A 57,109-nucleotide genomic window follows, 5' to 3' on the forward strand; every position below is an offset into this window, starting at 1 on the left:
GAGGTCCACCCGGCCGGACGCGCCGGCGCCGAGCTGCCGGACCGGCCGGTAGCCGGACACCTGCCAACCCGTCACGGCGCCCCCTCCCGCACCGGGCGGCCGCCGTGGCCGCCACGGTCGCCATTGTGGTCGCCGCCGGCGCCGGGGCCATCGGCGCAACGGACGCTTCCCGGCTCCGGACGTCCGCCTCGGCACGGCAGGGTGATGACATGGTCGGTAACGGACACCCGCCACAGGTGGCACCGGCCGGCAAGCGGCGCGGCTGACCAGCGACGTGGAGACCGTGCGGCGGGCGGTGGTGGACGCGTGGGAGCGCAGCCAGCACCACCGGGACGCCCTGGAGCGGCAGGCTGCCGAGCTGCGCCGCTCCACCGCGGACCGGTGACGGACACCCCGGACGGCTGGCGCTTCGCCGTCGAGCACAACGGCATCGGCATCGACCCCCGGTACGCCGAGAAGATCCTCGTGATCTTTCAGCGGCTGCATCCCCGGGGCGCCCACCCGGGCACCGGCATCGGGCTGGCGGTGTGCAAGAAGATCGTCGAGTACCACGGCGGGACGCTGACCCTGGACGAGGGTCACCGGGACGGGGCGTGGTTCGTGTTCACGGTGCCGCGCGCGAACGAGGCGGTCGTACCGGAGCAGCCGGGTCAACCGGCGGCGGAGTCGGCGCCGGCGCGTTGAGGCCGGCCGGCGCGGCGCCTGTCGCGGGTGGGCGGGCGGCGGGGCGGGTCAGGCCGGCGGGCGGCGGTGACCGTCGCCGGACACGGCGGGCGACGGCGCGGGCCGCTCCGCCTCGGGGACCCGCGCCTCCTGCGCCCCGGTGTCCCGGTTGAACTTGTCGAAGAAGCGCAGCAGCTCCACCGGGAACGGCATCACCAGGGTGCTGTTCTTCTCCGCCGCCACGTCCACGACGGTCTGCAGCAGCCGCAACTGGTACGCCCCGGGCGTGGCCGCCATGGCCCGGGACGCGTCGGCGAGCCGGCGGGACGCCTGGTACTCGCCGTCGGCGGCGATCACCCGGGCGCGGCGCTCGCGTTCCGCCTCGGCCTGGCGGGACATCGACCGCTTCATCCCCTCGGGCAGCGCGACGTCCTTGACCTCGACCCGCTCGATGAGCAGTCCCCACGGCTCCTCCGTGGGGGCGTCGATGACCGCCTTCAGTTCGGCGTTGACCCGGTCCCGGTCGCCCAGCACGGTGTCCAGGTCCGCCTTGCCGATCACCGACCGCAGGGCGGTCTGCGCCACCTGGAGCACGGCCGACGGGTAGTCCCGGACGTTGACCAGCGCCTTCACCGGGTCGACGACCCGGTAGTAGACCACCGCGTCGACGGTGAGGGTGACGTTGTCCCGGGTGATCGCCCCCTGCGGGGGCACGCCGATCACGGTCGTCTGCATGCTGACCCGGACCATCCGGTCGGCGACCGGGACGATCAGGCGCAGGCCGGGCTGCCGCACCGGCGTCAGCACCCGGCCGAAGCGGAAGACGACGCCGCGCTGGTACTGCTGCACCAGCCGCACGCTCAGCGCGCCGACCAGTGCCAGGGCCGCGATCACGATCACCACGCCGATCACGACGGCTTCCACGGCGCCTCCCTTCCGAGACGGCTTCCCGGGCGGCCCCTTTCCCGCCACACCGCGGGTTAGTCCCACGGCCGCGCCTCGGCTCGCCGCTGGGGCGTCCGGGTGGCTCCGACCGACCGCGCCCGCCGGCCGGAACCGCGCCTGCCGGGCAAATCGGTGGTTGCCGGACGCCGGGCCGGGTTTCCTGACTACCGTTACCTCGAGCGGGCCGGCGGAAGCCGCACCGGCCGTGGGCCGGGTGGCCCTCGGCGGGGGGCCGGCCGAGGAAGGCCGATCGCTGGAGGCGATGCCGGTGACCATGGAAGCAGAGCGCACACTCCGCGCCGACGAGACCACCGAGCTGGGCGAGCTCGCCGCGCAGCTGCGGGTGGACGCGATCCGGTGCAGCACCCGGGCCGGATCCGGTCACCCGACCTCCAGCCTGTCCGCCGCCGACCTGCTCGCCGTGCTGGTCTCCCGGCACCTGCGCTACGACTGGGCGAACCCGCGCGACCGCGCCAACGATCATCTGATCTTCTCCAAGGGCCACGCCTCGCCGCTGCTGTACGCGGTCTTCAAGGCGGTCGGCGTGATCGACGACGAGGAACTGGTGGAGACGTACCGCCGCTTCGGCTCGCGGCTGCAGGGGCACCCCACCCCGGCGCTGCCGTGGGTCGACGTGGCCACCGGCGCGCTCGGCCAGGGGCTGCCCGTCGGCGTCGGCATCGCGTTGGCCGGCCGTTACCTGGACCGGCTGCCGTTCCACGTGTGGGTGCTGTGCGGGGACAGCGAGACCGCCGAGGGCTCGGTCTGGGAGGCGCTGGACAAGGCCGGCCACTACGGGCTGGGCAACCTGACGGCGATCGTGGACGTCAACCGGTTCGGGCAGCGGGGGCCGACGGAGCTGGAGTGGGACCTGGACACCTACCGGCGTCGGGTGGAGGCGTTCGGCTGCCAGGCGCTCGTCGTCGACGGCCACGACCTCGCCGCCGTCGACGAGGCGCTCGGTCGGGCCCGGCGGGCGACGGGGCCGACCGTGCTGCTCGCCCGCACCGTCAAGGGCAAGGGGGTGCCCGAGGTCGAGAACGAGCCGGGCTGGCACGGCAAGCCCTTCAAGCCCGACCTGGCCGAGCGCGCCGTCGAGGCGCTCGGCGGCGTACGCCGGATCCGCGTCGCCGGGCCCCGGCCGGAGCCCGCGCCGCCGCCCGTCACGCCCGCCGGTGCCCCGCCGGCCCGGCCGCGGTACGAGGTGGGGGCGAGGGTGGCCACCCGGAACGCCTACGGCGACGCGCTGCGCGCCCTCGGGGCCCGACCGGACGTGGTGGCGCTGGACGGCGAGGTCAGCGACTCGACCCGCGCCGACCGGTTCGCCGAGGCGTATCCCGACCGGTTCTTCGAGATGTTCATCGCCGAGCAGCAACTGGTCGCGGCGGCGGTCGGGTTTCAGGTGCGCGGATACCGCCCCTTCGCGTCGACCTTCGCGGCCTTCTTCTCCCGCGCCTACGACTTCATCCGCATGGCCGCCATCTCCGGGGCCGACATCGCCCTGTCCGGCTCGCACGCCGGCGTGGAGGTCGGCGCGGACGGCCCCTCCCAGATGGGGTTGGAGGACCTGGCGGCGATGCGCGCCGTCCACGGCTCCACCGTCCTCTACCCGAGCGACGCCGTGTCCTGCGCGGCCCTCGTCGAGCGGATGGTCGACCTGGCGGGCGTCACCTACCTGCGGACGACCCGTGGGGCGTATCCCGTCCTGTACGGCGACGGCGAGGAGTTCCCGGTGGGCGGCAGCAAGCTGCTGCGCGGCGGCGACGACGACCGCGTCGCGCTGATCGGCGCGGGGGTGACGGTGCACAACTGCCTCGCCGCCGCCGAGCGGCTGGCGGACGAGGGCGTCCGGGCCCGGGTGATCGACCTGTACTCGGTGAAGCCGCTGGACCGGCAGCGGCTGCTCGACGCCGTCCGGGTCACCGGCGGCCGGCTGGTGGTGGTGGAGGACCACTACCCGGAGGGCGGCCTCGGCTCGGCCGTGCTGGAGGCGCTGGCCGATCTCGCCGAGCCGGTGCGGGTGACGCACCTGGCCGTACGCGGACTGCCGACCTCCGGCACGGCGAGCGAGCTGATGGACCAGGCGGGCATCGGGGTGGCGGCGATCGTCGCGGCGTCGCGCGCCGCGCTGTCCGGGACGTGACCAACCGAGGCGGTGCGCGACGAGTTGCGCGACTGCGCCTCCTGGCTGCGCCTGACCGCGACCGCGCCGGCGGGCGGCATCGAAGAGCGTCCCGCTCGCGGTGACGACGACCAGGGCAGGCGGCGTCTCACCGAGGGGCGGTGGGCTGCCTGTCCGGGTCGTCCGCCGGGGTGATGGTGACGTCGAAGACGTCGAGGAGGCCGAGCAGTCCCGCGAGGGCGACGGCCTCGTCGCGTCGCAACGTGATGCTGCGGGTGGCGTCGGGGTCGTCGCCGTCGTGGTAGACCAGCTCACGCCGGCCGCCCGCGTAGTGGGTCACCACGCCGACGCGGCACCCCGCGTCGGTGGTGAACATGCGGCGGAACCCGATGCCGGGCAGCGGTGTCAGTTCGACGTCCATCGTTACTCCAGGTGGTGCGGGGAATCGGCGGTGGGCACGGCACGGCCGGACGGGACGCCCGGCCGGTGGACGCGCCGACGACCGCGCGGCGCCGCCAGCGGGGCACCGCGCGGGGTCGGCGGGCGGGTCAGCCGGTGAGCAGCAGGCGCAGACCGGCCAGCGTGGCCAGGTGGGGATCGGCGGGCATCGTGACGGTGCGACCGGTCAGGGCGGCCAGCCTGGCCGCCAGCCCCGGGTGTGCCGCGCCGCCGCCGGTGATCAGCAGCCGACGTCGCCCCGGGCGGACGGGGTGGGCGCCCAGGCGCCGCACGGTGGCCGCGATCGACGGCACCTGGTCGACGGTGTTCGGCACGTCCACGCGCTCGGCCGCCACGACCGCGCGGTCGGCGATGCGGGCGATCTCGGTGCGGCCGTGCCCGATGTCGATGGCGACGACGTCGTCGCTGTCGAGGTCGGCCGGGCAGGCCAGGGCCGCCGCCAGCGGCTCCTCCACGGTGGCGACGCGCCCGCCGAGCGCCCGCCGAACGACCGCGACCAGGAGGTTCTTCTGTCGCAGTGTCGCGGTGGCCGGCACGCCGACCACGACCGGGGACAGGTCGTCGCCCGGCCTGCCGGTGGCCGCGGCCACGACCCGCAGCAGGTGCACGCAGGCGTGGAAGTCCTCGACGACGCCGTGCCGCACCGGCCACACCAGCTTCGCGTCGCCGCCGGCGCGCAGGTCGATCGCGGCGCGGCCGACGGCGTGACCGCCGGAGGGTATCCGCGCGACGACGGCGGGTTCGGCGACCACCGTGCCGTGCGGCGGGGTCCACACGCGCACCGTCGAGGTGCCGAGGTCGAGGGCGAGGGGGTGCCGCAGGCCGAGACGGGCGTACGCACCGGGGGCCAGCATGCTCACCACCCCCGCGGCGGGATGACGGCCGCCGGCCGGGTGACGGACGGGGGACGGGGGCGCGTGGCGGGACGCAGGCGCGTGGCGGGACGCAGGGCGGGCATGGTGCTCCAGGCCAGGGGCCGGCGCCGCGCGGCGCCGGAGGCGGACAGGCTTCAGACGGCGAACGTCAGCCTGGGCGGAGCGCGGTCCGCCGACCATGCCGGTACACAACCCGGGACGGCCCGACGCGTGGACCGGAACACGATGCACAGCCCGACCGCCCGCGCGGCGGCCAGCACCACGACCAGCACGGCGAGCATCAGCAGCGCCGGCAGCGGGATCCGCCTGCCGGCGCGGCGGACAGCCTGCCGTTCCTGCATGCCGCCACCATAGCCGGGTCGACCGCCGCCCGGCCATGCCGTCGCCTGCCCCGGCGCGGCGCCCGCCGCGGGGTGGCGTCCCGGGATCCGTCGCCCCGGGGTACCGGGCCGATCGGCCCTGCCGGCGGCGCTCACGCCGAGCCGACGATGGGGACGGACGTCGTCGTGATGCGGGGAGATGAGTGCTGATGTGCAACTACTGCGGCTGCCGGGAGTTCCCTCTGATCGGTCGGCTCTCCGCCGAACACGAGGCGATCGCGAACGCGGCCGGCCGGCTCCGCGCGGCGATAGGGGCCGGCGCCGCCGACGCGCCGGCGGCGTTGGACGCCCTGCTGACCCTCCTCGGCCCGCACACCGCCACCGAGGAGCGAGGGCTCTTCGAGGAACTGCGGGCCGAGGGCAGCCTGGCCGAGGCGGTGGAGAAGCTCTGCGCCGAGCACGACGACATCCACGGTGTGCTCGGCGGTGTCGACCGGTCGGCGCCGGACTGGCCGGCGGTGCTGGCCGCGCTGGATCGGCTGCACCGGCACATCGACAACGAGGAGCACGGGCTCTTCCCCGCCGCGGTGATCGCGCTGCCGATTCCGGCCTGGGACCGGATCACCCCGACCGGTGCCGCCCGACAGGTAGCCGGAACCGCCACCCCCGACGGGCACCGGCCGAGGTTGACCAATCCCTGACGATCTTCGGGACCTTCGGCCCGGTTCTCCGGCGCGGCGCCCCGACACGATGGCATCCGAGGCCCCGCTTCCGGTTGCGCCCCGGCGCACCCGCCACGAATGTGGGCAGAACGGCGATCTACCTGAGGGATGGAGCTTATGTCGCGAGCGACCGAAGGTGCCGGACGGGCGCTGCTGGCGGTGGGTGGTCTGGTCCGCCGCGCGGAGGTGTCCGCCGACGGCCGGACGCTGCACCAGATCGGCGGCCGGGAGGCGGACGCGTTCTACCGGGACCGCTGGTCCTACGACAAGGTGGTGCGCTCCACGCACGGCGTCAACTGCACCGGCTCGTGCTCCTGGAAGGTGTACGTCAAGGACGGCATCATCACCTGGGAGCAGCAGCAGACCGACTACCCCAGCGTCGGGCCGGACCGGCCGGAGTACGAGCCGCGCGGCTGTCCCCGGGGCGCCGCCTTCTCCTGGTACACCTACTCCCCCACCCGGGTGCGGTACCCGTACGCGCGGGGCGTGCTGGTGCAGATGTACCGGGAGGCCAAGGGCCGCCTCGGTGACCCGGTCGCCGCGTGGGCGGAGATCCAGGCCGATCCCGAGCGCCGTCGCCGCTACCAGAAGGCGCGCGGCAAGGGCGGCCTGGTGCGCATCGGCTGGGACGAGGCGCAGGAGATGATCGCCGCCGCGCACGTGCACACGATCGCCGAGTACGGACCGGACCGGGTCGCCGGCTTCTCTCCGATCCCGGCGATGTCGATGGTGTCGCACGCCGTCGGCGCCCGGTTCGTCTCCCTGCTCGGCGGGTCCATGCTCTCCTTCTACGACTGGTACGCGGACCTGCCGGTGGCCTCCCCGCAGGTCTTCGGCGACCAGACCGACGTGCCCGAGTCCGGCGACTGGTGGGACGCCTCCTACTTCGTCATGTGGGGCTCCAACGTGCCGGTGACCCGTACACCCGACGCGCACTGGATGGCCGAGGCGCGCTACCGGGGCCAGAAGGTCGTGGTGGTCAGCCCGGACTTCGCCGACAACGTGAAGTTCGCCGACGAGTGGATGCCCGCCCAGCCGGGCACCGACGGCGCCCTGGCGATGGCGATGGGGCACGTGGTCCTCAAGGAGTTCTTCGTCGACCGGCGCACCCCGCGCTTCGTCGACTACGTGCGCCGCTTCACCGACCTGCCGTTCCTGGTGACGCTGGAGCCCGGCGCGGACGGCGCGTACCGGCCGGGCAAGTTCCTCACCGCCGAGGACCTGGGCGAGAGTGGGAAGGAGGCGGCCTTCAAGACGGTGCTGTGGGACTCGGTCACCGACGCGCCCGCCGTGCCGCGCGGCAGCCTCGGGCACCGCTGGGGCGAGCGGGACGGGCAGTGGAACCTCGACCTGGGCGAGGTGGAGCCGGCACTGACCTGCCTGGCCGCCGGCGACGCGGTCGAGGTGGAGCTGCCCCGCTTCGACACCGACACCCCGCAGGTGCTGCGCCGGGGCGTGCCGACCCGGCGCGTCCGGCGGGCGGGCGCGAGCGGCGAGATCGTCGTGACCAGCGTGTTCGACCTGCTGCTGGCCCAGTACGGGGTGGCCCGCGACGGGCTGCCCGGGCAGTGGCCGGCGGGCTACGACGACGTCGCGTCGCCGTACACGCCGGCGTGGCAGGAGCCCATCACCGGGGTGCCGGCGGCGCAGGTCGCCCGGGTGGCGCGCGAGTTCGCCGACAACGCGGAACGCTCCGGCGGCCGGTCGATGATCCTGCTGGGCGCCGGCACCAACCACTGGTTCCACTCCGACGCCACCTACCGGGCGATCCTGGCGCTGGTGACCCTCACCGGGTGCCAGGGCGTCAACGGCGGCGGCTGGGCGCACTACGTCGGGCAGGAGAAGTGCCGCCCGGCGACCGGCTGGGCGCAGCTCGCGTTCGGCCTGGACTGGGTGCGCCCGCCGCGGCAGATGATCGGCACCGCCTTCTGGTACGTGCACACCGACCAGTGGCGCTACGACACGTACTCCGCCGACGTGGTGGCCTCGCCGACCGGCACGGGCGCCTTCGCCGGCAAGCACACCATGGACCTGCTGGCCCAGTCGGCGCGCTCGGGCTGGATGCCGTCGATGCCGACGTTCGACCGCAGCCCGCTCGACCTGGCCGACGAGGCCCTGGCCGCCCGCCCCGACGACCCGGGCGGCTGGGTGGCCGAGCAGCTCGGCGAAGGGCGGTTGCGCTTCGCCTGCACCGACCCGGACGCGCCGGAGAACTGGCCGCGCGTGCTCACCGTGTGGCGGGCCAACCTGCTCGGCTCGTCGGCGAAGGGCAACGAGTACTTCCTGCGGCACCTGCTCGGCACGGACGCCAACCTGCGCGCCGACGAGGCCCCGGAGGAGCTGCGGCCGAAGGACGTGACCTGGCGGGAGGAGGCGCCGGAGGGCAAGCTCGACCTGCTGCTGTCGCTGGACTTCCGGATGACCTCCACGACGCTCTTCTCCGACGTCGTGCTGCCGGCCGCCACCTGGTACGAGAAGCACGACCTGAGCAGCACCGACATGCATCCCTTCGTGCACGCGTTCACCCCGGCGATCAACCCGCCGTGGCAGACCCGCACCGACTTCGACGCCTTCCACGGCATCGCCCGCGCGTTCTCGACGCTGGCGGAGCGGCACCTCGGCGTACGCAGGGATCTCGTCGCGGCGCCGCTGCTGCACGACACCCCGGACGCGATGGCGACCCCGCACGGCCGGGTGCGCGACTGGGCGGCCGAGGGTGAGACGCCGGTGCCCGGCCGCACGATGCCGAAGCTGCTGGTGGTGGAGCGCGACTACGGCGCGGTCGCGGACAAGCTGGCCGCGCTGGGCCCGCTGATGGACACGCTCGGCACGTCCGGCAAGGGCGTGGCGGTCGACGTCACGCCGGAGGTCGCGTACCTGCGGCGCAAGAACGGCGAGGTGCGCGGCGGGGTGGCCGACGGGCGGCCGTCGCTGGCGACGGACGTGCACGCCTGCGAGGCGATCCTCGCCCTCTCCGGCACCACCAACGGCCGCGTCGCCACCGCCGGCTTCCGCGACGTGGAGAAGCGCACGGGCGTACGCCTGGCGGACCTGGCGGCCGAGCACGAGGGCAAGCAGATCACCTTCGCCGACACCCAGTCCCGCCCGGTGCCGGTGATCACGAGCCCGGAGTGGTCGGGCAGCGAGCACGGCGGTCGCCGCTACTCGCCGTTCACCATCAACACCGAGCGGCTCAAGCCGTGGCACACGCTCACCGGGCGGCAGCACTTCTTCCTCGACCACGACTGGATGCACGAGGCGGGCGAGGCACTGCCGATCTTCCGCCCGCCGCTGGACATGCACCGCCTCTTCGGCGAGCCGAGACTCGGCCGTAACGGCGAGTTGGAGATCACCGTCCGGTACCTCACGCCGCACTCGAAGTGGTCGATCCACTCGGAGTACCAGGACAACCTGCTGATGCTGACGCTGTCGCGCGGCGGGCCGACGATGTGGATGAGCGAGGCCGACGCCGCGAAGATCGGCGTACGGGACAACGAGTGGATCGAGGCGGTCAACCGCAACGGCGTCGTGGTCTGCCGGGCCGTGGTCACCCACAAGATGCCCGAGGGGACGGTCTACATGTACCACGCCCAGGAACGGGTGATCGACGTGCCGAAGGCGGAGGTCAACGGCCGGCGCGGCGGCATCCACAACTCGCTGACCCGGCTGCTGGTCAAGCCCACGCACCTCATCGGCGGGTACGCCCAGTTGTCGTTCGCGTTCAACTATCTCGGGCCCACCGGCAACCAGCGCGACGAGGTCACCGTGATCCGCCGCCGTTCGCAGGAGGTGCAGTACTGATGCGCGTGATGGCCCAGATGGCGATGGTGATGAACCTCGACAAGTGCATCGGCTGCCACACCTGCTCGGTGACGTGCAAGCAGGCGTGGACCAACCGGTCCGGCGTCGAGTACGTCTGGTTCAACAACGTGGAGACCCGGCCCGGCCAGGGCTACCCGCGCACGTACGAGGACCAGCAGCGGTGGCAGGGCGGCTGGGTGCGTACCCGCTCGGGGAAGCTCAAGCCCCGCTCGGGCGGCCGGTTGAAGAAGCTGTTCGGCATCTTCGCCAACCCGAAGCTGCCGTCCATGCGGGACTACTACGAGCCGTGGACGTACGACTACGAGCACCTGCTCACCGCGCCGGCCGGTGACGACACGCCCGTCGCCCGGCCGAAGTCCCTGCTCACCGGCCAGGACACGAAGATCACCTGGAGCGCCAACTGGGACGACTCGCTCGCCGGCGGCAACGAGATCGCCGCCGGCGACCCCGTGCTGGCGAAGGTCTCCGACCAGGTGAAGCAGGAGTTCGAGAAGACCTTCATGTTCTTCCTGCCGCGCATCTGCGAGCACTGCCTCAACCCGTCCTGCGCGGCGTCCTGCCCGTCGGGGGCGATCTACAAGCGGGCCGAGGACGGCATCGTGCTGGTCGACCAGGACCGCTGCCGGGGCTGGCGGATGTGCGTGACCGGCTGCCCGTACAAGAAGGTCTACTTCAACCACCGCACCGGCAAGGCCGAGAAGTGCACGTTCTGCTTCCCGCGCATCGAGATCGGCCAGCCGACCATCTGCTCCGAGACCTGCGTGGGACGCCTGCGCTACCTGGGGCTGATGCTCTACGACGTCGACCGGGTCGCCGAGGCCGCGGCCGTCAAGGACGAGGACGACCTCTACGCCGCGCAGCGTTCGGTCTTCCTCGATCCGCACGACCCGGCCGTGGTCGAGGCCGCGCGGGCCGCCGGCATCCCCGAGGACTGGATCGACGCCGCCCGACGCTCCCCGATCTGGGACCTGATCATGAAGTACGAGGTGGCGTTGCCGCTGCATCCGGAGTACCGGACCATGCCGATGGTCTGGTACATCCCGCCGCTGTCGCCGGTGGCCGACGTGCTGCGCGACACCGGCCACGACGCGGAGGACGCGGGCAACCTCTTCGGCGCGATCGACGCGCTGCGCATCCCGGTGGAGTACCTCGCCGAGCTGTTCAGCGCCGGCGACCCCGCCCCGGTGCGCGCCGTGCTCAACCGGCTCGCGGCGATGCGGTCGTACCAGCGCCGGATCAACCTGGGCGAGGCGCCCGACGAGTCGATCGCCGCCGCCGTCGGCATGACCGGCGAGCAGATGGACGAGATGTACCGGCTGCTGGCCATCGCCAAGTACGAGCAGCGCTACGTCATCCCGACCGCGCACGCCGAGGACGCGCACCGGCTGGAGAAGATCGCCACCGAGTGCAGCCTCGACTACGAGGGCGGCCCGGGCATGGGCGGCGGCGGCCCGTACGGGCAGGGTCCCTTCGGGGAGTCGTCGGGCACGCCGGTGCCGGTGCAGGTGGAGACCTTCCACATGCTGCGCGACCGGCAGACCGCCGACGCCTTCACCGACCCCGGCGACGGGCCACGCCGGGTCAACCTTCTCAACTGGGACGGCAAGGGCACCCCGAAGGGGCTCTTTCCGCCCCGCCCCCGCGATCCGGAGCAGGAGGAGGGCGCACGATGAGCGAGCCCACCTGGCGGGCGGTGGCGGCCCGGGCCGCCTCGCTGCTGCTGCGTTACCCCGACGACGAGGTCATGGCGGCGCTGCCGGTGCTGCGCGCCGCCCTCGACGAGCTGCCGGCGGCGGTCGCCGGGCCGCTGCGCGAGGTCGTCGCGCACCGCGAGCGCACCGAGCCCGGCCGGCTCCGGGCGGAGTACGTCGAGCTGTTCGACTTCCGCCGCCGCTGCTGCCTGCACCTGACCTACTACACCTGTGGCGACACCCGCAAGCGGGGCGAGGCCCTCGTCGGCTTCACCGCCGCCTACAAGCGGGCCGGCCTGGAGGTGGTCGACGGCGAGCTGCCCGACTTCCTGCCCGCGGTGCTCGACCTGTCCGCCGTGGACGACGGCGGGTGGCGGCTGCTGCGCGACAACCGGGTCGGCCTGGACCTGCTGGTGGCGGCGCTGGAGCGGGAGGAGTCCGGCTACCGGAACGCGGTGGCCGCCGTCCGGGAGACGCTGCCGCCCGCCGGGCCGGCCGACCTCGCCGCGGCCGCCCGGCTGGCCCGGACCGGCCCGCCGGTCGAGCAGGTCGGGCTGGAGCCGTTCGGCCTCGTGGACACCGCCACCACGGGAGGCCGCCGGTGAGCGCCCGGAGCACCGCCACCGCGAACGGAGGGCAAGACCGATGAACACGCTGCTGTGGGTCGTGTACCCGTACCTGTCCCTGGTGGTCCTGGCCGGTGGGCTGATCTGGCGCCACCGGTACGACAAGTTCGGCTGGACCACCCGGTCGTCGCAGCTCCACGAGAGCGCCATCCTGCGCTGGGGCAGCCCGATGTTCCACTTCGGGGTGCTCATGGTCCTCGTCGGACACGTGGGCGGCCTGCTGGTCCCGAAGGCGTGGACCGAGGCGGTCGGCGTCACCGAGCACACGTACCACCTGATGGCCGTGTTCATCGGCACGGTGGCCGGCTTCTGCACCCTGATCGGGCTGGGCATCCTCGTCGCCCGCCGGCGGCTCACCGGGCCGGTCTTCGCCGCCACCACCCGCAACGACAAGGCGATGTACGTGGTGCTCGCCGGCGTGATCGTGCTCGGCCTCTGGGCCACCGTGCGCGCCAACGTGTCGGGGCCCGGCTACGACTACCGGGAGACGATCTCCCCGTGGTTCCGGTCGCTGTTCTACCTCAGCCCGGACCCGGAGATCATGGCCGCCGTGCCGGTGGCCTTCCAGATCCACATCCTGGCGGCGTTCGCCCTCTTCGCGTTCTGGCCGTTCACCCGCCTGGTGCACGCGTTCAGCGCCCCGGTCGGCTACGTCACCCGCCCGTACGTCGTCTACCGCAGCCGCGACGACCGGCCCGGGCTGCGGCCGAGCCGGCCCGGCTGGGAGGGCCCGCCGACGCTGCCCACCCCGCGCGGCGACCGCAGCCGCTCGGGCCGGTGAGCGCCGTACCCGCACGATTCGACGGAGGCAGCCATGAGCATCGCGCGTGACGGAGAGTCGACCCGGACCATCCCGGCGGCGGACGCGTCCTCCGCCGCCGCCGCTGGGGCGCCGACGACGGGCAGGTCCGGCGCCGCGACCCAGCTCGTCCTGGCCACCCTCGGCTTCCTGGTCAACTTCTGGGGCTGGGCGCTGCTGGGCCCGCTCGGCCCGGGCATCAAGGAGCGCCTCGACCTCAGCTTCACCGCGCAGTCCCTGCTGGTGGCCGTGCCGGTGGTGGTCGGGTCGCTGGGCCGCGTCCCGGTGGGCGCGCTCACCGACCGCTACGGCGCTCGGGTGGTCTTCCCGCTGGTCACACTCGCCACGATCGTGCCGGTGCTGACCCTGAGCGTGGTGTCGTCCTATCCGGCGCTGCTCGTGACCGGCTTCTTCCTCGGCATCGGCGGCACCGCCTTCGCCGTCGGCGTTCCGCTGGTCTCCGGCTGGTATCCGCCCGCGCGGCGCGGCTTCGCGATCGGCGTGTTCGGCATCGGCATGGGCGGCACCGCGATCGCCAACTTCACCACCGTCCGGCTCGCCGACGCCTACGGCGACCGGGCCCCGTTCCTGCTCGTGGCCGCGATCCTCGCCGCCTACGCGGTCGTGTCGTTCCTGCTGCTGCGCGACGCCCCGGGCCGGGTCCGACCGACCGGCTCGGCCTGGCGACGCCTCGCCACGGTCGGCCGGCTGACCGTCACCTGGCAGCTCTGCTTCCTGTACGCGGTCGGCTTCGGCGGGTTCGTCGCCTTCAGCGTGTACCTGCCGGCCTACCTGCGCACCACCTACGACCTGAGCGCCGCGGACGGCGCGTTGCGTACGGCCGGCTTCGTGGTCCTCGCCGTCCTCGCCCGACCGGTGGGCGGCTGGCTCTCCGACCGGCTGCACCCGGTGCCGGTGCTGGTGTGGTGCTTCGGCGGGGTGGCCGCCTTCGCGGTGGTGCAGGCCTTCGAGCCCGTCCTGATGCCCGTGGCGACCGTCGCGCTGCTCGGCATGGCGGTGCTGCTCGGCGCGGCCAGCGGCGCCGTGTTCGCTCTCGTCGGCAAGGTCGCCCCCGCCGACCAGGTGGGCGCGGTCACCGGGCTGGTCGGTGCCGCCGGTGGCCTCGGCGGGTTCGTCCCGCCGCTGGTGATGGGCTGGGTGTACGGCGTGCAGGGCTCGTACGCCATCGGTCTGATGCTGCTCTCCGACGTCGCGCTGGCGGCGGCGGTGTTCACGGCGGTGAAGATGGGGGGCCTCGCCAGGCGCGACGTCTGACCGCACGACAGGCGCCGACCCGGTCGGCGTGCCCGGCCCGGCCGCTCGCGGCCGGGCCGGCCTCGTCGTGGGCCGGCCTCGTCGTGGGCCGGCACGGGACGTCCGGGGGCAGGCCCGCTCGCCGCGTGCGTTACGGAAACCGTCCCGGAACATCCGGCCGCCCGACGCCTCGCACCCTCCCCCGGCTACTCCGCCGGCGTTCGTGGCCTTGATCGAGCATTGTGGTGAGCTGGCTTTTCGCGCGCGGATCCCGACGCGACGCCCGACTTAGCTATCGTTAGTTTTCCGGAAATTGTTGCTCGCCGATGCGTGGCGCTGCCATACTCCACATCCATTGAGGTCGATGGCAACGGCCGGCGTCCCTCCGGGCACGTCCGGCCGGGCGGCTCGGCCCGGCACCCCCACCACACCGGCCCGCGCCCACCGCGGACGCGGACCGACCCCACAGGAGGAGCGACGATGATCGAGAGGCATCATCGGGACACCCGTCCGAGGCCGAGCCCACGAGCGCGCGGCGCCCTGGTCCTGACCGCCGTGGGCCTGCTCGCCGCGGCCGGCGCGATGGTCGTGCCCGGCTCGGCCAACGCCGGCACCACGCTCGGCGCGTCGGCGGCGGAGCGGGGGCGCTACTTCGGCGCCGCCGTGGCCGCCAACAAGCTCGGCGACAGCACCTACGTCACGATCCTGAACCGCGAGTTCAACTCCGTGACACCCGAGAACGAGATGAAGATCGACGCCACCGAGCCGCAGCAGGGGGTGTTCACCTTCGCCAACGCGGACCGGATCGTCAACCACGCCCGCAGCCGGGGCATGAGCGTGCGCGGGCACACCCTGGCCTGGCACTCCCAGCAGCCGGGCTGGATGCAGAACATGAGCGGCAGCGCGCTGCGCCAGGCGATGCTCAACCACGTCACCCAGGTGGCCGCCCACTACCGCGGTCAGGTCGTCGCGTGGGACGTGGTGAACGAGGCGTTCGCCGACGGCGGCAGCGGCGCCCGACGCGACTCCAACCTCCAGCGCACCGGCAACGACTGGATCGAGGCCGCGTTCCGGGCCGCCCGCGCCGCCGACCCCGGCGCGAAGCTCTGCTACAACGACTACAACACCGACGACTGGACGCACGCCAAGACCCAGGCCGTGTACGCCATGGTCCGCGACTTCAAGCAGCGTGGCGTGCCGATCGACTGCGTCGGCTTCCAGTCGCACTTCAACAGCGGCTCGCCGTACCCGGGCAACTACCGCACCACGCTGTCCAGCTTCGCCGCCCTCGGGGTCGACGTGCAGATCACCGAGCTGGACATCGCCGGGGCCTCGCCCACCACGTACCGCAACGTGGTCAACGACTGCCTGGCCGTCTCCCGGTGCACCGGCATCACCGTCTGGGGCATCCGCGACAGCGACTCGTGGCGCGCCTCCGACACGCCCCTGCTGTTCGACAACGGCGGCAACCGCAAGCCGGCGTACGACGCGGTCCTGGCCGCCCTCAACAACGGCACGCCGCCGCCGACCAGCACCCCGCCGCCGACCACCGGCCCGACGACCCCGCCGCCCGGGGGCAGCTGCACCGCCACCCTGCGCGACGGCACGCGCTGGGGCGACCGGTTCAACAGCGAGGTCGTGGTCAACGGGGCGACGAGCTGGACGGTCGTCGTGGCCGTGACGCCCCCGCAGAAGATCTCCGCCACCTGGAACGGCTCCCCGAGCTGGGACACCAGCGGAAACGTCATGACCATGCGGTCCAACGGCAGCGGCAACGTCTTCGGGTTCACCACGATGGCCAACGGCAACTGGACGCGCCCGCAGGTACGGTCCTGCACGGCCTCCTGACCAGCGAGCGGCCGGCCCCGGGGTGGCGGCGTCCCGTCGCCCCGGGGTCTCCGGCTCCCCGCCGTCCCGACGGCCCCGGTCGAGCGGTGGACCGCGGCGAGACCGGGCCGCTCCGCGAACCGCTGGCGCCGCCCTGTCCGCCGCCCTTCTGGAGGAACCAGCCATGAGAACGAAGATCAGACTGCTCGGCGCCGCCCTGGCGACCGCCGCGCTGACGGCGCTGGCGGCCATGACCGTCACCGCGCCGGCGTCGGCCGCGGCGCTGACCGAGGTCACCAACTTCGGCCCCAACCCGAGCAACCTGCGCATGTACCTGTACGTGCCGGACACCGTCGCGCCGCGCCCGGGCCTGCTGGTCGCCGTGCACTACTGCACCGGCACGGGCCCGGCCTTCCACTCGGGCACCCAGTTCGCGGCGTTGGCCGACCGGTACGGCTACATCGTGGTCTACCCGTCCGTGACCCGCAGCAGCCAGTGCTTCGACGTCTCGTCCCCGCAGGCGCTGCGCCGCGGCGGCGGCAGCGACCCGGTGGGCATCATGTCCATGGTCGACCACGTGCGGCAGCGGTATGCCGTCGACCCGGCCCGGATCTTCGCCACCGGCGTCTCGTCCGGAGCCATGATGACGAACGTCCTGCTGGGGCTCTATCCCGACGTGTTCAGTGCCGGCGCCGCCTTCGCCGGCGTGCCCTTCGGCTGCTTCGCCACCACGAACGGCTCGGAGTGGAACAGCGAGTGCGCCAACGGCCAGGTCACCAGGACCCCGCAGCAGTGGGGCGACCTGGTGCGCGGCGCGTACCCGGGCTACGTCGGCAGGCGACCACGGATGCAGCTCTGGCACGGCACGAACGACGAGGTCCTGCGCTATCCCAACTTCACCGAGGAGATCAAGCAGTGGACCGACCTGCACGGGCTGACCCAGACCCCGACCCGCACCGACAGCCCGCAGGCCGGTCACACCCGCACCCGCTACGGGGGCAGCGGCGGCACCGCGCCGGTCGAGGCGATCAGCATGCAGGGCGTCTCGCACAACCTGCCGGTCGACGCCGCCCAGGCGATCCGCTTCTTCGGCCTCGACGCGACCACGCCGCCGCCCAGCACGCCGCCGCCGAGCAGCCCGCCGCCCAGCGAGCCCCCGCCGCCCGCCGGTGCCTGCCGGGTGGCGTACGCGGTAAACGCCTGGAACACCGGCCTGACCGCGTCGGTGACCATCACGAACACCGGCGGCACCACGGTCGACGGCTGGCAGTTGGCCTTCACGCTGCCGGGGGGACAGCGCATCACCGGCGGCTGGAACGCCACCTACTCCCCGACCGGCGGGGCGGTGACGGCGCGCAACGTCGCGTACAACGCGACCATCGCGCCGAACGCGTCGGTGAACATCGGCTTCCAGGCCACCCATGCCGGTGACACCGGCGGGCCGACCTCGTTCGCGCTGAACGGCTCGACCTGCGCCGTCACCTGACCCGCCCGGGCGGCGGCGGGTGGCGACCGCAGGGGCACGCCCGCCGCCACCCGGCCCGACGGGGCGACCGCCGCCACGGCTCCGGCCCGACAGCCCGACATCCGCCCGGCTCCGGCCCGGCGGGCGACCGCCGCCACGGCCACGGCCCGCAGCCCGGTGCCCGACACGGCAGCGCGGTCGCCGCAGGGCAGCGCGGTCGCCGCAGGGCAGCGCGGTCGCCCTGGCGCGGTCGCCGTGGCGCGGCGGTCAACGCCGGTGCGGCGGGGACGACTCCTCGACCAGCGGATCGTCCGCCACGTCGCGCAGTTCGCGGATGCCGACGGCCTCGGCCGCCGTGAACGCGGTCAGCACGGCGGCGAGGACGGCCAGCCCCGCCAGCCGGGACACCACGGTGGTGACGACCATCAGGGCCAGCAGCGTCGCGATCATGGCCAGCCGGCGGCGACGGAAGCGGTGCCGGATGCGCCACCAGAAGGCCTTGTCGCCGACCAGGAACACGATCACGCCCCCGTAGAGGGTGAGGTGCGACATGCTCCACCCGGCGGCCGTGTCGATCCGCTCGATCTCCGCCACCGTCTTGCGCAGCCCGAGCGCGACCAGCACCACCCCGATGATCATCGCTAGGTGCGTGTACACGTACGCCTCGAGCGCCAGCCGGCTGCGGTCACCGTCCTGCAGGCTCTGCAGCCTGCGCTGCCCCGCCGTGGCATCGACGTCGAAGTACACCCACCACAGCATCGCGACCACCACCAGGCCGAGCACCGTGGCGCCGATCATGGGCGCGGAGACCGCCCGGTTGCTCACCGACGCGCCGGTCGAGACGATGGCACCGCCGAGCGCGACGAGGATGATCAGCCCGAACCGGTCGGCCCAGTGCTCGGCCGAGCGGATCGGCCAGTGCCGGGCGTTCAACAGGTAGCCGCTGCCGAGGTCGACGACGACTGCGGCCACCCAGAGGCCGGCCCGCAGGGCCGCGAACCTCCCCGGATCCTCCGGCGGCAGCGGCACGGAGGCGGCGTAGAGCAGCACCAGCGCCACCACCGCCGGAACCGCGAGCCGCACGACCTGGCCCCGGAACACCCGGTCCTTCCTGGCGAGCATCCAGAACGCGGCGATGTTGAGCGCCCGCGCGATGCCGTAGCACGTCACGAAGACCACCGGTCCGGGCAGGCCGCCGGACATGTCGTCGAAGATCACGGGCACCGCGACGGCGATCACGAGGATGCTCGCCGCGGCGCCGAGGAGCAGCAGTCGGACGAAGGCGCTCTCGGTGCGCAGCGCGCTGCCGAGCCAGGCGTAGCAGCACCACGCCCACCACACCAGCACGAGCAGCGCGATCCCCTCGGCCAGAGCGCGCCAACCAGTCCGCACGGTCATCAGCTGAGTGACCTGGAGAAAGGCGAAGACGAAGACCAGGTCGAGGAAGAGTTCCTTGGGCGTGACCCCGCTGAGGCGCTCGGTCACCGGTTCGATCCTGCGGTGCAGCGCCCGGTGCCGCAGCCGGAAGACCGTGCGGTCGAGCAGGACCAGGCTGACCACCGCGGCGGCCAGCAGCCCGAGTTCGACCACCACCGGCGTGTGCGCCGCCACCGGGGCGAGGGCCAGCACCAGGACGAGACCGACGATCGGCCCCCGACCCCAGATGCCCATCGTCCGGCGTTCGAAGACGATCAGGGCGAGCAGGTACAGCGCGACGCCGCCGTAGAGGGCGAACACGCTGAGCGGGGGCTCGGACCGGATCAACTCGAACGCCAGGTCCTCGAACGTGTGCTTGAGCCCGAGGGAGAGCAGGGTCAGCCCGACGATCATCGGCAGGTGCAGGTACGCGTACGCGTCCCGGGCGAGCCGCGCCCGGGCGGCACCGGACGTGTGCTCCAGCGCGTCCTCCGCCGCGAACCGGGCGATGTCGAAGTACGTCCACCACAGGACGCCCACGAGCAGCATGCTGAGCACGGCGCCGCCGACCACCCCCCAGGTGACCGGCGTGCCCGCCCCGACGCTCTGACCCCGACCGGCCGAGATGATGATCTCGCCGAACGCCACCAGGACGATCAGCTGGAATCGCTCGGTCCAGTGTTTGACGGAGCGGACGCGCCACCAGACGACGCCGACGATCCGCACGCCGACGTAGTCGACGACGATCGCGGCCAGCACCAACGCGAACCGGGTCCACTCGCGGGTCTGCTGCCCGTCGTCGCCGAACGCGTCGGTGGGCAGCAGGCCCGCGGCCAGCAGCAGCGGCGCGGAGGCGAGCGGGGGCCACCACGCCTGCAACCGCCGCCGGCGGACGGCGGGGTCCCGCCAGACGGCGACGGTCGCGACCAGGAGCGTGCCGCACCGGACGATCAGGTAACAGGACACGAGCAGCAGCGGCCCGTGCAGCCCGCCGGGCTTGTCGGCGAACGCCTCCTGCAGGGTCACGCCCACGATCAGCACCGCCGCCGCCAGGACGAAGACGACCACGGGCATGACGCCCCGGTCCACGCGCACGGCGTTGCCGAGCCAGGCGTACGACATCCAGCAGGACCAGAGCAGCGCCAGCAGGACCACGCCCTGCAGCAGGCTCTCGACGGTGAGGTCGGCCGCCACCAGGCTGGAGACGGTGATGAACCCGAAGACGAAGATCAGGTCGAGGAAGAGTTCGATCCGGCTGACCGCGCTGGACTCGCCGACCAGCTGGATGCGGCCGGCCGCCACCGTCGGCCCCTTCTCGGTCACGCCCTCACTCTGCCAAGGGCGGACGGGCCGGACAGCGGATCCGCGAAGCGCACCCGGCGGTCGGCAGGCGCCGCCGGGTGGCGGTGCGCCCGGAAGGATCGAGGACGTCACGGTGGCGCGCGGCCCCGCTCCCGGGTAGAAACGCGCCAGGCGAGGCGGGAAAGCGCTCTCACGGCCCGCACCCCCACCCTTCGGGAGGCGGGTCGAGGCCGGCACGACCCGGGTCGGCGCGCCGGTCCACCTCGCGCGGCACCCGGCGCCCTGAGAGACGTCGGCGCGGGTCGAGGCCGTCGGGCCGGGGCCCGCGCCAGCGCCGCCGGCAAGCCGAGGCCCGCGTCAGCGCCGCCGTCGTGCGGGCGCGGCCGGGATCAGCCGCTGCCGAGCGGGTACCGGTCGTCCCCGCCCGCCGGTGGGCGCCGGTCGTCCCCGCCGGCCGGCGCACGCCGGGCGGGGCGACCCACGCCGCCCCGCCCGGCGGCCCGGAGCCCGCCGGAGCTGTTGCGGTGGATCAGGGGGCGCAGTTGTAGTTGCGCACCGGCTGGGTCAGCTTCTCCTGGGTGCCGAACTTGGCGTAGATCCGCATGTAGCACGGGAACTCGAGGTCGCCGTAGTAGCTCTGGACCGCGTTGTCGTAGTGCGTCGTGCCGCTGTCGGCGACCTGCCAGGCTCCCCCTTCGCCCGACTGGATCTCCCAGTAGACGTCGCCGGAGCAGCCCTGCAGCCCCTGCGAGTAGGCGATCATGTTGGCGCCGTTGTAGATCTCGGACTGCACGAGGGTGCAGCTCGCCGCCTGGGCCGGGGCCGCCGTGGCGAACAGCCCCACGGCCAGCAGGGCTCCCGCTCCGACCGCTGACATCAGCTTGCGCATGACCAGTCTCCTCCATGATGGACGGTAGGTGGTCCACAGGAGCGTAGTCGGTTTGGAGATTAGTTCCAAGGGGATCTTCGATGGGGTCGAAAACTTTTATCTATGCCCCGGAGCGGTCGGCGCGGCGGCGAGCCGCCGGCCCGACCGTTCGCGCGGCCACCCGCGTCGGGTGGGTCACCGGGCCTCCCCGCCGACCGCCGGCCGGAAGACGAGGTCGAGGTGGGCGTCAAGCGCGGCCAGCGCCTGCCCGGTCGTGTAGTGACCGCCGAGCAGGTGGACGCCCAGACCTTCCAGCAGCGCCAGCACCCCGGCCGCGTGCTCGTCGCGGCGAGGGCCCGGAACGAGGCCGGCGACGAAGGCGCGCAGCTGCTCGGTGTCCTCGCGCATGCCGGCGGCGACGTCGGGCCGCACCGCCGCGTACGCGAGGAACGCCAGGGCGACCCGCCCGTCGGCGATCGACTCCTCGGACAGCGGCAGCAGCGCGGCGATCATCGCCCGCAGCAGCAGCCGGGGTTCGGGGTCGGCGCCGAGACCGGCGATCGCGTCGGTGACCCGCGCCTGGCTGCGCTCCCGCACGACCGTCATGGCGAAGGCCATCATCTCGTCCTTGGTGCGGAAGTAGTGCTGGACCATGCCGGGCGAGACGCCGGCCTCGGTCGCCACGTGGCGCAGGCTCACGGCCTCCAGGCCCTGACGCGCGGCGACGCGCATCAGGGCGGACGCGATCAGCGTGCGCCGTTCGTGGCGGTCGACCCTCTTCGGCATGGGCCCATGCTGTCACGGGCTGGTCGCGCCGCCGACCAGCGGCGGTTCCGTGGCCCGCGCGGGTGCGGGGTGGAGGGTCACCGTCCCCACGGCGGCGTCCACGGTGACGAGCTGACCGGTCCGGATCCGGGCGGTGGCGTCCGGGACGCAGATGACGGCGGGAATGCCGTACTCCCGGGCGACGGTCGGGCCGTGCGCCATCACCGCTCCCGTCTCGGTGACCAGCGCGGCGGCGGTGAGGAACAGCGGCGTCCACCCGGGGTCGGTGGTGGGCGCGACCAGGACGTCGCCGGGTTCGACGTGGGCGGTGGCCGGGTCGTGGACGACCCGGGCCGGGCCGGTGGCCCGCCCGGCCGCCGCGCCCACGCCCCGCAGCGCCCCGTCGGGGGTCGGCGCGGGTGGGAGGACGGCCTCGACGTCGGTGCCGTCGGAGAGCAGGGCCACCGGGACGGCCGGGCGGCGCAGCTCCCGGCGGTGGGTCGCGCGGCGCGCGGCCACCGTCGACCGGTGGTCGGCGCCGTCGTGCACGGCCGTGTGTGCCTCGTCGAGGGTCAGGAACATGATGTCGCCGGGGTCTGCCAGCAGGCCCCGCCCCGCCAGCTCGGCGCCGACGAGCAGCAGTTGCCGGCGCATCTCCCGCAGCCGGTAGAGTCCCGCGAACTTGCCGGCCTCCCGCAGGCCGGCAAGCATCCTGGCCCGGCGCAGGAGGAACCCGGCGATCCGGCCACGGACCGGCCGGCGCCGGCGGGCCCGGGCGACGAGCTGCGCGCAGGTCGCCTCGGCGGTCGCCGCGGCGCGGGCGAAGCGCCGGTCCGGGGCCTGCTCCGGATCCGTGACGCGCAGGTAGTTGGCGATCATGGCGAAGACCGGCGTGGGGTCCTCGTCCCAGCGCGGCACCCCGAGGTCGACCTCGGCGGCGGCGCGGTGCCCGTAGCGGTCCAGGAACGCGGCCAGGCCGACGTCGGGCAGCGTCCCCCGCGCGTACGCCGCCGCCAGCTCGCGCGGTGGGGTGGTCAGCAGCAGTTCCCGGTGCTCGCCGGCCTGCCTGCTCAGCCGCCACAGCGCCAGGTCCATCTCGATGGTGACGTTGTGCGGCATCCCGCCCAGCACCGTGTTGATCTCGTCGGGCTCGGCCACGCCCCGCAGCAGCGAGGCGGGCAGGGTGGCGGCGAGCATCCCGGCGACGATCGGCCAGACGATGTCGTCGGGGCCGGTCGACGGGTCCTCCTCCCGCACGTACCGCAGCCGGTCCGCCGCGGTGCGCAGGTCGGCCGGCGGCACCGAGTCGGCCCGGAGTCGTTCGACCTCGCGGAACAACCGGGCGCGGGCGGCCTCCGGGCGGGCCAGCGCCCGCACGACGCCGGTCGCGGCCCGGGCGGCGGTCCGCAGGGCCGGCCCGGTGGCCGTACGGTCGGGGCGGGCGCCCGGTAGCGGCGCGAAGCGCGGGTCGGCGAGCACGTGCTCCATCACCGCCTGGGCGCGCGGTCCGAAGTCCACCGCCATCAGCTTGACCAGGCGTTTGCGGGTCGAGGGATGGCGGGCGAGGTCGGTCAGGTCGCCGTAGAGGCGCCCGCCGATGTCGGTGATCTCCACCGTGAGGCCGAACGTCGCCAGCATGGCCGCCACCAGGGACTTGAGGCTGGACATGCCCATCGGGGTGGCGGGCTGCCGCATGCCCTGCACGTGGCCGAACTCCAGGTAGACCCGGGGCGCCGGCCGACCGGTCTCCGGTGGCGGCGGAAACAGCGTGGTGACCGGCCTCGACTGGAGCAGCCAGAGCCGGCCCTGCCGGTCGTACGCCCACTCGACGTCCTGCGGGCAGCCGAACCGTTCCTGGAGGCGGCGCCCGGCGTCCCGCAGTTCGTCGAGCCGGGCGGCGTCGAGCAGGCCGGTGGCGGTCGGCGGCGATCCGTCGAGGACGTACCGTTCGACGGCGGCACCGCCGTCCACGACGGCCGTGCCGGGCCCCGCGGCGGCCTCCACCAGCATCTCGGTGCGGCAGCCGGTGAGCGGGTTGGCGGTGAACAGCACGCCCGCGGCTGCCGGTTCGACCATGCGTTGCACGACGACGGCCATCCGCACCGACTCGTGGTCGATCCCGTGGGCTTCGCGGTAGGCGACGGCGCGGGCGCCGTGCAGCGAGCGCCAGCACTCCTCGATCGCCGATAGGACGCCGGCGGTCCCGGTGACGTCGAGGAAGGTGTCCTGCTGGCCGGCGAAGCTGGCGTCCGGAAGGTCCTCCGCGGTCGCGCTGGACCGCACGGCCACCGGCCCGCCGCCCAGCCGCTCGTACGCCCGCTCGACCTCGGCCCGCGGCACGACGCCCAGTTCGTGCGCGGCGGTGGTGACACAGAAGCCGTCCGGCACGCGCTCCCCCGAGCGCGCCATCTCCCCCAGCCGGGCCGCCTTTCCGCCCACCAGGTCGACCATGCTCCCGGTCACCTCGGACAACGTGATCACCTGCATGAACACCCCTTCGCAATACGACCGCATCGTGAACGACGGTACGCCGTTTGCAATGCGAGTGCAATGCAAAGACCGGCGAGATCGACACCGACGACCGGACCCCGCGACGGACGTCGAGGCCGTCGACGTCCGGCCGGATGCAGAAAACCTTCCTGCGATCCATTGACTTCGATGATTTACGCCACAACAATCGGCCTCCATATCGATGGATATCGTTGTTGATCGGTTTCGGAGAGGAGGCATTGTGGTTGCTCTGCGAGGCGAGGTGTCGTGGTTCTGCTGCGGCAACGCCTGGGGTCCCTGCGGCACGGCCGGCGGCGGCGCCTGCGGCACCTGTTCGTCCGGCAACTACCAGCACGCCTGGCCCAACACCTCGGACGCCTGCCTGGCCATCACCCGCCCGCACGCGTGCGGGATCAGCGGGATGAGCCGCCGCGGCTGCGGCTTCCGGCACTACACCACGAACCTCTGCAACGGCGCCCGGGTGGGCACCGCCATCGCCGACTGCGGGCCGCAGACCGACCTGTTCTGCGGCGAGCGCACCTGCTGCGGCTCGGCCTGCGGCAGCAACCGGATCATCGACCTGACCCCGGCGGCGTACAGCGCGATCGCCAGTCTCTCCACCGGGCTCCGCCCCTGCTCGGTCGACTCCGTCTGAACGGGAGGACCCCATGGACCAGACCCTGAGGCGCCGGCGACTGCTCGCCACCGCCGCGCTCGGCGGCGTGGTCGGCGCCACCGGGCTCGGCTCGCTCGCCCCCGAGGCGGCGTTCGCCGCCGAGGCCGCGGCCGTCGAGCCCGGCGCGCCCGACCCGAACTTCGCCGAGGGCCGGATCAGCGCGATCTCCGGCAACATGCTGCTGGTCACCGGCTCGGACACCGTGCTGCACTCGATCCGGATCACCGACGGCACGAGCATCTGGAAGCTGCACCCGACCACGTTCGACCGGGTCGCCGTCGGCGACGGGCTCTACGCCCGCGGCGTCCGCCTGCCCGACGGCACGCTCGCCGCGGACGCGGTCTGGGTCAACATCGTCAACCTGCACGGGCACCTCGCGGCGGTCGGCCGCAACGTGCTGCACCTCGACCACAAGGGCCGCCGGATCGTCGCGCACGTGGTGCCGGACCGGTCCGCCGCGGTCTACAACGGCACCCCGGCCGTCAGCGACCTGTCGCTGCTGCGCGTCGGCCGGCACGTGCAGGTGCTCGGCGCCTGGCATCCGGACACCAACGAGATCGACATCGCGACCGTCTACGCCGCCGCCTGACGGCGCTGCCCGGGGCGGCACGCAGGCGAACCGCCCCGGGGGCGCCTCCGGACCATCCGATGGAGAACCCATGATCGACATGATCGCGGCGCTGCAACCGCTGGTGGTCGGCGCGGTGCTGATCTGGTCCGCCCGCGTGAAGCTCTTCAGCCGGCACGCCGCCGCCGCGGCCGGCCGCACGGCGCTCGCCCGGCTGTTCGGGCAGCGCCGGGCGCTGCCCGCGTACCGGCTGCTCGGCGGCGCCGAGCTGGCCCTCGGCGCGCTGCTCGTGCTGCCGCCCGTCCGGCTGGCGGAGGCGGTCGCGGCGACGGCGCTGGCCGCCGGGTTCCTCGGCTATCTCGCGTACTCCCGCCGGGTCGCCCCCGCCTCCTCCTGCGGTTGCCTGAGCGCCCGGCCGACCCCCGTCTCCGGCCGCGGCCTGGCCCGGGCCGGGCTGCTGCTGGCGGCGGGCGGGCTGGCGGGGCTGGCCGACGGCGGCTGGGCGGGCGCGCTCGCCGGGCGGCCGGCGGCCGGCGCAGCCGTGCTGGCCGCCGAGCTGGCGGCGGTGGTGGCGCTCTCGCCGGAGCTGGACGCCGCCTGGCTGCTGCCGCTTCGCCGGCTGCGCGCCCGGCTGACCCGTCCGCTGCGCGGCGGCACCGGCGTGCCCCTGCTCGCCACCGTGCAGCAGCTCCAGCTCAGCGACGCCTACCGGCGGGTGGCCCCGCTGCTCCGCTCCGACGTGCGGGAGCACTGGGACGACGACGGCTGGCGCTTCGTGGGGCACGCCGCGCGCTTCCGGGGCCGGTCGGCCACCGTGGTGTTCGCCGTGCCGCTGGCCGACCGGCAGCCCGACACCGTACGGGTCGCCGTCGTCGACGACGCCACCGGGCAGACCCTGCTCGGCCTCGCCGCCCCGGCACCGCCCGCCGGCCCTCGGCTCACCGTCACCCCGGTGTGAGCCCGGGCCGGCGGCGGACGCAGTCACGCGGCGCCGAGCCGGCCGGACCCGGGCGACCCGGTCCGGCCGCCGCCCCGACGGCCCCCGCGCCCGGGTCCCGCTCAGTCGGCGCGCAGCCAGGCGCGGACATCCCCGCCGTGCTCGTCGAGCCCGGGCGGCGGCAGGTCGTACCGGGGCCGGGTGGCGGAGAGGCGGATCGGGTTGCGGATGCCGGGCACCCCGCCGACGGTGACCACCGGGTCGAGCCCGAGCTCGCGGGCCAGGGCGACGCCGTCGTCGACGGTGTTGATCGGGGCGCAGGGCACGCCCGCCGCCCGCAGGTCGCGGAACCACTCGTCCCGGGTCCGCCGGCGCAGCCGTTCGACCAGGATCGGGCGCAGCGCCTCCCGGTTGGCCGTGCGGTCCGGATTGTGCCGGAACCGGGGATCGTCGGGCAGCGCGGGCAGGTCCAGCACCTGGCACAGCCTGCGGAACTGGCCGTCGTTGCCGGCGATGACGACGAGTTCGCCGTCGGCGGCCGGCATCGGCTCGTACGGGAACAGGCTCGGGTGCGCGTTGCCCATCCGCCACGGCGACGCGCCGCCGGCGACGTGGCCGCTGGCGTGGTTGACCAGGCCGGACAGCGCCGAGGAGAGCAGGTCCACCTCGACGTGCTGGCCGGCACCGCCCTGGGCGCGGTGGTGCAGGGCGGCGAGGATGCCGAGCGCCGCGTGCAGCCCCGCCATCACGTCGATCACGGCGACGCCGGCCTTGTACGGCGGGCCGTCCGGCTCGCCGGTGAGGCTCATCAGGCCCGACGCGGCCTGGACCATGAGGTCGTAGCCGGGCAGGTCCGCGCCGGCGGCGGTGCCGAAGCCGCTGATCGAGGCGTAGACGATCCGTTCGTTGACGGCGGCGACGCTGTCGTAGTCGAGGCCGAAGCGCCGCAGGCCGCCCGGGCGGAAGTTCTGGATCATGACGTCGGCCCGGCGGACGAGTCGCCGCGCGAGGTCGAGGTCGGCGGGGTCGGCGAGGTCCAGCACCACCGAGCGCTTGTTGCGGTTGACGCCGAGGTAGTAGGTGGACGTTCCCTCCCGGACCGGCGGCATCCAGGTGCGGGTGTCGTCCCCGCCGGGCCCCTCCACCTTGATCACGTCGGCGCCGAGGTCGGCGAGCAGCATGGTCGCGTACGGCCCGGCCAGGATCCGCGAGAAGTCCGCGACGAGCACACCGCTCAGCGGCCCGGCTCCCTGCTCCCCCATCGTCCCTCCCCTGTCTCGCCGTTCCCGTCGGCTGCGGTGGCGCGCGCTCACGCGTCGCCGGGCGCGGCCCTCCCGTACCCGGTCGACCGCTCGCGGAACGACAACGATGGCACAGTCGGCGGAGCGGACGTCGGTCGCCCCGAGGTCCACTCCGGAGCGGAGCGCCTCGCCCGCCGAGCGGCGCAGGGGCAAGGCGGCGCGGCCGGGCGGCGCACCTGACCGACCGGGCTCGCGGCGCCTCCCGGCGGCCCGGGCCGGCTCAGGCGCGACGCCGGCGGGGCCAGCGGGTCGGGATTGGACCTCGCCCCCGGGCGGTCCGGCCTTCCTACGATGGCGTTCCACGCCCGCCACACCGCCGGGAGGACGTCATGCCGGAGCCTTTCGCCGACCTGTCCACGCCGCTGATCGCCGACGCCTGCGTGCGGCTCGGCGTGCCGCTGCGCGCGGCGCCGGCCGGGATCCGGCCGGTCGTCGCCGGTCACCGCCTCGCCGGGCGGGTGCTGCCGGTGCGCCACCACGGCAGCGTGGACGTGTTCCTGGAGGCGTACGCGGGCGCGGCCCCGGGCGACGTGCTGGTCATCGACAACGGCGGCCGGGTCGACGAGGCCTGCGTCGGCGACCTGGCGGTGCTGGAGGGCGTCGCGGCCGGCGTCGCCGGCCTGGTGGTCTGGGGTCTGCACCGCGACACCTCCGAACTGGTGGAGATCGGCCTGCCCGTGTTCAGCTACGGCAGCCTGCCGCTGGGGCCGACCCGGCTCGACGAGCGGGGGCCGCAGACGCTGGCCACCGCCCGGGTCGGGCCGCACGTGGTGGGCGCCGACGATCTCGTCGTCGCCGACGACGACGGGGTGCTGTTCCTGCCCGCCGGGCGCGCCGACGAGGTGTTCGCGGCGGCGCGGCGGATCCGGGGCGTCGAGCGGCTCCAGGCGCAGCGCATCCGGGCCGGGGAGACGCTGCGCGAGCAGACCGACTTCGCCGGCTACCTGGCCCGCCGCGCCACCGACCCCGGCCACACCTTCCGCCAGCACCTGCGGCGCGTGGGCGGCGCGATCGAGGAGTGAGGGTGGTCATAACGGCTGGACGCGCCACCACGGCCGGCTGCTAGCCTCGTCGGCAGGTCATGAGCGCCAGCGTCAAGCCCCGGCTCGCTGGCCGGCAACCCTCGTCCGCGCAGGGGTGCCCCGGGTGAAGACCAGGCGCCGGAGCAGCTCCGGTGCAAGCGTGGCCTGGTTCCCAGGTCAGCAACGACCGAGGAGAGCCATGTCCTTCCGCATCTGCGCCCCGCCGACGGGCTTCGCCGTGGCCCCCACGCCGCCGCCGGCCCTGACCCGGCGCCGCCACGTCGACATGATGCGGGTCTGCAGCGCCTCGTGTCGCCCCGGCGACCCGCGCTAGCCGCGCACCGAACCCCTCTTCCAGGAACCACCCCCAGCGGTACGCCCACCGGGCGCACCGCCGGCGGCGCACGCCCGTGGCCGCCGACGGAGACCTTTCGGAGACACCTGTGCGATTCCTTCCCGCCCTCACCCGTGCCGCCGCCCTCGGCGTCGCCGCCGTCGTCGCCGCCACCGCCCTGACCGGCTGCGGCGACGACGCGACCGGCGCGGCCGACAACCCGTACGGCCTGCTCCAGCCGGGCGTGCTGCGCGCCGGCACGCTCACCGACGCCCCGCCGAACGTCTACCTCAAGGACGGCAAGTTCACCGGCTTCGACAACGACCTGCTCACCGCCGTCGCCGAGAAGGTCGGCCTGAAGGTGGAGTTCGTCGGAACCGACTTCTCCGCCCTGCTCTCCCAGGTCAACAACCGCAAGTTCGACGTGGGCAGCTCGTCGATCACCATCACCGAGGCGCGTAAGAAGACCGTCGACTTCGGCAACGGCTACGACTTCGGCCACTTCGGGCTCGACGTGCCGGCCGGCTCGTCGCTGACCAGCTTCGACCAGCTCGCCGGCAAGCGGGTCGTGGTCGTGCAGGGCACCGTCCAGGACGACTTCGCCACCGGCAAGGGGCTCGACCCGGTGCGGGTGCCCGACTACAACGGTGCGATCAACCAGCTCAAGGCCGGCACCGCCGACGCCTGGATCGCCCCCGCCGAGATCGGCGACAAGTCGGCCGCCGACAGCGGCGGCAAGATCAAGGTGGCGGCCAAGCTGCTCAGCCCCGCCCCGACGGCGTACGCGTTCGCCAAGGGCAACGACAAGCTGCGCGAGGCGCTGAACAAGGGCCTCGACGAGGTGATCGCCGACGGCACGTGGAGCCGCCTGCAGGCCCGGTACTACCCGGGCCGGCCGATCCCGGCCGACTTCAAGCCGGGCAGCGGCACGGTCGCGGTGCCGTCGGCGTCGGCTTCTTCCTGACCAGGACGACGAGCGAGCGGGGCGGTAGGAGAGGCGACTGATGGATCCGTTGAGCACCCTGTGGGAGACCTTCTTCGACTGGGACTCCATGCGCGAGGCGCTGCCCGAGATGCTGACCGTCGGGCTGCCCAACACGCTGATCCTGGCGGTCTCCGCCGCCCTGCTCGGCTCGGTGCTGGGCATGGGGCTGGCCGTCGCGGGCATCTCGCGTACGCGATGGTTGCGCTGGCCGGCGCGGGTCTACACCGACGTGTTCCGGGGCCTGCCGGCCGCGGCGACCATCCTGCTCATCGGCGTCGGCCTGGCGCCGCTGGGCATGCAGGTGTGGGGGCCCAACCCGTACCCCCTCGGGGTCCTGGCGCTGTCGCTGATCGCGGCGGCCTACATCGGCGAGATCTTCCGCTCCGGCATCCAGTCGGTGGAGGCCGCCCAACTGGAGGGGGCGCGGGCGCTGGGCCTGTCCTGGGGCGAGGCGATGCGCCTGGTGATCGTGCCGCAGGGCATCCGCCGCGTGCTGCCGGCCTGGGTGAACCAGCTGATCGCGCTGATCAAGGACTCCAGCCTGGTCTACTTCCTGGGGCTGCTGGCCAGCCAGCGGGAGCTGTTCCGGATCGGGCAGGACTACGCGGCGAACACCGGCAACCAGTCGGCGCTGCTGCTGGCCGGGCTGTTCTACCTCGCGCTGACCGTGCCGCTGACCCACGCGGTCAACTGGATCGACCGGCGACTGCGGCACGGCCGACAGGCCGCGGCGCCCACCGACGCCGACGACGACCTCGACCTGGCCCTGCCGGGCGCGGCGGGAGGGAACCAGCGATGAGCATCGACACGACGACCTCGGTGAGCCTGAGCGTCCGCGACGTCCACCTGGCATTCGGGTCGCACCGGGTGCTGCGCGGCGTGGACCTCGACGTCGCGCGCGGCGCCACGGCCTGCGTGATCGGCCCGTCCGGCTCGGGCAAGTCCACCCTGCTGCGCACCATCAACCGGCTCATCGAGCCCGACCGGGGCGACGTGCTGCTCGACGGGCGCAGCGTGCTGGCCGACGACCCGGACGCCCTGCGGCAGCGGGTCGGCATGGTCTTCCAGCAGTTCAACCTCTTCCCGCACATGAGCGTGCTGCGCAACATCACCCTCGGGCTGCGCCGGATCCGGAAGCTTCCCGAGGACGAGGCGGTGGCGGTCGCCCGCGACCACCTGGAGCTGGTGGGGCTGGCGGCCAAGGCCGACGCCCGGCCGGCGCACCTGTCGGGCGGGCAGCAGCAGCGGGTCGCCATCGCCCGTGCGCTGGCGCTGCGTCCGCAGGTGATGCTCTTCGACGAGGCCACCTCGGCGCTGGACCCGGAGCTGGTCAAGGGCGTGCTGGGGCTGATGGCGGAGCTGTCCGCCGGCGGCATGACGATGGTGGTGGTCACCCACGAGATGGGCTTCGCGCGCGAGGTCGCCGACACGGTCGCGTTCATGGACCGCGGCGTGGTGCTGGAGGTCGGCGAGCCGGCGGCGGTCTTCGAGCGGGCGGAGCACCCGCGGCTGCGCCGCTTCCTGTCCCAGGTGCTCTGACCCCGTCGCGCGGTCCCCGGCCGGGTGGCCACGCCCGCTTACGACGGTCGGCGCTTGCCGTGCCCGCCCGCGACGACGGCACGGCCCGGCGACGACGGTCGGCGCGACCCTCTGGCGTGTCGCCGGTAACGGCAATATTCTCCACTGCACACGCGGCCTCTGGAGTTCCTTTTCACTCCCCCGCCCGCCGCCGCAGAGGAGACGCCATGCACCTCGACCACTCCGAACTGGACCGCCGGACTTTGCTGCGGGCCGGACTCGGCGCCGCCACGGTGGCGGTCGTCGGAAGCGAGCTCGCCTTCCCGGCCGCCGCACAGGCGGATCCCGGCGCCGACCTCGACTGGATCTACGGCTGCGACGAGTGGGGCGCCCGGCCACCGTCGAGCCCACTGTCGGTCAGCGCCATCCCCACCAACAAGATCATCGTGCACCACATGGCGTTCCCGAACGTCACGGACCACTCCGAGGCGCAGGCGATCAAGCTGGCCCGCGACTGCCAGGACCTGCACATGGACGGCAACGGCTGGTCCGACACCGGCCAGCACTTCACCGTCAGCCGGGGCGGCTACGTCCTGGAGGGACGCCGGGGCAGCCTGGAGCGGCTGCGGGCCGGCGACCGGCAGATGATCTCGGCACACTGCCCGGGCGAGAACGGCCGGGCGATCGGCATCGAGAACGAGGGCACCTACGTCACCGAGACGCCGCCGGAGGCGCTGCTCGACTCGCTGGTCAGACTCTGCACGACCATCTGCCGACAGTACGGGCTGCACGCCCACGACATCTTCGGCCACTGGGACTTCCGTACCACTCAGTGCCCCGGCGCCGCCTTCTACCGGCAGTTCCCCGACCTGCGCCGCCGGGTGTTCGAGGCGCTCGACACCGACCTCGCCGACGTGCCGGCCCGCCGCTGGCCGGACCTGTGGCGGTTCGTCGGCTCGCCGTCGGTGCGGGTGGCGCAGTACCTGCTGGCCCACCGCGGCTACGCCGTGCCCGTCAACAGCGTCTTCGACGCCGCCACCGTCGCCGCCGTGCAGGACTGGCAGTACCGCAACGGCATCCCGGTCGACGTCGACGCCACCCTCACCGCGCCGACCTGGGAGACGCTGGCGCCGGAGCTCGACTCCCACGCCACCGGCATCCCGGTCAGTGCCGCCCAGTTCATGCTCAACTTCAAGGGCTGGACCGAGGTCGCCGTCACCGGCGCGTACGACCACGCCACCAAGAAGGCCGTCCAGGATCTCCAGGCGCTGCACGGCCTGCCGCGCAACGGGAAGCTGACCACCAACACGTGGTGCGTCCTCGTCGGCGGGGTCGTACGCCACTCCTTCCGGCACTGACCGCCCGCGGCCCGTGGGCGCGTCCGCGCCCACGGGCCGCGAAACGCGGTCGCGCCTGTCGCTCGTCCCCCTGCCGGTCTGCGACGATGACGTCGTCACGACCAGAGGAGGGTGCTGTGGCGTCTCGACTCAACCCGTATCTCAGCTTCCCGGGCACCGCGCGGGAGGCGATGGAGTTCTACCAGCGCGTGTTCGGCGGCTCGCTGTCGATGAACACCTTCGGCGAGTACGGCACCGACGATCCCACGCTGCGCGACAAGATCATGCACGCGACGTTGGAGACCGACCGGGGCTACACCCTGATGGCGTCGGACACCGCACCGGGAATGACGCACGAGCCGGGCAACACCGTCGCCGTCAGCCTCAGCGGCGACGACGCCGACCTCCGCGGGTACTGGGAACAGCTGTCCGACGGGGGCACGGTGCGGATACCACTGCAGAAGCAGATGTGGGGAGACGAGTTCGGCATGTGCGTCGACCGATTCGGCGTCGCCTGGATGGTGGACATCGGCCAGCCCCAGGGCTGACGCGTAAGCGCTCCCGCGCGGCCAGGCGAGCGGGTCGGAGGTGTACCGGCGGCGCGACCGGGTACCGAGCCCTGTCCGTCGGGTCCGCGGCGCGCCACCGGCGTGCCCGGCCCCGCAGCCGTCGGTCAGGGGGTGCACCGATGCCGTCGACGCCGTCGGGCCGATGAGCCGCGTCCGCAACCTGCGGGTCCGCCCGGACCTGCTCTACGTGGCGAGCGGCTGGAGCACGCTGGTCACCGACGTGCGCGGTCGGATCACCGGCGCCGACCCGCAGGGCTTCTTCGCCCGCAACACCCGGGTGCTCAGCGTCGAGCGCCTCACCGTGGACGGCCGCGAGCCGGTGCCGTTCAGCACGGCAAACGTGGCCGGCCACGCACAGCTCTCGTACGCGGCGCTGGGCGACGGCGAGACGCTGCCGTCCCGCGCGGCGTACCTGCTGGTGGAACGCTTCGTCGGCGAAGGGCTGCGGACCCGGCTGACCGTGGTCAGCTACGCCCCGACGCCGCGGGAACTGGAGCTGCGGATCCGCCTCGCCGCCGACTTCGCCGACACCAGCGAGGCCGAGACCGGCCGCCGGGTGCAGTCCGGCCGGGTCGAGACGAGCTGGGCCGCCGACGACGGCGAGCTGCGCCTGACCTACCGGTGCGGCGGCCTCGACCGCGCGGTGGCGATCGGCGTCCGCGCCGACGCGCCAGTCCGGTACCGGGACGGCACCGTGCTGGTCGACGTCGTGGTGCCCCCGCGCGGATCGGGCCGGGTGGAACTCGTCGTCGAGCCGGTCTTCGACGGGCGGCGACTGGCCGCGCCGCCGGCGACGTTCGCCGAGCCCGGCGACGACGCCTCGCTCGCCCGCGCCCGCCTCGCCCGCGAGCTGACCCGGCTGAGCAGCAGCAACTTCGACGTCACGGCGGCCTGGCGCTGCGCCGTCGACGACCTCGCGGTGCTGCCGCTCGGTGAGCCGGCCGGGCCGACCGCGCCGATGGCCGGCCTGCCGATCTACCAGGAGATCTTCGGCCGCGACACCATGACCGCCTCGTGGCAGGCCCTGCTCGCCGGGCCCACGATGCTGGCGGACAGCCTGCGGCTCAACGCCCGCCACCTGGGACGGCGCGTCGACGACTGGCGCGACGAGGAGCCGGGCAAGCCGTTGCACGAGGCCCGGCGGGGCCCGGTGTCCGCGCTCGGGCTCGACCCGTTCGACGGCTACTACGGCGACTGGTCGACCGCGCCCGACTTCCTGATCTTCCTCGGCCAGTTCTTCGCCTGGACCGGCGACCTCGACACCGTACGGGACCTGCTGCCGACCGCGCGCCGAGCCCTGGGGTGGATCGACCGGTACGGCGACCTCGACCGGGACGGCTTCCTCGAATACCACTGCCGGTCCCGGGCGGGGCTGAAGAACCAGGGGTGGAAGGACTCGGACACCGCCGTCGTCGACGAGCACGGCGAGGTGGTGCCCAACCCGATCGCCACCAGCGAGCTGCAGGCCTACTGGTACGCGGCGCTGCGGCACGCCGCCGTGGTGTTCGCCGCGACCGGGCATCCCGCGCTCGGCGCCCGGCTGGTCCGCCGGGCCGCCGCGCTGCGTCGCCGGTTCCACCGCGCCTTCTGGATGCCGGAGCGGGGCTGTCACGCCATGGCGCTGGGGCCGGACAAGCGGCAGGTGCGCTCGGTCAACTCCAACGACGGCCACCTGCTCGCCACCGGGATCGTGCCGGCCAGGCTGGCGCCCCGGGTCGCCGACCGGCTGTTGGCCCCCGACATGTTCAGCGGCTGGGGGGTACGCACCCTGTCGTCGGCGCACCCGGCGTACGACCCGTTCAGCTACCACCGGGGCAGCGTCTGGCCGGTGGAGGCGGGCACGATCGGCATCGGGCTGGCCCGGTACGGGTGCTGGGAGCACCTGCACCGGCTCGCCGAGGGGATGTTCGCCGCGGCGGCGCTCTTCGCCGAGCACCGGCTGCCGGAGGTGCTCAGCGGCCTGCCGCGCGACGACGCGCATCCGCATCCGGGCGTCTACCCGAACTCCTGCTCACCGCAGGCCTGGTCGGCCAGCGCGGTCGTGGCGCTGGTCCAGGCGCTGCTGGCGCTGCGCCCGGCCGCCCCGCTGCGGACCGTCTTCGTCGACCCGCACCTGCCCGAGTGGCTGGCCGAACTCGCCCTGGAGGGCGTGCAGGTCGGCGGGCGCACGGTCGACCTGTCCGTTCGGCGTGGACGCGGCGGGCGGACGTCGCTGCGCGCCCGCGGGGACCGGATCGCGGTGGTGCGCCGGCCCACGCTCCAGGCGGCGGCCGCCCGTCGCCACCGGAGCTGACCGCCCCCGGCCGGCCCAACGGCGTTCACCGGGGCGGACGGACCAGTTCACGGGGCTAGGATCCTGTCGTGGCCGACGCAGGGCTCATCCAGGACGACGAGCGGTTACGCCGCATCGAGGCGGTGACGGACGCGGCGCTGTCCCGCCTCGACGCGGCCGACCTGTTCGACGAGCTGCTCGACCGCGTCCGGGACCTGCTCGCGGTCGACACCGCGGCCATCCTCCTGCTCGACGCGCCCACCCAGCAGCTCGTGGCCACCGCGGCCAAGGGCCTCGAGGAGGAGGTCCGGCAGGGCTTCCGGCTCGCCGTCGGGCGCGGGTTCGCCGGTCGGGTCGCCCTGACCGGGCAGCCGGTGGTCATCGAGGACGTCACCCCGGACGCGGTGGCCAACCCCCTGCTCCTGACGATGGGCCTGCGCTCGCTGCTCGGCGTGCCGATGTTCGCCCAGGACCGGCTCATCGGCGTGCTGCACGTCGGCACGCTGCGTCCGCGCCACTTCACCCCCGACGACGTCCGCCTGCTGGAGCTGGTCGCCGACCGGGCCAGCCTCGCCAACGCCGCGCGGTCGAACAACCTGGACCACACCGCCGCCCTCGCCCTGCAACGCAGCCTGCTGCCGGCCCAACTGCCCGACGTGCCCGGACTCGACCTCGCCGCCCGGTACGTGCCCGGTCACGTCACCGGAGTCGGCGGCGACTGGTACGACGTGTTCACCCTGCCGTCCGGCTGGCTGGGGCTGGTCATCGGCGACGTGTCGGGGCACGGCCTGCAGTCCGCCGTGGTGATGGGACGGGTCCGCAGCGCCCTGCGCGCCTACGCGCTGGTCTGCGACGAGCCGGCGGAGGCGTTGGCGATGCTGGACCGCAAGGTCTCGTACTTCGAGGCGGGCAGCCTGACCACGGCGCTCTACGCCATGATCTCCCCCGACCGGACCACCGTCCGGATCTCCACCGCCGGTCACCTGCCGCCCGTCCTCGCCGTCCCGGGCCACCGGGGCGCCCTGGTCCCGGTACCCGTCGACCCGCCGCTGGGCACGGGTCCCCCGCCGCCCGCCCGGCGCCAGAGCGTGGTGGACCTGCCCCCGGGGGCCGTCCTGGTCTGCTTCACCGACGGGCTCGTCGAGCGCCGCCGCGAGGTCATCGACGTCGGCGTCGAGCAGCTCGTCGGGGTGGTCCAGCCGGCGCCCGCCGAGCAGGTCTGCGCGACCGTCATGGCGGCTCTCGGCACCGACCAGCCGACCGACGACATCGCCGTGCTGGTCGTCGGTCGCCGGCCGCCCCGGGGCTGAACCGCCGGCGGCACGGACGCGACGACACCGGCACCCCGGACGACGACGGCGCGAGCACCGCCGGAGCCGGCACCACCGGACGCGACGACACCGGCACCCCGACGCGGCGAGCCGGGCGGCCGGATGCGGCACCGCCGGACGCGACGGCTCCGGTCGCGGTGGCCGCGAACGGGGTGGCCTGGGAGCCGTCCCGGGCGCCCACCGCGACGCCGGAGCGCCCGAGCCCGTTTGGCGGGCGACGATCGCGGAAAGAGTGGCGGGCATGAAGTGGGCCAGCCGAGCCGTACCCGCCGCCGTCGCCGCCGTCGCCGCCCTCGCCGCGCGCGACCTGATCCAGCGTGACCACGCGTTGCTGCGCAACTTCCCGGTCCTCGGGCGGGCCCGCTACCTGCTCGAGTCGATCGGGCCGGAGCTGCGCCAGTACATCGTCGCGGGCAACAACGAGGAGCGACCTTTCACCCGCGACCAGCGCCGCTGGGTGTACGCGTCGGCGAAGCAGCAGAACAACTACTTCGGCTTCGGCACCGACAACGACATCGAGTTCACGCCCGGGTATCCGATCATCAAGCACCGCACCTTCGGGCGGACCGTCCCGCCGTCGACGCCCGGGGCCGGGCACGACGTGCGGCTGCCGTGCGCCAAGGTGCTGGGCGCCGCCCGGGGCCGCGCGCACGCGTTCCGGCCCGAGTCGGTGGTGAACATCTCCGGGATGAGCTTCGGTTCGTTGTCCGGCAACGCCGTCGAGGCGCTCAACCGGGGCGCCGCCCTGGCCGGCTGCCTTCAGAACACCGGCGAGGGCGGGCTGTCGCCGTACCACCGCAGGGGTGGTGAGCTGGTCTTCCAGATCGGCACCGCGTACTTCGGTTGCCGCGACGAGCACGGCCGGTTCAGCCTCCAGCGGCTCAAGGACCTCGTCGCCGGCGCGCCGGTACGGGCGCTGGAGATCAAACTCAGCCAGGGCGCGAAGCCCAGCCTGGGGGGCCTGCTGCCGGCGGCCAAGGTCTCCGCCGAGATCGCCGCGACCCGGGGCGTCCCGCAGGGGCGCGACTGCGTCAGCCCGTCCCGGCACGCCGAGTTCTCCGACTGCGACAGCCTCCTCGACTGGGTGGAACTGCTCGCCGCCGAGACCGGCCTGCCGGTGGGCATCAAGTCGGCGGTGGGCGACCTCGGCTTCTGGGAGGAGCTGACCACCCTGATGCGCGACACGGGGCGCGGGGTCGACTTCGTCACCGTCGACGGCGGCGAGGGCGGCACCGGCGCCGCGCCGCTGATCTTCACGGACTCGGTGTCGCTGCCGTTCCAACAGGGCTTCGCCCGCGTCCACAAGGTCTTCGCCGAGCGCGACCTGCACGAGCGGGTGGTCTTCGTCGGCGCCGGCAAGCTCGGCCTGCCCGACAACGCCGTGGTGGCGTTCACGCTCGGCTGCGACATGGTCAACGTCGGCCGGGAGGCGATGCTCGCCATCGGCTGCATCCAGGCCCAGAAGTGCCACACCGACGCCTGCCCCACGGGCGTCGCCACCCAGAACCCGTGGCTCGCCCGGGGCGTGGACCCGGCCTCGAAGGCGGTCCGCGCGGCCAACTACATCAGGACCCTGCGCCGGGACCTGGTCAAGGTCGCCGAGGCGTGCGGCGTCGAGCACCCGGGCCTCATCGACACCGACGCGATCGAGGTCCTCGACGGCCGGACCGCCTCCCGCCCCCTGCACGAGGTCTACGGCTACCGCCCCGGCTGGGGCCTGCCGTCCGTCGCCGACCGGGAGGAGATCGCCCGGCTGATGACGGCGGAGGCTCCGCAGGGCGGCAGCGCCCCGCCCTCCCCGACCGCGATGCCCTGACCGTCCGGCCCGCCCACCCGCAGGACGGGGGCGCGCGGGCGGACAGGCGGACGAGCGGGCGGGCGGGCGGGCTGGCTGGCTGGCTGGCTGGCTGGTGATATTCGCGCGCGCCTGCGGCCCGCCGCGCCTATGGTGGCGCGATGCTGATCAGACGCGAGACCCCCGCCGACATCGACGCCGTCCGGGCCGTGCACCTCGCGGCCTTCGCCGACCCCGACAAGCCCGACGCCGTACCGGTCGAGGCCGGGCTGGTGGACGAGCTGCGGGCGGACGCCGGATGGCTGCCCGCCCTCTCCCTCGTCGCCGTCGACGACGACGGGCAGGTCGTCGGGCACGTGGTGTGCACCCGGGGCCGGGTGGACGGCGAACCGGTCGCGCTGGGGCTCGGCCCGCTCGCCGTGCTGCCGGCCTGGCAGCGGCGCGGCACCGGCTCCGCGCTGATGCACGCGGTGCTCGGCGCGGCCGACGCGCTCGACGAGCCCCTGGTGGTGCTGCTCGGTCACCCCGGGTACTACCCCCGCTTCGGGTTCCGCCCCGCCGTCGACCTCGGCGTCACCCCGCCGCAGCCGTGGGGGCCGCAGTACTTCATGGCGCGCCCGCTGAGCGCCTGGCGGCCGTCGATCCGGGGCGGGTTCACCTACGCGAAGCCGTTCGACGACCTGTAGGTAACGCCGGCGTACCTTCCCCGCGCGTCGCCCGTCCGGCATCATCGGACGATGGGAGAGGTACTGCCGATGCCGAGGCTCGGTGACCTGTTCACCGACACCCGCGGCGGCGGCGACCGGACGATGCGGGTCAGCTGGCACCCGGAGCGGGATGCCGTGGTGCTGTCCCTCTGGGCGGGCACGGTCTGCCGGGGATCCTTCCGGATGGCCGTCGACGACCTGCCGCGGCTGCTGTCGCTGCTCGCGGAGATCACCACGGTCGCCGCGCCGCCGGCGTGCTCCGCCCCGGGCGGGCCGCCCGCGCCGGACGCCGCCGCCGGCCCGTCGGCGGCGTCACCGGGCGAGCAGACCGGCGAGATCAGGGGGCCCGCCGGCCACCGGCTGCTGCCGATCGTCCCGGCTCCGCGCGTCGCCTGAGACGTACGACCGGCGGCGGCACCGGTTTCCGTACGCCCGCCGGCCGGAGCCGCCACGCGCTCCGGATCCGACCTTCGGGCAGGTCAGTGCCGCTGACGCGAGGTTCCATGCGAACATGTGTTCGTGTCGCGTGAGGCCCACATCCTGCACGCCGACCTGGACGCGTTCTACGCGTCGGTCGAGCAGCGCGACGACGCGCGACTACGCGGCCGGCCGGTGATCGTCGGCGGCGGCGTGGTCCTGGCGTGCAGCTACGAGGCGAAGGCCCGGGGCGTACGCAGCGCGATGGGCGGTCGGCAGGCCCGCCGGCTCTGCCCGGAGGCGGTCGTCGTACCGCCGAGGATGGCGGCCTACACGGCGGCCAGCCGCGCGGTGTTCGAGATCTTCCGGCAGACGACCCCGGTCGTCGAGGGCCTCTCCATCGACGAGGCGTTCCTCGACGTGGGCGGGCTGCGGCGGCTGGTCGGGCCGCCCGTCGGCATCGCCACGCGGCTGCGCCGGGAGGTGCGCGCGCGGGTCGGCCTGCCGATCACCGTGGGGGTGGCCCGCACGAAGTTCCTCGCCAAGGTGGCCAGCGGCGTCGCCAAGCCCGACGGCCTGCTGGTCGTCCCGCCCGACGAGGAGCTGGCCTTCCTGCACCCGTTGCCGGTCGAGCGGCTGTGGGGCGTCGGCCCGGTGACGGCGGCGAAGCTGCGGGAGCGGGGCGTGCGTACGGTCGGGCAGGTCGCCCGCCTCGGCGAGGCCACGCTGGTCTCGCTGCTCGGCGCGGGCGCCGGCCGGCACCTGCACGCCCTGGCGCACAACCGTGACCCCCGGCCGGTGCAGGTCGGCCGCCGACGCGGGTCGATGGGCGCGCAGCACGCCCTCGGCGGCGACCGGCACTCCCCCGCGGAGCTGGAGGCGATCCTCGCCGGCCTGGTGGACCGGGTGACCCGGCGGATGCGCGCGGCGTCGAGGTCCGGGCGGACGGTGACGCTGCGGCTGCGGTTCGGCGACTACACCCGCGCCACCCGCGCCCGCACGTTGGCCAAGGCGACCGCGGACACCACCCCGCTGCTCGGCGCGGCCCGGGCGCTGCTGCGGGCGGCGCTGCCGGAGATCGAGCGGCGCGGCGTGACGCTGGTCGGCGTGTCGGTGGGCAACCTGGACGACTCCCCCGTGCAGCCGCCGCTGCCGTTCGACCGCGATCCGGGGGCGGACCTGGACGCCGCGGTGGACGCGGTCCGCGACCGGTTCGGGTCGACGGCGCTCACCCGGGCGGTGCTGCTGGGCCGCCAGCCGAGCCTGGAGATGCCGCTGCTGCCGGACTGAGCGCCGGCGCGGGGCGGTCACCGGACCACCGGGCACACCCGACGAGGCCGGGCCTTGTCCCTGGCGAAGTCGCGGGCCACCCCCATCAGCTCGACCAGGCCGTTGGCGAACTCCATCGTCTCGTGGTGCGCCCTCGTCCACTCGGGTTGGAACGAGGTGCCGACCTCGGAGTTCCAGGCGTAGACGCCGTACCGGTACCAGCGCATCACCGGAGTTGCCGGCCGCCGAGCAGCGCACGTCGGAGATGAGGCCGGGCACCCCTCTGTCAATCCCCTCCGCGCTGCCGTGCCCCGGCACAGTCCCCCGGAGGGTCGGCCCGGCGCCGAGGTTTGACGGGTGCGGCGACTGGAGAATGGTGAGGGTCGCACCTGCGTACAAGGGGGGATCACTCGTGTCCGACGCCACCACCGACCGGTCCGATCGTCAGGACGACCGTCCCGACGAGGTGACCGATCCGCTGCTGTGGAAGCTCGCCCTGGGCGTGGCCGACGCCCACGAGCCGGACGGGGACGGGGGCTGCCGCAACCTGCTCTGCGCGGGTCAGGCCTGGCCCTGTCCGGCGTGGAACAACGCGCAGCTCGCGCTGCGGATGGCCCGGACCGGCTCGACCCGGCCGTCCTCGGACGTCACGGCCGGGCAGCCGGACGGCCACGGCGGGCGCACCGGCCTGCCCGAGGTGGCGGCCCGCCGCAACCGGCCGGTCCCGCCGCGGGCGTCGGCGGCGTAGCCGACCTCAGGGCCGCCCGACCGGCCCGGTCAGCTGCGCCGCGAGCTTTTTCGGAGCGAGCAGGCAGTAGCTCTCGGTGAGCAGCTCGCCGACCTCGGCCCAGTCGACGCCCTCGTCGAGCACCAGGCTGAGCACGTCGGCGCCCCAGTCCGCCTTGAAGAAGGGGTGGCCCCCGGCCACGAGCGCGTGCACCTCGTCGAGCGGCGCCCGGAAGGTCACGACGCAGGTCGGCTCGTCGGTCCCGGCAGCCCGCGCACGCGCCATCCGGTGCCCGGCGTCGACGGTGAACACGTGCGCGAAGGTCCGCTTGCGGATCCGCCAGCGCACGCCCACCCAGGCCGGCTCCTCGTAGCTCTCGGGCAGCTCGCGACAGATCGCCCGCAGGCGGTCGAGCAACTCGGGCGGCACGTCTCCGGGGGCGGTCATGCCCGGACCGTAGCCGCCCCCTCCGACACTCTCGCCCCCGCGCGACGGGCCGTCAGGCGAGGGTGGCGTCGGCCTCGTCCAGCCACCGTCGGTACCAACGGGCGAAGCCCAGACGCGTGCCGTCGGAGTCGCGCAGCGGCCGGAAGCCGGTGCCCTCGGCGGTGTCGTCGGCCCACATCTGGCCGCGTGCCGGGCCGGTGACCACCAGCGCCTCGCGCAACGCGCAGCCGAGATGGCACAGGTAGAGCAGCCCGATCGAGTGATCGGGGACGCAGACCACCCTGTCGTGCAGTTGCCAGTAGGCGTCCTCGGCCTCGTTGAACGCCTCGACGGTGTCGTAGTCGTCCTCGTCGGGCGGCTCGGGCAGCGCGCCGGCCGGGTTGAACGCCCTGGTGTGTGGGAACGGCTGGTGCAGCGTGTCCCGGTCGGTGAGCTCGGCGCCGTCGCCCTCCCACGCCCAGCGCTCGTCCACCCTGCGCAGCGGGAACAGGCCGTAGGCCGGCCCGGCGCCGCCCCGGCCGGCGGTGAGCAGGAAGGAGCGGTACTCCTCGGGCAGCTCGACCCGCAGCTCCCCCTCCAACTCGGCCAGCTCCCCGGCGGACAGTGCCGGCTCCAGCGTCCACCGGTGCGCCTTGGCGCCGAACACCCTGCCGGCGTCGGGATGGGCGGAAAGCCGGGCGAGCCGCTCGCGTACATCGGACCAGTCGGTGTGCGTCACGGCCGGGACCATACCGGCGGGCGCCGACAGCGGACCGCGACCTACAGCAGGTTGCGCCACAGCAGGACCAGGCCGAAGATCGTCCCGAACGTGACGACCACCCGCCTGAGCAGGCGGCCGGGGAGCCTGCGCAGCAGCCGCGCTCCGACGTAGCCGCCGAGGACGGTCGCCGGGACCAGGATCCCCGCGCCCCTCCAGTCGATGTCGCCGAAGACCACGTAGAGCACGACGGCCGTGAACGAGATGACCGCCGACAACAGGTTCTTGAGGGCTACCGTCCGGGTGAGCGGCTCGTGCTGGACCAGGGCCAGGGTGGCCACCAGGACGATGCCGAATCCCGCGCCGATGTAGCCGCCGTAGACGCCGCCCAGGGCGACCAACGTCTGCAGCGTGGCGGGGTGGTCCCGTCGGCGGCGCAGGGCGGTGCGCCGCACGATCTCGCCGATGCGCTCCTGCAGGCCGAGGACGGCGGAGGCGGCGAGCACCAGGAACGGGACGATCACGTCGAAGACGCGGTTGGGTGTCACCAGCAACAGGACCGACCCGGCGACGCCGCCGAGCAGGGCGGCGGGCAGGACCCGCCGGACGTCGCCCCGCGGCGGCAGGTCCCGGTACCCCCCGACGACACTGGCCACGTTCCCCGGGAAGACGGCGACCGTGCTGGTCAGCTTCGCCGTCAGCGGCGGAATGCCGGCGGCCATCAGTGCCGAGAAGGCGATCAGGGAACCGCCGCCCGCCACCGCGTTGAAGGCGCCCGTGGCGACACCTGCGGCGAAGAGCAGCGCTGCCTGGATGGGATCCATCGACTCCCAGGCTAGCGGCGGACCGCCTTCCGGTGGCGGGCCTTCCCGTCAGGCCGGGACGCGCGCGGAGCAGGGCGGGATCCAGGCGGAGCAGGGCGGGCCGGGACGCGCGGAGCGCGACGGGCCGGGAGCCGGGCGGAGCGCGGCGGGCCGGGAGCCGGGCGGAGCGCGGCGGGCCGGGAGCCGGGCGGAGCGCGGCGGGCCGGCGAAGTTCACCTCTTCCGGGTGAGGCGGAAACCGCGGTACGCGGGGATGGTGGTCCTGAGGAGGATCGCGAATGACGGACGTCACCCAGGAGTTCTTCCACAGTCTCGCGCGGCGGGGGCACGACCGCCGCCTGACTGCGATCGACGAGGGCAGTGTCCGGTTCGACATAGCGCGGGACGGCCGGGTCGACCACTGGCTCGTCACCATCGCGAAGGGCGACGTCACGGTCACCGAACAGGCGACGGGCGGCGACGCGGTCGTGCGGGCTGACCGGGCGGTCTTCGACCGGATCGCCAGCGGGCGGGCGTACTTCCTGACCACCGTCCTGCGCGGCGAGGCGGCCGTGGAGGGCAGCCCCCGGCTGTTCGCCACCGTCCGGCGGCTGTTCCCCCCGCCGCCCGCGTCGGGGACGGCACGCAGCCGAGGGGGTGACGATGGTTGACAGCCAGGTGGGCATCCTGGACGGGACGACCTTCGTGGTCTGCGACCGCGCCGGCGACATCCTTCCGTCACCCGACACGCCGCTCGGTCTCTTCGCCCACGACACCCGTCTGCTGTCGAAGTGGGTGTTGACGATCAACGGGGAACGACTGAGCACCCTCGCGATCGACGACGTCCACTACTTCGAGAACCGGTTCTATCTGGTGCCGGGCGAGCAGGACGTGTACGTCAACAGCACCCTGTCGGTGCGCCGCACGCACACCCTGGACACCGGCCTGCACGAGGACCTCAGCATCATCAACCACGACGGTCGACCGGTCGACCTGACCCTCAGGGTCGAGGCGGACGCCGACTTCGCGGACCTGTTCGAGGTCAAGGACGCGACAGCGCGGAAGAAGGGCCGGCACTACCGGCGCATCGACGACGGGCGGCTCGTCCTCGGCTACGAGCGGGAACGGTTCCGGCGGGAGACCATCGTCTCCGCGTCGACCCCCGCCGAGCTGGACGAGAACGGGCTGACCCTGACGGTGCACCTCGAACCGCACGGCAAGTGGGCGACCAGACTGACCGCCGAGCCGGACCTCCCGATGCCCAGAGGGCTGGAACGGCTCGTCATCCCCCGGCGGGCAAGACACGCCAGCGACAAGGAGCGTCGGCTCGCCGAGTGGCTGGAGCAGGCGCCCCGGCTGGAGACCGACTGGGAGCCGCTGCGCGGCACGTACCGGCAGAGCCTCATCGACCTGGCCGCGCTGCGCTTCAGCCCCTTCCTCGCCGAGGACAGGAGCGTCCCCGCCGCCGGCCTGCCCTGGTTCATGTGCCTCTTCGGCCGGGACAGCATCCTCACCAGCCTCCAGACGTTGCCGTTCGCGCCGGAGCTGGCCGCCACCACCCTGCGGGTGCTCGCGCTGCGGCAGGGCAGCCGGGTCGACGACTTCCGGGAGGAGCAACCCGGCCGGATCCTGCACGAGATGCGGTACGGCGAGATGAGCGTCTTCGAGGAGACCCCGCACACGCCGTACTTCGGCAGCGCCGACGCCACTCCCCTGTTCCTCGTGCTGCTCGACGAGTACGAGCGGTGGACCGGCGACGTCGACCTCGTACGCTCGGTCGAGCACGAGGCCCGCGCCGCGATCGACTGGATCAACGAGTACGCCGACCTGACCGGCAGCGGCTACATCTCCTACCAGCGGCGCAACACCCGCAACGGCCTGGAGAACCAGTGCTGGAAGGACTCCTGGGACGGCATCTCGTACCGCGACGGCCGACTGCCGGGCTTCCCGCGGGCGACGTGCGAGCTCCAGGGGTACGCGTACGACGCGAAGAGGCGCACGGCCCGGCTCGCCCGCGAGGTCTGGAACGACCCGGCGTACGCCGACCGGCTGGAGCGGGAGGCGGCCGACCTCAAGCAGCGCTTCAACCGCGACTTCTGGGTCGCCGACGGCGAGTACATGGCCCTCGCCCTCGACGGCGACGGCAGCCAGGTCGACGCGCTGTCGTCGAACATCGGCCATCTGCTGTGGAGCGGCATCGTCGACGAGGCGAAGGCGGGCGCCCTGGTGCGGCACCTGCTGTCCCCCGCGCTGTTCAGCGGCTGGGGCGTGCGCACGCTGGCCGAGGGCGCGGGCCGTTACAACCCGATCGGCTACCACGTGGGGACCATCTGGCCGTTCGACAACTCGTTCATCGCCTGGGGCCTGCGGCGCTACGGGTACGCCGACGAGGCGGCGCGGATCGCGGCCGGCATCCTCGACGCCGCGGTCTTCTACGACGGCCGGCTGCCCGAGGCGTTCGCCGGCTACCGCCGCTCCGAGACGAGGTACCCGGTCAACTATCCCACCGCGTGCAGCCCGCAGGCGTGGTCCGCCGGGGCCACCCTGCTGCTGTTGAGGACGATGCTGGGCCTGCGCCCGGTCGGCGAGGATCTCGTGATCAGGCCCGCGCTTCCCGCTAACCTCGACTCCGTGGCGTTGCTCGACATTCCCGGGCGGTGGGGGCGCCTCGACGCGTACGGCCGGGGGCCGGCCGCGGCGGGCGGCCGGGGTCACCAGCCGGCGCCGCAGCAGATCTCCGCCCCCTGACGGGAGGGACGATGCGAGAAATCGACCCGGCGCGTACGGCCGTCGTCGGCGTCCACTGGCAGCACGAGGTCGTCAGCCCCGACGGGCTGTTCGGCCCCTTCTTCGCCGAGCAGGTCGCCCGGCACGACGTCGCCTCGCACGCGGCGCGGGTCAACGCGGCCGTGCGCGCCGCCGGTGGTCTCGTCGTGTACACGCGGGTGGCGCACCGGCCCGGCCATCCCGACCTCATCCCCAACACGCCCAGCTTCGCCATGATCGCCGAGCGGCAGGCCTTCCTGGAGGGCGCGCCGAAGTCCCGCATCATCGACGAGCTCGCCCCGGAGGCCGGCGACGTCGTCATCACCCACGTGCGGCTCACCGGCTTCTTCGGCACCGAACTGGACACGGTGCTGCGCCGCAGGAAGATCGACACCGTCCTGTTCACCGGCGTGGCCACCAACCTGTCCGTCACCGGCACCGCCTTCGAGGCGGTCAACCACGGCTACCGACCCGTCATCGTCTCCGACGCGTGCACCGCCGCGACCGACGAGGCGCACCGGGCGAGCCTGGAGACGCTGGGCCGGCTCGGCGAGGTGGTGACCACCGCCGACGTCGTCGACCGCCTGGGTGGTTGAGCCGCGACGGCGCACGGCCCGCCCGCATTCGGGCGCCGTCGCGGGCGCGGGTCAGCACGGGTGGCGGCTCTCGGTTGGGCCGGTCGAGGCCGAGGGCCCGTCGCGGCGGTCCGGCCGGCGAATGTGGTTGGCGACGCGGGCGGCGTCCCCTACCGTGGTGGGGCACCTCCCGGTGCGCAGGCAACGGCTACTTCCGCTTCCCACGGGGAGACGCGGGTTCGAATCCCGCCGCCGTGACACGGTGTCGACCAGTGGCCCAGGTCGCCTTGGCCCGCAAGGGCCGGTTTCCGTTGCCGCCCTTGGTCTCGGGAGGTGGGCATGCCGCTCACCCGGTGCGAAGGCGACGGTTACTTCTGGTGGCGACCCCCGTGGGGCCGCGCGGTTCGAACCCGCACACGCCGCCGCCGACCTCGACCTCGGGTGGGCGGCGTGTCCGCAACGCCCTGCCGCGTCGGCGTTTGCGTGAGAAGCCGCATGCGACCGGCCGCCGAAACCGCCTTGCCCACCCGCCGGAGCCACCGTTACCGTCGTGCCCGCACTTCCCGGTGCGCAGGCGACGGTTACATCTGGAGGGGCTCACGCCCCGGCGAAGGGTTCCGTCCGTCGCCGGCTCTGATCTCGGGAGGCGCGACCACACGCACACCCGGTGCGCAGGCGACGGTTACTTCATGGATCCGCGGGTTGGGGGTTCGAATCCCTCCGGGGCCCACGGGCTCCGTAGCTCAATGGACAGAGCTGCGGACACAGTCCGTCGCCGACTCTGGTCTCGGGTGTGCGTGCGGTGGCGTCTCCCCGTAGGCGAACGTGGGGGCGTGATGGCCAGGTTCAACCTCAGGCTGCGCCGGAACGGGCGGGGCGCGGGCGACGGGCTCGTCACCGCCGAGGACGCGCCCGGCTTCGCGCGCGAGCCGCGCACGGAACTGTTCCTGCTCGGCGTGTCGAACATGGTCGGCGAGGAGACCTTCTACGAGGGTGCCGCCGACCGGGACGCCCGGTTCCGTGAGCTGGTCGCCGCCGTCGCCGTCGCCGATCCCGACTGGTTCGCCCGCTTCGTGCCGTGGCTGCGCACCGGGGCGATGCTGCGTTCGGCGGCCGTGGTGGCCGCACTGGAGGGTGCCCGCGCGCAGGTCGCGGCCGGCATCCCCGGTTCGCGGACGATCGTGGACTCGGCGTTGCAGCGCGCGGACGAGCCGGGCGAGGCGCTCGCGTACTGGCTGGGCCGCCACGGTCGTACCCTGCCGAAGCCGGTCAAGCGCGGCATCGCCGACGCGGCGGTGCGGCTCTACCACGAGCGGAGCCTGCTCAAGTACGACTCCGACCGCAACGCGGTCCGGTTCGCCGACGTGCTCGACCTGACGCACCCGGTGGCGAGGGACGAGCGGCAGGGTGACCTGTTCCGGCACGCGCTGGACCGCCGGCACCAGCGGGACAATCCGCTGCCGGCGTCGCTGACGATGCTGGCCGCGCGGGCCGCGCTCATGGCGTTGCCCGTCGAGCGGCGCCGGGAGGTCACCGACCCGGCGGTGCTGGAAGCGGCCGGAATGACGTGGGAGGCGCTCGCGGGCTGGCGACAGACGACGATGGACGCCCCGGCCTGGGAGGCGATCATCCCGTCGATGGGCTACCTGGCGCTGCTGCGCAACCTGCGCAACTTCGACCAGGCCGGCGTCGGCGACGCCGTCGCCGAGACCGTGGCGGCGAAGCTGTCCGACCCGGGCGAGGTGGCCAGGTCGCGGGTGCTGCCGATGCGCTTCCTGTCGGCGTACAACGCCGCGCCGAGCCTGCGGTGGGCGTACCCGCTGGAGAGGGCGTTGCAGCACGCCCTGGCGGACGTGCCCGCCCTGGACGGGCGGACCCTGATCCTGATCGACACGTCGGGGTCGATGACCAACGCGTTCAGCAAGGACGGCACGTTGCGCTGCTGGGACGCGGCCACGGTGTTCGGCCTGGCGCTGGCGGCCCGCGCGCGGGAGGCGACGGTGGTGTCCTTCTCCCACACCAGCGCGGTGTTTCCGGCCGTCGCCGGCGAGTCGGTGCTGGCGGCGGTGCGCCGGTTCAAGCAGGACGGCTACTTCTACGGCCAGGGGACCGAGACGGAGAAGGCGGTACGCGAGCACTACGCCGGGCACGACCGGGTGGTCATCCTCACCGACGAGCAGGCCCACTGGCACGGCTCGGCGGACGTGACCGCCGCGGTGCCGGCGCGGGTGCCGGTGTACACGTGGAACCTCGCCGGCTACCGGGCCGGGCACGCGCCGACGGCCGGGAACCGGCACACGTTCGGTGGCCTGTCCGACGCGGCGTTCGCCATGATCCCGCTCATCGAGGCGGGATCCCGCGAGCGGTGGCCCTTCTGATCCGCGCCGCGGCGTCGGCCTCCCACGCGGAGGCCGACGCCAGGCGGATCATCCGTCGGCGGTCTCCGGCCGGTAGGACGACTCGGGTGCGGCCGAACGCACGGCGCAGCGGCGCGACGTCGTCGCCGCCGAGGTCGGGGTGGAGCGGCGCGAGATTCGTGACCACCTCGTCGAGCGTCCCCCACACGAGCTGCGCACCGAACGCCGTTGCCGGTCCGGCCCCGGCCGGCGGTCCTGGCCTGTCGGACCACGTCAGTGACGTCCCTGCCGCAACAGCTGCCCCCCGGTTGCCGCACGCTCCGTCAACCCACCTGTCTGCCGCCGCGCCAGTTCGGCGTACCGGCCGCCCAACGCCATCAGCTCCTCGTGGTCGCCACGCTCGACGATCTCGCCGTGGTGCAGCACGACGATCTGGTCGGCGTCGCTGACCGTGCTGATCCGGTGTGCGATCACGATCCGCGTGCAGCCGAGCGCCGACAGTTCAGCGGCGATCGCCGCCTCGGTCAGGGTGTCGAGGTGGCTGGTCGCCTCGTCGAGCAGGAGCACGTTCGTCCTGGCCAGCAGCGCCCGGGCGATCGCCAGTCGCTGTCGCTGGCCCCCGGAGAGCGCGCCCCCGCCCTCACCGACGCCGGTACTCAGGCCCATCGGCATGCGCTCCAGGTCCGGCAGGAACTGCACCTTGCGCAACGCCTCGCGCAGTTCGTCGTCGCTGACGTCGAGCCGGCCGAGCGTCAGGTTGTCGCGGATGGAACCGCCGAAGATGTACGGGAACTGGGTGACGACGCCGAAGCGGCGGCGTAGCGGCTCCAGGTCGTAGTCGTCGAGCGGGCGCCCGTCCACCAGGACGCTCCCCGCGCTCGGCCGCAGGAGGCCGGTGAGCAGCCGTACCAGGGTGGTCTTGCCGGAGCCGGTGGATCCGACGACGGCCAGCTTCGACCCGGCCGCGACCCGCAGGTCGATGTTCTTGAGCACGAGCGGTGTGCCGAGGTCGTACCGGAAGTCGACGCCACGCAGCTCGATCTCGCCGCGCAGCTCGGTCGGCTGGTGGGCCTGCGGGCGGGCCGGCTCCGGTTCCTCGTTCAGCACGTCGTAGATGCGTTCCAGGTGAGACCCGATCGTCTGGAGGTACCGCAACGCGCCCATCACCTGCCCGACGGGAGCCAGCAGCAGACCGGCGACGACGTTCAGGCCGAGCATCGTGCCGAGCGACATCCGGCCGGCGACCACCTGGACGACGCCGAACAGGAGGAGCACCAGCGGCGCGGCGACCTGGAACATCCCCATCGCCGACTCGTTGACCAGGTCCAGCCGCCGGCGCTCGAATCCCACCCGCACCGACACGGTGAACCGGTCAGCCCACCGTCGCAACGCCCAGTTCGACAGCCCGGAACTTTTCAGGAACTCCGCCCCGGCCAGCGCGTCGATCGCGCTGCTCTGCGCCTTCGCGTCGGCGGCCAGCTCGCGCTGGGCACGCTCGTGGACCAGTCGGATGGTGCTCAGCACGATGCCGAACTGGGCGACCGCCAGGACCGCGACCACCGCGGCGTACGCCGGGCTCAGCGCCACCAGAAGGGCGGTGTAGACGAGGACGAAGACGGTGTCCAGCAGGAGCGTGGCCAACTGCGAGGTGAGCATGTCCCGCACGGCCATGTTGCTGCTCAACCGGCCCATCAGGTCGCCCGCGCCCCGGGTTTGGAAGTACGCGTACGGCAGTCGCATCAGGTGGCTCATGAAGCGCTCGCCCAACGTGCCGTCGAGCCGACGTTGCAGCACCAGCAGCGCCAGCCCTCGGCAGAGGGTGGCGAGGGTGTGTGTCGCGATGTACGCGCCCACGCCGACGGCGAAGAGGGACAGGGTGTCCGCCCGCTGCCCGACGAGGACGTCCACCCCGTACTTCGTCGCCCAGGCGGAGGCGAGCCCGAGCACCTGCACCACGGCCGAGAGCGCCACGGCCAGCACCATGAGCAGCGGCGCCAGCCGGACCAGGTCACGGAGGAACCGCAGGGCGAGGTGGTCGCGGATCGAGCGGCGCCGACGGCGCAGCGACTCCTCCGGCGTGAACTCCAGCACGGTGCCGGAGAACTCCGCGAAGAACTCCTCGTGTGTCAGCCGCCGCCGGCCGTGTCCGGGATCCACCATCCGGATCCGGCGTGGCCCGACCTTCTCCAGCACCGTGAAGTGGTCCTCGCCCCAGTGTGCGATGGCGGGCAGGCGGACGCTGGCCAGCCCGGCCTGGTTGACCCGCAGTCCCCGTGCGGCCAGCCCGTACTCGCGGGCCACCTCGAGGATGCGGCGGGCGCTGGTGCCGTCGCGTCCCACCCCGAAGTGGGCGCGCAGCTCCCGGACCTCGGTGGCGCGCCCCAGACCGCCGAGCACCATCGCCAGGCAGCTCGGCCCGCACTCGGTGCTGCTCATCTGCACGATCACCGGTACGCGGGTCATGCTTCCTCCCCGGTGGCGACCGGGCCGGACGGTTGGCGGGCGCCGGGCGCCGCGCCGTCCGGCGGGGCCAGTAGGAGGACGTTGGGCGTGCGGTCAGGCCGAGCTGCCCGCAGCAGCCCGTAGCCGATGCCGGCGGCGCCCATCAGCAGTCCCGGCACGTGCAATCCGTGCGGTACGCCGCAGAGCTCCTCGCCGGCGAGCACCGTCTCGGCGACCGCGCGCGTCGCCCTGCGGGCCATCGCTACAAGGGCTCCGTCGCCGGTGGCCAGACCGGCGGTGAGCAGGGCTTCCGCCAGGCCGAGGTCGCCGTGGCACAGGCAGTCGTTGCCGGTGCCGGTGAGCAGTTCGCCCGAGGTGAGGGTCCGCCGCACCGCGGCGACCGCCGCGTCGAGGTCGGCGCGCACCTCGGGAACGCGCACGGTGCCGAGCATGGCCGCGCGGGCCAGCGCGACGCCGGCGGCGCCGTGACACCACGCGTTCATGAACGTGCCCGGCGGGGTGGCGTCCCGGTGGTCGGGCCAGTTGCCCGCGGCGGCGTCGTAGCGGAGGTGCTCGTAGCGCACGGCACGCTCGGCCGCGTCGAGGTAACGCTGCTCGCCCGTCACCCGGGCGATCTCGGCCAGCGCGTAGGCGATGCCGGATGCTCCGTGCGAGAAGCCGAGCAGCGGCGATCGCGCGGGGATCACGGACCGCCACGCCAGCCCCGGGTCCTGGGCCGTGGCGGTGGCTAGCAACCGGTCGCCCGCCGCGCGCAGCGCCTCCGCCGTCCACTCGTGCGGATCGACCGCGTGCAGGGCGCGCAGGGCGAGCGCCGCCCCGGCGGTGCCCGCGACCACGTCGAGGTGGTGGTCGTCGCTGAACCGCCGGACCAGTTCCGGTACGAGTCGACGTGCCTGGGTCAGCAGCGGTCGCGCCCGCCACAGCGCCCCGAGCTGGGTCAGCGCGTGGACGTAGCCGCCCAGTTCACTGAAGCCCCCGATGCCGAGCCGGTTCCGGTCGGTCTCCGGCCAGTCGAGCAGGGCGTCGACGTGTTCGCTGAGCATCGCCGTTATCGCCTCGGCGGCGGACCGGAACCTCGCCAGGCCGGTCCGCTCCCCGAGCTGGCCGAGGAACACCGCGATCCCGGACAGCCCGCTGTAGCTCTCGAACGCCGTGGGTACGACGCTCCAGTGCCGGTCGGTGACGAGCGCGAGGGTCAGCCACACCGGCCGCTCCGGGTCGCCGAGCGCGGTCTCGAGGAGGCGGTCGCCGACGCGGACGGCGGCGCGTTCGGCGAGCGCCTGGTCGATCTCCTCGGCCGGCGCGGCGCGGACCCGGGGCGCGTCGCCTCCCTGGCCGTCGCCGAGTTGCAGCGCGGCCAGCGAGGCCGACACGGCCCAGCTCTGTTGGCGCAGGTCGGCGTCGGACAGTCCGGCTATCCGGTCCCGGACGAGGTCCAGTCCGCGGTGGGGGAAGAAGTCGCGTACGACGAGGTCGCGGTCGTCGTACAGGTCCCGGGAGTCGGGTCGGGTCCGGAAGAACGGGATGTCGCGCCGGGCGAGCTGCCGAATCTCGCTGGTGGCGACGGCCCGGTCGGCGACCAGGTCGGGATGGCGGGTCGCGAGGACCTCGAACAGGCACTCCCTGTCCAGGGCGTCGCCCAGCACCACCGGGTGCCAGGATTCGCCGAGGATGCGGCCGTACACCATGGTGGGCAGCACGATGAACCGGATCTCGTCCGCAGCGAACGCGGCGACCGGCCCGTCGGGTGCGGCCAGCTCGTCACGATGCGCGAGCAACAGCCGGTAACAGGCTTCGAAACCGGAGACCAGGTCTGCCTTGTATCGTGCGGGTTCCACCACGGTGCCGGCGACCGTGGGCAGGTTGTGCCCGCCCGGCATCTCCATCCGGGCCCGGGTCCGCCGCATCCGGTCGGTGCCGGTGTCCTGCCACCGCGGCACCTTCATCGGGCTCAGCTCCCCTCGCCCGCCGGCCATCCCGGACAGCTCGGTGGCCACCACCTCGTCACCGTCCTGCTGGATCAGCCGCTGCGGCAGCAGGCCGATCGACAGCACGGACTCCTCGATGCGGTGCATCGCCTCGGCGGGCAGCACCAGCGGCCGGGTGCCGGTGGTCGGCCGGGCCTGTTGGAAGATCGCCTCCAGATCGACGATCACCGGGTGCTCGCCGGCGGCTATGACGTTCTCCAGGTGGATGTCCGAGGCGCGCAGCAGGTACAGCAGGCTCAGGTAGGCCCCCTGCCGCCAGTAGAAGCGGCGCAGTTCCTCCTCGTCGGCGCAGCTCTGCGGGTGGACGAACTCGACCCAGCCGTACCCGGCCCGCTCCACGATGGTCAGCCGCCGCAGTGGGCAGGCCGTCCCCTTGTCGTTGAGCCAGTCGACCAGGGCGTAGAAGTGCGACTCCACAGCGAGTGAGCGCGGCTTGTAGACCACCTTGCCGCCGTCGACGAACGTGAGGATCGCGACGCTGCGCCCGCCGCGGTGCGTGTCGCCGGCGCCGGTCCGCACCTCCACCAGGTCGTCGAGCGAGGTGGCGGTCAGGCCGAACTCCGCACGCAGCGCCGGCAGGTCGGCCAGCACGCGCCGGGTCAGCTCGCTCCGTACCGTCAGCCACGTCTCCATGTCGTCGACGAGCTCCCGGGTGAGCGTCGGATACTCGGCGAGGATCCGCAGGGCGTACGCCGGCTCGCGAAGCTGCCGGACGAAGTCACCGAACCGTGCTGACGGGGTGTCACCGGACAACGTTCCGGCGGTGCGTGCGCGCTGCAGGTGGACCGCGAGCACCGGACTGATCATCGCCAGGTGGACCTCGTGGTTCGGCCGCAGCAACGGATGGTGTGGCGGAATCTCGCCCTGGTGGCCGTGGTCGCCGGCGAGGCGGCTCACCTCCTCGTGCAGTCGCTGCTGGTACCAGTGCGACAGCGGGTGGACCAGCGTGAGCAGGTCGGCGGTCGGTCCCAGATCTGCCGTCGGACCGGCGTCGAACGGGGGCATCTCGGCTGAGTCGGTCGACCACGCCCGCGCCACGCTGGTCAGCCACGACGGTGGCTGCGGCACCCGGTCGCGCAGGCTGGCGGCGGACTCGCCGAGGAGCAGCCCCAACTCATCCTCGCTGAGGCCGGACTCGTGCCACCGGGCGAGGTTCGGCTCCAGCCCGCCGGTGGCGGCCCGGACGGTCCGCCAGGCGTCGAGCCGACGCGCGCCGCGGGTACGGGCCGCCTCGGTGTCGGGCACCGGCGCGCGCCGTCGTTCCTGCAGGGGCAGGGCAGCCCACCAGGCTGGTCGGTCGAACACGTCGCTGCCGAGGTCGGCGCGATCGCTCGTTGCGATGTTGCGTGGGGCCATCACGTCTCTCCGTTGCGGCTTGTCACGGTGGAACGGGTGCCGGGTGGGCGGTGGCGGCGGACGTCTCCGCCCACCCGGTGACGCGACCGGAATGCCGATCGCCATCGCGGGATCAGCAGCAGCCGACGCTGAAGATGCCGCAGGTGCCACAGATGCTGTGCTTGAAGGTGGAGATCGTGACCGTGATGGTGAAGCACACCGCGCTGCTACCACCGTTGATCTCCTGATCGAGGTCGGTCAGGTCGAGCTGACCGATCGGGTCCTCCACGAGTTCCGGTCGTTCCGTCATTTTTGTCACCTCCCCCCGTCAGATCGCGAACCGTCGCTGTTCTGGCCGAGCGGGCCGAGCGTCTCAGACGTCGGTTGTTTCCCGGTCGACGCTCGGTTCACTGCTGATTCGGCCGCGGTAGAGCCGCCCGACACCGGTATTGACCGGCGCGCCGGCGGTGTCCAGTGTGGTTTCCGCCGCCACCCTGGCGGCGCCGGTTCCTGGCCGAGCCGAGTTTCCGATTCCGTCGCCTGTTCTGTCCGCGGGCTCATCGCCGCCCGCCGCGGTTGCCGTATTCGTCATCCGGGATGAAGCGGCAGGCGGGGCGACATTTCTTTCATCGATCGGAGAAATCATGGAAACTGCCGCGAGGGCGTGGAAGGACCCGGTGTTCCGGGCCGCGCTCGACGACGCCGAACTCGCCCTGCTGCCGGCCCACCCGGTCGGCGCGGTCGAGCTGGACGAGATGGTCACGGACGGAACGCGGGGCGCCGGCACCGAGTCCACCGCGACGATGGGCTGCTGCAACGGGGAGCCCTACACCTTCCGCACCTGCCTCACCTGCTACCCGCTGTGGACCTGCCGCACGTGCTGGGGGTGCTGATGAACGACAAGACCCTGCGCGCGTGGAAGGATCCCGCCTTCCGCACCACACTCGACGACACCGACATCGCCCTGTTGCCCGAGAGTCCGGTGGGCGCCGTCGGTGGCCTCGACGCGGATTTCGCGGACATCTTCGGCGGGGACCGCGCATTCACCTTCCACACGTGCTTCACCTGCCAGTGGGGCAGTCTCGGCTGCACCAACACCTGCTGGATCATGACGGCCGGTTGCACATCGGGAAGCTGCTGACGGCGGGCGGCAACCCGCATTCCGGTACCGACGATTGAGCATTTTCCACGCAGGCCGGGGTGGACATCGTCGCGACGGTGTCCACCCCGGGCCGGAGCGCCGGGCCAGGACAGCCACGGCCCGCGCCGGACGCGCAGACATGAGGGCGGAGAAATGTTCGACGAAATTCTTCAGACACCAAACTGGTGGCGTGGCCTGACCCGGTCAGAACGGGCCGGGGGCACGCCGGCCATCACGGAGGAGCAACACGACTACGGTCGCCGCCGGCGGGACGCCTGGCGCGGCGGCCACATCCTGCGCGGCACCGACATCTCGCTCAACCGGTGGGAACGACTCGGGTTG

The 57,109-nt window shown here is 73.6% G+C and carries 51 protein-coding genes and 1 riboswitch (2 of these 52 running past the window's edge); of the genes, 34 read left to right on the top strand and 17 right to left on the bottom strand.

The window, feature by feature from the left end:
* Positions 1-75 carry the beginning of a serine/threonine-protein kinase gene (locus tag GA0070606_RS00620; protein ID WP_091094551.1) on the bottom strand. Its footprint begins 1,560 nt before the window's first position, so 75 of the gene's 1,635 nt are visible here — the first part of the coding sequence; its start codon is at positions 73-75; its stop codon lies beyond the left edge, outside the window.
* A gap of 306 nt (positions 76-381) precedes the next feature.
* On the opposite strand from GA0070606_RS00620, the gene GA0070606_RS33040 reads away from it, so the two are divergent.
* The gene (locus tag GA0070606_RS33040) at positions 382-684 is read left to right on the top strand and encodes an ATP-binding protein (protein WP_425413017.1); all 303 of its coding nucleotides are present in this window, start codon (positions 382-384) and stop codon (positions 682-684) included.
* A gap of 48 nt (positions 685-732) precedes the next feature.
* On the opposite strand, the gene GA0070606_RS00630 is transcribed toward GA0070606_RS33040, so the two are convergent.
* Positions 733-1,587 (bottom strand): SPFH domain-containing protein, encoded by an 855-nt coding sequence (locus GA0070606_RS00630; protein WP_091094553.1) that lies wholly within the window; start codon positions 1,585-1,587, stop codon positions 733-735.
* Between the two features lie 295 nt (positions 1,588-1,882).
* On the opposite strand from GA0070606_RS00630, the gene GA0070606_RS00635 reads away from it, so the two are divergent.
* Complete coding sequence (locus GA0070606_RS00635; protein ID WP_245724894.1) at positions 1,883-3,751, top strand: transketolase; 1,869 nt, start codon at positions 1,883-1,885, stop codon at positions 3,749-3,751.
* 127 nt (positions 3,752-3,878) lie between these two features.
* On the opposite strand, the gene GA0070606_RS00640 is transcribed toward GA0070606_RS00635, so the two are convergent.
* The 3 genes from GA0070606_RS00640 to GA0070606_RS00650 form a co-directional block, all read right to left on the bottom strand.
* Positions 3,879-4,151 (bottom strand): cation:proton antiporter regulatory subunit, encoded by a 273-nt coding sequence (locus GA0070606_RS00640; RefSeq protein ID WP_091094554.1) that lies wholly within the window; start codon positions 4,149-4,151, stop codon positions 3,879-3,881.
* A gap of 127 nt (positions 4,152-4,278) precedes the next feature.
* Positions 4,279-5,043 (bottom strand): rod shape-determining protein, encoded by a 765-nt coding sequence (locus tag GA0070606_RS00645; RefSeq protein ID WP_176737175.1) that lies wholly within the window; start codon positions 5,041-5,043, stop codon positions 4,279-4,281.
* A gap of 155 nt (positions 5,044-5,198) precedes the next feature.
* Positions 5,199-5,405 carry a hypothetical protein gene (locus GA0070606_RS00650; RefSeq protein WP_091094556.1) on the bottom strand — a complete coding sequence of 69 codons (207 nt, stop codon included), beginning with the start codon at positions 5,403-5,405 and terminating at the stop codon, positions 5,199-5,201.
* Positions 5,406-5,593: 188 nt separating this feature from the next.
* Here GA0070606_RS00650 and GA0070606_RS00655 point away from each other — a divergent pair, with 188 nt between their 5' ends.
* From GA0070606_RS00655 to GA0070606_RS00690, 8 genes are all read left to right on the top strand, one after another.
* Complete coding sequence (locus GA0070606_RS00655; RefSeq protein ID WP_091107096.1) at positions 5,594-6,085, top strand: hemerythrin domain-containing protein; 492 nt, start codon at positions 5,594-5,596, stop codon at positions 6,083-6,085.
* Positions 6,086-6,223: 138 nt separating this feature from the next.
* Positions 6,224-9,907, top strand: coding sequence for a nitrate reductase subunit alpha (locus tag GA0070606_RS00660; RefSeq protein WP_091094557.1), 3,684 nt, complete (start codon positions 6,224-6,226; stop codon positions 9,905-9,907).
* Positions 9,907-11,601 (top strand): nitrate reductase subunit beta, encoded by a 1,695-nt coding sequence (narH, locus tag GA0070606_RS00665; protein WP_091094558.1) that lies wholly within the window; start codon positions 9,907-9,909, stop codon positions 11,599-11,601. The genes GA0070606_RS00660 and narH overlap by 1 nt, the downstream gene beginning before the upstream one ends.
* Positions 11,598-12,224 carry a nitrate reductase molybdenum cofactor assembly chaperone gene (narJ, locus tag GA0070606_RS00670; protein ID WP_091094559.1) on the top strand — a complete coding sequence of 209 codons (627 nt, stop codon included), beginning with the start codon at positions 11,598-11,600 and terminating at the stop codon, positions 12,222-12,224. The genes narH and narJ overlap by 4 nt, the downstream gene beginning before the upstream one ends.
* A 40-nt stretch (positions 12,225-12,264) precedes the next feature.
* On the top strand, positions 12,265-13,026 hold the full coding sequence (narI, locus tag GA0070606_RS00675) for a respiratory nitrate reductase subunit gamma (protein WP_091094560.1): 762 nt from the start codon (positions 12,265-12,267) through the stop codon (positions 13,024-13,026).
* Between the two features lie 33 nt (positions 13,027-13,059).
* On the top strand, positions 13,060-14,319 hold the full coding sequence (locus GA0070606_RS00680) for an MFS transporter (RefSeq protein ID WP_245724512.1): 1,260 nt from the start codon (positions 13,060-13,062) through the stop codon (positions 14,317-14,319).
* A gap of 459 nt (positions 14,320-14,778) precedes the next feature.
* Complete coding sequence (locus tag GA0070606_RS00685; protein ID WP_091094561.1) at positions 14,779-16,146, top strand: glycoside hydrolase family 10 protein; 1,368 nt, start codon at positions 14,779-14,781, stop codon at positions 16,144-16,146.
* 163 nt (positions 16,147-16,309) lie between these two features.
* Positions 16,310-17,611 (top strand): extracellular catalytic domain type 1 short-chain-length polyhydroxyalkanoate depolymerase, encoded by a 1,302-nt coding sequence (locus GA0070606_RS00690; RefSeq protein WP_091094562.1) that lies wholly within the window; start codon positions 16,310-16,312, stop codon positions 17,609-17,611.
* 246 nt (positions 17,612-17,857) lie between these two features.
* On the opposite strand, the gene GA0070606_RS00695 is transcribed toward GA0070606_RS00690, so the two are convergent.
* The 4 genes from GA0070606_RS00695 to GA0070606_RS00710 all read right to left on the bottom strand — a co-directional run bounded on the left by GA0070606_RS00695 (position 17,858) and on the right by GA0070606_RS00710 (position 24,428).
* Entirely contained in the window at positions 17,858-20,329 is a 2,472-nt protein-coding gene (locus GA0070606_RS00695) for a low temperature requirement protein A (protein WP_176737176.1), read from the bottom strand.
* A gap of 508 nt (positions 20,330-20,837) precedes the next feature.
* Positions 20,838-21,197, bottom strand: coding sequence for a hypothetical protein (locus GA0070606_RS00700; RefSeq protein WP_091094564.1), 360 nt, complete (start codon positions 21,195-21,197; stop codon positions 20,838-20,840).
* Positions 21,198-21,371: 174 nt separating this feature from the next.
* Complete coding sequence (locus GA0070606_RS00705; RefSeq protein ID WP_091094565.1) at positions 21,372-21,962, bottom strand: TetR/AcrR family transcriptional regulator; 591 nt, start codon at positions 21,960-21,962, stop codon at positions 21,372-21,374.
* A 12-nt stretch (positions 21,963-21,974) separates the two neighbouring features.
* Positions 21,975-24,428: a PEP/pyruvate-binding domain-containing protein gene (locus tag GA0070606_RS00710; protein ID WP_091107100.1), complete on the bottom strand. Its 2,454-nt coding sequence runs from the start codon at positions 24,426-24,428 to the stop codon at positions 21,975-21,977.
* A 244-nt stretch (positions 24,429-24,672) separates the two neighbouring features.
* Between GA0070606_RS00710 and GA0070606_RS00715 the strand changes: the two genes are divergently transcribed.
* The 3 genes from GA0070606_RS00715 (at position 24,673) to GA0070606_RS00725 (ending at position 26,633) form a co-directional block, all read left to right on the top strand.
* Positions 24,673-25,086, top strand: a complete 414-nt coding sequence (locus GA0070606_RS00715) for a septal ring lytic transglycosylase RlpA family protein (RefSeq protein WP_245724513.1) — start codon at positions 24,673-24,675, stop codon at positions 25,084-25,086.
* A gap of 13 nt (positions 25,087-25,099) precedes the next feature.
* Complete coding sequence (locus GA0070606_RS00720; RefSeq protein ID WP_091094567.1) at positions 25,100-25,696, top strand: cell wall protein; 597 nt, start codon at positions 25,100-25,102, stop codon at positions 25,694-25,696.
* Between the two features lie 70 nt (positions 25,697-25,766).
* On the top strand, positions 25,767-26,633 hold the full coding sequence (locus GA0070606_RS00725) for a MauE/DoxX family redox-associated membrane protein (protein WP_176737177.1): 867 nt from the start codon (positions 25,767-25,769) through the stop codon (positions 26,631-26,633).
* Between the two features lie 101 nt (positions 26,634-26,734).
* Here the strand turns inward: GA0070606_RS00725 and GA0070606_RS00730 are convergent, their stop codons facing one another.
* Complete coding sequence (locus GA0070606_RS00730; RefSeq protein ID WP_091094568.1) at positions 26,735-27,874, bottom strand: CaiB/BaiF CoA transferase family protein; 1,140 nt, start codon at positions 27,872-27,874, stop codon at positions 26,735-26,737.
* Positions 27,875-28,242: 368 nt separating this feature from the next.
* Between GA0070606_RS00730 and GA0070606_RS00735 the strand changes: the two genes are divergently transcribed.
* The 13 genes from GA0070606_RS00735 (at position 28,243) to dinB (ending at position 41,490) form a co-directional block, all read left to right on the top strand.
* On the top strand, positions 28,243-28,935 hold the full coding sequence (locus GA0070606_RS00735) for an RraA family protein (RefSeq protein ID WP_091094569.1): 693 nt from the start codon (positions 28,243-28,245) through the stop codon (positions 28,933-28,935).
* A 55-nt stretch (positions 28,936-28,990) separates the two neighbouring features.
* A riboswitch (SAM riboswitch) is annotated at positions 28,991-29,102 on the top strand.
* A gap of 32 nt (positions 29,103-29,134) precedes the next feature.
* The gene (locus GA0070606_RS33640) at positions 29,135-29,269 is read left to right on the top strand and encodes a hypothetical protein (protein WP_281190540.1); all 135 of its coding nucleotides are present in this window, start codon (positions 29,135-29,137) and stop codon (positions 29,267-29,269) included.
* Between the two features lie 109 nt (positions 29,270-29,378).
* A complete protein-coding gene (locus GA0070606_RS00740; protein ID WP_091094570.1) occupies positions 29,379-30,233 on the top strand; it encodes an ABC transporter substrate-binding protein in 855 nt (284 codons plus the stop codon).
* A gap of 40 nt (positions 30,234-30,273) precedes the next feature.
* A complete protein-coding gene (locus tag GA0070606_RS00745; protein ID WP_091094571.1) occupies positions 30,274-31,053 on the top strand; it encodes an amino acid ABC transporter permease in 780 nt (259 codons plus the stop codon).
* Positions 31,054-31,055: 2 nt separating this feature from the next.
* Positions 31,056-31,793, top strand: a complete 738-nt coding sequence (locus GA0070606_RS00750; protein WP_091107103.1) for an amino acid ABC transporter ATP-binding protein — start codon at positions 31,056-31,058, stop codon at positions 31,791-31,793.
* 206 nt (positions 31,794-31,999) lie between these two features.
* Complete coding sequence (locus GA0070606_RS00755) at positions 32,000-33,130, top strand: peptidoglycan recognition protein family protein (protein ID WP_091094572.1); 1,131 nt, start codon at positions 32,000-32,002, stop codon at positions 33,128-33,130.
* 116 nt (positions 33,131-33,246) lie between these two features.
* Positions 33,247-33,657: a VOC family protein gene (locus GA0070606_RS00760; protein ID WP_091094573.1), complete on the top strand. Its 411-nt coding sequence runs from the start codon at positions 33,247-33,249 to the stop codon at positions 33,655-33,657.
* Between the two features lie 163 nt (positions 33,658-33,820).
* Entirely contained in the window at positions 33,821-35,971 is a 2,151-nt protein-coding gene (locus GA0070606_RS00765; protein WP_091094574.1) for an amylo-alpha-1,6-glucosidase, read from the top strand.
* A 68-nt stretch (positions 35,972-36,039) separates the two neighbouring features.
* Complete coding sequence (locus GA0070606_RS00770) at positions 36,040-37,260, top strand: PP2C family protein-serine/threonine phosphatase (RefSeq protein WP_091094575.1); 1,221 nt, start codon at positions 36,040-36,042, stop codon at positions 37,258-37,260.
* Positions 37,261-37,522: 262 nt separating this feature from the next.
* Positions 37,523-39,097, top strand: coding sequence for an FMN-binding glutamate synthase family protein (locus tag GA0070606_RS00775; protein WP_091094576.1), 1,575 nt, complete (start codon positions 37,523-37,525; stop codon positions 39,095-39,097).
* A 140-nt stretch (positions 39,098-39,237) separates the two neighbouring features.
* Positions 39,238-39,762: a GNAT family N-acetyltransferase gene (locus GA0070606_RS00780; protein WP_091094577.1), complete on the top strand. Its 525-nt coding sequence runs from the start codon at positions 39,238-39,240 to the stop codon at positions 39,760-39,762.
* Positions 39,763-39,813: 51 nt separating this feature from the next.
* Positions 39,814-40,179 carry a hypothetical protein gene (locus tag GA0070606_RS00785; RefSeq protein WP_141721483.1) on the top strand — a complete coding sequence of 122 codons (366 nt, stop codon included), beginning with the start codon at positions 39,814-39,816 and terminating at the stop codon, positions 40,177-40,179.
* Between the two features lie 123 nt (positions 40,180-40,302).
* Positions 40,303-41,490: a DNA polymerase IV gene (gene dinB, locus GA0070606_RS00790; protein ID WP_091107105.1), complete on the top strand. Its 1,188-nt coding sequence runs from the start codon at positions 40,303-40,305 to the stop codon at positions 41,488-41,490.
* A gap of 17 nt (positions 41,491-41,507) precedes the next feature.
* Here dinB and GA0070606_RS00795 read toward each other — a convergent pair whose 3' ends face one another.
* Positions 41,508-41,696, bottom strand: coding sequence for a hypothetical protein (locus tag GA0070606_RS00795; RefSeq protein ID WP_091094579.1), 189 nt, complete (start codon positions 41,694-41,696; stop codon positions 41,508-41,510).
* Positions 41,697-41,881: 185 nt separating this feature from the next.
* Between GA0070606_RS00795 and GA0070606_RS33045 the strand changes: the two genes are divergently transcribed.
* Positions 41,882-42,217, top strand: coding sequence for a hypothetical protein (locus tag GA0070606_RS33045; RefSeq protein WP_245724514.1), 336 nt, complete (start codon positions 41,882-41,884; stop codon positions 42,215-42,217).
* A gap of 6 nt (positions 42,218-42,223) precedes the next feature.
* Here the strand turns inward: GA0070606_RS33045 and GA0070606_RS00805 are convergent, their stop codons facing one another.
* From GA0070606_RS00805 to GA0070606_RS00815, 3 genes are read right to left on the bottom strand one after another with little or no spacing between them, the layout of a single operon-like run.
* Positions 42,224-42,643, bottom strand: coding sequence for an MmcQ/YjbR family DNA-binding protein (locus GA0070606_RS00805; RefSeq protein ID WP_091094580.1), 420 nt, complete (start codon positions 42,641-42,643; stop codon positions 42,224-42,226).
* A 52-nt stretch (positions 42,644-42,695) separates the two neighbouring features.
* Entirely contained in the window at positions 42,696-43,361 is a 666-nt protein-coding gene (locus GA0070606_RS00810) for an SMI1/KNR4 family protein (protein WP_091107107.1), read from the bottom strand.
* 41 nt (positions 43,362-43,402) lie between these two features.
* Positions 43,403-44,164 carry a sulfite exporter TauE/SafE family protein gene (locus GA0070606_RS00815; protein WP_091094581.1) on the bottom strand — a complete coding sequence of 254 codons (762 nt, stop codon included), beginning with the start codon at positions 44,162-44,164 and terminating at the stop codon, positions 43,403-43,405.
* Positions 44,165-44,441: 277 nt separating this feature from the next.
* Between GA0070606_RS00815 and GA0070606_RS00820 the strand changes: the two genes are divergently transcribed.
* The 4 genes from GA0070606_RS00820 to GA0070606_RS00835 all read left to right on the top strand — a co-directional run bounded on the left by GA0070606_RS00820 (position 44,442) and on the right by GA0070606_RS00835 (position 49,861).
* Positions 44,442-44,813 carry an SCP2 sterol-binding domain-containing protein gene (locus tag GA0070606_RS00820; protein ID WP_091094582.1) on the top strand — a complete coding sequence of 124 codons (372 nt, stop codon included), beginning with the start codon at positions 44,442-44,444 and terminating at the stop codon, positions 44,811-44,813.
* Positions 44,806-46,890 carry an amylo-alpha-1,6-glucosidase gene (locus GA0070606_RS00825; protein WP_091094583.1) on the top strand — a complete coding sequence of 695 codons (2,085 nt, stop codon included), beginning with the start codon at positions 44,806-44,808 and terminating at the stop codon, positions 46,888-46,890. The genes GA0070606_RS00820 and GA0070606_RS00825 overlap by 8 nt, the downstream gene beginning before the upstream one ends.
* A gap of 11 nt (positions 46,891-46,901) precedes the next feature.
* On the top strand, positions 46,902-47,504 hold the full coding sequence (locus GA0070606_RS00830; protein ID WP_091094584.1) for a cysteine hydrolase family protein: 603 nt from the start codon (positions 46,902-46,904) through the stop codon (positions 47,502-47,504).
* A gap of 815 nt (positions 47,505-48,319) precedes the next feature.
* On the top strand, positions 48,320-49,861 hold the full coding sequence (locus GA0070606_RS00835) for a TROVE domain-containing protein (RefSeq protein WP_091094585.1): 1,542 nt from the start codon (positions 48,320-48,322) through the stop codon (positions 49,859-49,861).
* Positions 49,862-50,113: 252 nt separating this feature from the next.
* On the opposite strand, the gene GA0070606_RS00840 is transcribed toward GA0070606_RS00835, so the two are convergent.
* The 3 genes from GA0070606_RS00840 to GA0070606_RS32295 form a co-directional block, all read right to left on the bottom strand.
* A complete protein-coding gene (locus GA0070606_RS00840; protein WP_091094586.1) occupies positions 50,114-52,303 on the bottom strand; it encodes a peptidase domain-containing ABC transporter in 2,190 nt (729 codons plus the stop codon).
* Positions 52,300-55,647, bottom strand: coding sequence for a type 2 lanthipeptide synthetase LanM family protein (locus GA0070606_RS00845; protein WP_141721485.1), 3,348 nt, complete (start codon positions 55,645-55,647; stop codon positions 52,300-52,302). Before GA0070606_RS00845 ends, GA0070606_RS00840 begins: the two co-directional genes overlap by 4 nt.
* Positions 55,648-55,759: 112 nt before the next feature.
* Positions 55,760-55,936 carry a hypothetical protein gene (locus GA0070606_RS32295; RefSeq protein WP_176737180.1) on the bottom strand — a complete coding sequence of 59 codons (177 nt, stop codon included), beginning with the start codon at positions 55,934-55,936 and terminating at the stop codon, positions 55,760-55,762.
* A 334-nt stretch (positions 55,937-56,270) separates the two neighbouring features.
* Here GA0070606_RS32295 and GA0070606_RS00850 point away from each other — a divergent pair, with 334 nt between their 5' ends.
* The 3 genes from GA0070606_RS00850 to GA0070606_RS00860 all read left to right on the top strand — a co-directional run.
* A complete protein-coding gene (locus tag GA0070606_RS00850; RefSeq protein ID WP_091094588.1) occupies positions 56,271-56,519 on the top strand; it encodes a mersacidin/lichenicidin family type 2 lantibiotic in 249 nt (82 codons plus the stop codon).
* Positions 56,489-56,767, top strand: coding sequence for a mersacidin/lichenicidin family type 2 lantibiotic (locus GA0070606_RS00855; RefSeq protein ID WP_141721487.1), 279 nt, complete (start codon positions 56,489-56,491; stop codon positions 56,765-56,767). Before GA0070606_RS00850 ends, GA0070606_RS00855 begins: the two co-directional genes overlap by 31 nt.
* A gap of 153 nt (positions 56,768-56,920) precedes the next feature.
* Positions 56,921-57,109: the 5' end (the start) of a type 2 lanthipeptide synthetase LanM family protein gene (locus GA0070606_RS00860; protein WP_091094590.1), read on the top strand. Its footprint extends 3,180 nt past the window's final position; the window shows 189 of its 3,369 coding nt (coding positions 1-189); the start codon lies at positions 56,921-56,923; the stop codon falls past the right edge of the window.

It is taken from the genome of Micromonospora citrea, from assembly GCF_900090315.1.
Classification (GTDB): Bacteria; Actinomycetota; Actinomycetes; order Mycobacteriales; family Micromonosporaceae; genus Micromonospora; species Micromonospora citrea.

Coding starts and splice junctions, on each gene's coding strand:
- GA0070606_RS00635 (WP_245724894.1), top strand. CDS start 1,883: ATGGAAGCAGAGCGCACACTCCGCGCCGACGAGACCACCGAGCTGGGC.
- GA0070606_RS00640 (WP_091094554.1), bottom strand. CDS start 4,151: ATGGACGTCGAACTGACACCGCTGCCCGGCATCGGGTTCCGCCGCATG.
- GA0070606_RS00645 (WP_176737175.1), bottom strand. CDS start 5,043: ATGCTGGCCCCCGGTGCGTACGCCCGTCTCGGCCTGCGGCACCCCCTC.
- GA0070606_RS00650 (WP_091094556.1), bottom strand. CDS start 5,405: ATGCAGGAACGGCAGGCTGTCCGCCGCGCCGGCAGGCGGATCCCGCTG.
- GA0070606_RS00655 (WP_091107096.1), top strand. CDS start 5,594: ATGTGCAACTACTGCGGCTGCCGGGAGTTCCCTCTGATCGGTCGGCTC.
- GA0070606_RS00660 (WP_091094557.1), top strand. CDS start 6,224: ATGTCGCGAGCGACCGAAGGTGCCGGACGGGCGCTGCTGGCGGTGGGT.
- narH (WP_091094558.1), top strand. CDS start 9,907: ATGCGCGTGATGGCCCAGATGGCGATGGTGATGAACCTCGACAAGTGC.
- narJ (WP_091094559.1), top strand. CDS start 11,598: ATGAGCGAGCCCACCTGGCGGGCGGTGGCGGCCCGGGCCGCCTCGCTG.
- narI (WP_091094560.1), top strand. CDS start 12,265: ATGAACACGCTGCTGTGGGTCGTGTACCCGTACCTGTCCCTGGTGGTC.
- GA0070606_RS00680 (WP_245724512.1), top strand. CDS start 13,060: ATGAGCATCGCGCGTGACGGAGAGTCGACCCGGACCATCCCGGCGGCG.
- GA0070606_RS00685 (WP_091094561.1), top strand. CDS start 14,779: ATGATCGAGAGGCATCATCGGGACACCCGTCCGAGGCCGAGCCCACGA.
- GA0070606_RS00690 (WP_091094562.1), top strand. CDS start 16,310: ATGAGAACGAAGATCAGACTGCTCGGCGCCGCCCTGGCGACCGCCGCG.
- GA0070606_RS00700 (WP_091094564.1), bottom strand. CDS start 21,197: ATGCGCAAGCTGATGTCAGCGGTCGGAGCGGGAGCCCTGCTGGCCGTG.
- GA0070606_RS00705 (WP_091094565.1), bottom strand. CDS start 21,962: ATGCCGAAGAGGGTCGACCGCCACGAACGGCGCACGCTGATCGCGTCC.
- GA0070606_RS00710 (WP_091107100.1), bottom strand. CDS start 24,428: ATGCAGGTGATCACGTTGTCCGAGGTGACCGGGAGCATGGTCGACCTG.
- GA0070606_RS00720 (WP_091094567.1), top strand. CDS start 25,100: ATGGACCAGACCCTGAGGCGCCGGCGACTGCTCGCCACCGCCGCGCTC.
- GA0070606_RS00725 (WP_176737177.1), top strand. CDS start 25,767: ATGATCGACATGATCGCGGCGCTGCAACCGCTGGTGGTCGGCGCGGTG.
- GA0070606_RS00730 (WP_091094568.1), bottom strand. CDS start 27,874: ATGGGGGAGCAGGGAGCCGGGCCGCTGAGCGGTGTGCTCGTCGCGGAC.
- GA0070606_RS00735 (WP_091094569.1), top strand. CDS start 28,243: ATGCCGGAGCCTTTCGCCGACCTGTCCACGCCGCTGATCGCCGACGCC.
- GA0070606_RS33640 (WP_281190540.1), top strand. CDS start 29,135: ATGTCCTTCCGCATCTGCGCCCCGCCGACGGGCTTCGCCGTGGCCCCC.
- GA0070606_RS00745 (WP_091094571.1), top strand. CDS start 30,274: ATGGATCCGTTGAGCACCCTGTGGGAGACCTTCTTCGACTGGGACTCC.
- GA0070606_RS00755 (WP_091094572.1), top strand. CDS start 32,000: ATGCACCTCGACCACTCCGAACTGGACCGCCGGACTTTGCTGCGGGCC.
- GA0070606_RS00765 (WP_091094574.1), top strand. CDS start 33,821: ATGAGCCGCGTCCGCAACCTGCGGGTCCGCCCGGACCTGCTCTACGTG.
- GA0070606_RS00775 (WP_091094576.1), top strand. CDS start 37,523: ATGAAGTGGGCCAGCCGAGCCGTACCCGCCGCCGTCGCCGCCGTCGCC.
- GA0070606_RS00780 (WP_091094577.1), top strand. CDS start 39,238: ATGCTGATCAGACGCGAGACCCCCGCCGACATCGACGCCGTCCGGGCC.
- GA0070606_RS00785 (WP_141721483.1), top strand. CDS start 39,814: ATGGGAGAGGTACTGCCGATGCCGAGGCTCGGTGACCTGTTCACCGAC.
- GA0070606_RS00795 (WP_091094579.1), bottom strand. CDS start 41,696: ATGCGCTGGTACCGGTACGGCGTCTACGCCTGGAACTCCGAGGTCGGC.
- GA0070606_RS00805 (WP_091094580.1), bottom strand. CDS start 42,643: ATGACCGCCCCCGGAGACGTGCCGCCCGAGTTGCTCGACCGCCTGCGG.
- GA0070606_RS00815 (WP_091094581.1), bottom strand. CDS start 44,164: ATGGATCCCATCCAGGCAGCGCTGCTCTTCGCCGCAGGTGTCGCCACG.
- GA0070606_RS00820 (WP_091094582.1), top strand. CDS start 44,442: ATGACGGACGTCACCCAGGAGTTCTTCCACAGTCTCGCGCGGCGGGGG.
- GA0070606_RS00825 (WP_091094583.1), top strand. CDS start 44,806: ATGGTTGACAGCCAGGTGGGCATCCTGGACGGGACGACCTTCGTGGTC.
- GA0070606_RS00830 (WP_091094584.1), top strand. CDS start 46,902: ATGCGAGAAATCGACCCGGCGCGTACGGCCGTCGTCGGCGTCCACTGG.
- GA0070606_RS00835 (WP_091094585.1), top strand. CDS start 48,320: ATGGCCAGGTTCAACCTCAGGCTGCGCCGGAACGGGCGGGGCGCGGGC.
- GA0070606_RS00840 (WP_091094586.1), bottom strand. CDS start 52,303: ATGACCCGCGTACCGGTGATCGTGCAGATGAGCAGCACCGAGTGCGGG.
- GA0070606_RS00845 (WP_141721485.1), bottom strand. CDS start 55,647: ATGGCCCCACGCAACATCGCAACGAGCGATCGCGCCGACCTCGGCAGC.
- GA0070606_RS32295 (WP_176737180.1), bottom strand. CDS start 55,936: ATGACGGAACGACCGGAACTCGTGGAGGACCCGATCGGTCAGCTCGAC.
- GA0070606_RS00850 (WP_091094588.1), top strand. CDS start 56,271: ATGGAAACTGCCGCGAGGGCGTGGAAGGACCCGGTGTTCCGGGCCGCG.